The sequence below is a fragment of the Pedobacter borealis DSM 19626 genome (genome assembly GCF_000708285.2).
In the GTDB taxonomy this organism is placed as follows: Bacteria; Bacteroidota; Bacteroidia; order Sphingobacteriales; family Sphingobacteriaceae; genus Pedobacter; species Pedobacter borealis.
On sequence record NZ_JAUG01000014.1, the window covers coordinates 1 to 57671 of the forward strand.

54 protein-coding genes and 1 other RNA gene (1 of these 55 running past the window's edge) are annotated in these 57671 nt (G+C 37.1%); 34 read left to right on the forward strand and 21 right to left on the reverse strand.

The window, feature by feature from the left end; all coding sequences use genetic code 11:
- Window positions 1–89: 89 nt before the first annotated feature.
- Window positions 90–551 carry a hypothetical protein gene (locus AW17_RS05880; protein WP_209444206.1) on the reverse strand — a complete coding sequence of 154 codons (462 nt, stop codon included), beginning with the start codon at window positions 549–551 and terminating at the stop codon, window positions 90–92.
- 328 nt (window positions 552–879) lie between these two features.
- On the opposite strand from AW17_RS05880, the gene AW17_RS05885 reads away from it, so the two are divergent.
- Complete coding sequence (locus AW17_RS05885) at window positions 880–2082, forward strand: DUF763 domain-containing protein (RefSeq protein ID WP_029275199.1); 1203 nt, start codon at window positions 880–882, stop codon at window positions 2080–2082.
- A gap of 183 nt (window positions 2083–2265) precedes the next feature.
- Here the strand turns inward: AW17_RS05885 and AW17_RS05890 are convergent, their stop codons facing one another.
- Window positions 2266–3561 (reverse strand): DEAD/DEAH box helicase, encoded by a 1296-nt coding sequence (locus AW17_RS05890; RefSeq protein ID WP_029275200.1) that lies wholly within the window; start codon window positions 3559–3561, stop codon window positions 2266–2268.
- 348 nt (window positions 3562–3909) lie between these two features.
- Here AW17_RS05890 and AW17_RS24085 point away from each other — a divergent pair, with 348 nt between their 5' ends.
- The 4 genes from AW17_RS24085 to AW17_RS05905 all read left to right on the forward strand — a co-directional run bounded on the left by AW17_RS24085 (window position 3910) and on the right by AW17_RS05905 (window position 6326).
- On the forward strand, window positions 3910–4071 hold the full coding sequence (locus AW17_RS24085; RefSeq protein ID WP_157280218.1) for a hypothetical protein: 162 nt from the start codon (window positions 3910–3912) through the stop codon (window positions 4069–4071).
- 620 nt (window positions 4072–4691) lie between these two features.
- On the forward strand, window positions 4692–5714 hold the full coding sequence (locus AW17_RS05895; RefSeq protein ID WP_029275201.1) for a S66 peptidase family protein: 1023 nt from the start codon (window positions 4692–4694) through the stop codon (window positions 5712–5714).
- A gap of 73 nt (window positions 5715–5787) precedes the next feature.
- Entirely contained in the window at window positions 5788–6063 is a 276-nt protein-coding gene (locus AW17_RS05900; RefSeq protein ID WP_157280219.1) for a DUF2683 family protein, read from the forward strand.
- A complete protein-coding gene (locus tag AW17_RS05905; protein WP_029275203.1) occupies window positions 6045–6326 on the forward strand; it encodes a Txe/YoeB family addiction module toxin in 282 nt (93 codons plus the stop codon). The genes AW17_RS05900 and AW17_RS05905 overlap by 19 nt, the downstream gene beginning before the upstream one ends.
- 1 nt (window position 6327) lies before the next feature.
- Here the strand turns inward: AW17_RS05905 and AW17_RS05910 are convergent, their stop codons facing one another.
- Both AW17_RS05910 and AW17_RS05915 read right to left on the reverse strand, forming a co-directional pair.
- Window positions 6328–7644: a hypothetical protein gene (locus AW17_RS05910; protein ID WP_029275204.1), complete on the reverse strand. Its 1317-nt coding sequence runs from the start codon at window positions 7642–7644 to the stop codon at window positions 6328–6330.
- Between the two features lie 389 nt (window positions 7645–8033).
- Window positions 8034–8468 carry an Hsp20/alpha crystallin family protein gene (locus tag AW17_RS05915; RefSeq protein WP_029275205.1) on the reverse strand — a complete coding sequence of 145 codons (435 nt, stop codon included), beginning with the start codon at window positions 8466–8468 and terminating at the stop codon, window positions 8034–8036.
- 78 nt (window positions 8469–8546) lie between these two features.
- Between AW17_RS05915 and AW17_RS05920 the strand changes: the two genes are divergently transcribed.
- Window positions 8547–9041, forward strand: a complete 495-nt coding sequence (locus tag AW17_RS05920) for an acyl-CoA thioesterase (RefSeq protein ID WP_029275206.1) — start codon at window positions 8547–8549, stop codon at window positions 9039–9041.
- Window positions 9042–9183: 142 nt separating this feature from the next.
- Here the strand turns inward: AW17_RS05920 and AW17_RS05925 are convergent, their stop codons facing one another.
- Both AW17_RS05925 and folB read right to left on the reverse strand, forming a co-directional pair.
- On the reverse strand, window positions 9184–10599 hold the full coding sequence (locus AW17_RS05925; protein WP_029275207.1) for an FAD-binding oxidoreductase: 1416 nt from the start codon (window positions 10597–10599) through the stop codon (window positions 9184–9186).
- Between the two features lies 1 nt (window position 10600).
- Window positions 10601–10969 (reverse strand): dihydroneopterin aldolase, encoded by a 369-nt coding sequence (gene folB / locus AW17_RS05930; RefSeq protein ID WP_029275208.1) that lies wholly within the window; start codon window positions 10967–10969, stop codon window positions 10601–10603.
- A gap of 113 nt (window positions 10970–11082) precedes the next feature.
- Here folB and AW17_RS05935 point away from each other — a divergent pair, with 113 nt between their 5' ends.
- From AW17_RS05935 to AW17_RS05950, 4 genes are all read left to right on the forward strand, one after another.
- The gene (locus AW17_RS05935) at window positions 11083–12273 is read left to right on the forward strand and encodes an acyl-CoA dehydrogenase family protein (protein WP_029275209.1); all 1191 of its coding nucleotides are present in this window, start codon (window positions 11083–11085) and stop codon (window positions 12271–12273) included.
- 74 nt (window positions 12274–12347) lie between these two features.
- Window positions 12348–12725, forward strand: a complete 378-nt coding sequence (locus tag AW17_RS05940; protein ID WP_029275210.1) for an SRPBCC domain-containing protein — start codon at window positions 12348–12350, stop codon at window positions 12723–12725.
- A gap of 37 nt (window positions 12726–12762) precedes the next feature.
- A complete protein-coding gene (locus tag AW17_RS05945) occupies window positions 12763–13578 on the forward strand; it encodes a hypothetical protein (protein WP_029275211.1) in 816 nt (271 codons plus the stop codon).
- A gap of 45 nt (window positions 13579–13623) precedes the next feature.
- Window positions 13624–13836 (forward strand): hypothetical protein, encoded by a 213-nt coding sequence (locus AW17_RS05950; RefSeq protein WP_029275212.1) that lies wholly within the window; start codon window positions 13624–13626, stop codon window positions 13834–13836.
- Window positions 13837–13900: 64 nt separating this feature from the next.
- Here the strand turns inward: AW17_RS05950 and lysA are convergent, their stop codons facing one another.
- Together lysA and AW17_RS05960 are read right to left on the reverse strand one after the other, a co-directional pair.
- Entirely contained in the window at window positions 13901–15067 is a 1167-nt protein-coding gene (gene lysA, locus AW17_RS05955) for a diaminopimelate decarboxylase (RefSeq protein WP_029275213.1), read from the reverse strand.
- Window positions 15068–15385: 318 nt separating this feature from the next.
- Window positions 15386–16699, reverse strand: a complete 1314-nt coding sequence (locus AW17_RS05960) for an aspartate kinase (protein WP_029275214.1) — start codon at window positions 16697–16699, stop codon at window positions 15386–15388.
- Window positions 16700–16968: 269 nt separating this feature from the next.
- Between AW17_RS05960 and AW17_RS05965 the strand changes: the two genes are divergently transcribed.
- The 12 genes from AW17_RS05965 (at window position 16969) to rnpB (ending at window position 25685) form a co-directional block, all read left to right on the forward strand.
- Window positions 16969–18705, forward strand: coding sequence for a phospho-sugar mutase (locus tag AW17_RS05965; RefSeq protein ID WP_029275215.1), 1737 nt, complete (start codon window positions 16969–16971; stop codon window positions 18703–18705).
- Between the two features lie 265 nt (window positions 18706–18970).
- Window positions 18971–19180: a hypothetical protein gene (locus AW17_RS05970; protein WP_029275216.1), complete on the forward strand. Its 210-nt coding sequence runs from the start codon at window positions 18971–18973 to the stop codon at window positions 19178–19180.
- Entirely contained in the window at window positions 19168–19554 is a 387-nt protein-coding gene (locus AW17_RS05975; protein ID WP_209444208.1) for a type II toxin-antitoxin system VapC family toxin, read from the forward strand. Before AW17_RS05970 ends, AW17_RS05975 begins: the two co-directional genes overlap by 13 nt.
- Before the next feature lie 88 nt (window positions 19555–19642).
- Window positions 19643–20014 carry a hypothetical protein gene (locus AW17_RS05980; RefSeq protein WP_051691654.1) on the forward strand — a complete coding sequence of 124 codons (372 nt, stop codon included), beginning with the start codon at window positions 19643–19645 and terminating at the stop codon, window positions 20012–20014.
- 205 nt (window positions 20015–20219) lie between these two features.
- Window positions 20220–20990: an MbnP family protein gene (locus tag AW17_RS05985; protein ID WP_051691655.1), complete on the forward strand. Its 771-nt coding sequence runs from the start codon at window positions 20220–20222 to the stop codon at window positions 20988–20990.
- 27 nt (window positions 20991–21017) lie between these two features.
- Complete coding sequence (locus AW17_RS05990) at window positions 21018–22028, forward strand: cytochrome-c peroxidase (RefSeq protein ID WP_245235012.1); 1011 nt, start codon at window positions 21018–21020, stop codon at window positions 22026–22028.
- The gene (locus AW17_RS05995) at window positions 21991–22968 is read left to right on the forward strand and encodes a transporter (protein ID WP_157280220.1); all 978 of its coding nucleotides are present in this window, start codon (window positions 21991–21993) and stop codon (window positions 22966–22968) included. Before AW17_RS05990 ends, AW17_RS05995 begins: the two co-directional genes overlap by 38 nt.
- Before the next feature lie 10 nt (window positions 22969–22978).
- Window positions 22979–23410: a hypothetical protein gene (locus tag AW17_RS06000; RefSeq protein ID WP_157280221.1), complete on the forward strand. Its 432-nt coding sequence runs from the start codon at window positions 22979–22981 to the stop codon at window positions 23408–23410.
- A gap of 112 nt (window positions 23411–23522) precedes the next feature.
- The gene (locus tag AW17_RS06005; protein ID WP_036669163.1) at window positions 23523–23783 is read left to right on the forward strand and encodes a YHS domain-containing protein; all 261 of its coding nucleotides are present in this window, start codon (window positions 23523–23525) and stop codon (window positions 23781–23783) included.
- A gap of 132 nt (window positions 23784–23915) precedes the next feature.
- A complete protein-coding gene (locus AW17_RS06010) occupies window positions 23916–24566 on the forward strand; it encodes an SCO family protein (RefSeq protein ID WP_029275223.1) in 651 nt (216 codons plus the stop codon).
- Window positions 24567–24699: 133 nt separating this feature from the next.
- A complete protein-coding gene (locus tag AW17_RS06015; protein ID WP_029275224.1) occupies window positions 24700–25122 on the forward strand; it encodes a c-type cytochrome in 423 nt (140 codons plus the stop codon).
- A gap of 181 nt (window positions 25123–25303) precedes the next feature.
- Window positions 25304–25685, forward strand: an RNA gene (gene rnpB, locus AW17_RS23475) — RNase P RNA component class A.
- Here the strand turns inward: rnpB and AW17_RS06020 are convergent.
- Window positions 25686–26564 (reverse strand): polyphosphate kinase 2 family protein, encoded by an 879-nt coding sequence (locus AW17_RS06020; protein WP_029275225.1) that lies wholly within the window; start codon window positions 26562–26564, stop codon window positions 25686–25688.
- 144 nt (window positions 26565–26708) lie between these two features.
- Here AW17_RS06020 and AW17_RS06025 point away from each other — a divergent pair, with 144 nt between their 5' ends.
- Complete coding sequence (locus AW17_RS06025; protein WP_029275226.1) at window positions 26709–29159, forward strand: transglycosylase domain-containing protein; 2451 nt, start codon at window positions 26709–26711, stop codon at window positions 29157–29159.
- A 172-nt stretch (window positions 29160–29331) separates the two neighbouring features.
- Window positions 29332–32505, forward strand: coding sequence for a peptidase MA family metallohydrolase (locus tag AW17_RS06030; protein ID WP_029275227.1), 3174 nt, complete (start codon window positions 29332–29334; stop codon window positions 32503–32505).
- A gap of 434 nt (window positions 32506–32939) precedes the next feature.
- On the opposite strand, the gene AW17_RS06035 is transcribed toward AW17_RS06030, so the two are convergent.
- A complete protein-coding gene (locus tag AW17_RS06035) occupies window positions 32940–33290 on the reverse strand; it encodes a GIY-YIG nuclease family protein (RefSeq protein WP_029275228.1) in 351 nt (116 codons plus the stop codon).
- Between the two features lie 133 nt (window positions 33291–33423).
- Between AW17_RS06035 and AW17_RS06040 the strand changes: the two genes are divergently transcribed.
- From AW17_RS06040 to bioD, 4 genes are all read left to right on the forward strand, one after another.
- Entirely contained in the window at window positions 33424–34200 is a 777-nt protein-coding gene (locus AW17_RS06040) for an XRE family transcriptional regulator (RefSeq protein WP_029275229.1), read from the forward strand.
- Window positions 34201–34278: 78 nt separating this feature from the next.
- Window positions 34279–34731 (forward strand): hypothetical protein, encoded by a 453-nt coding sequence (locus tag AW17_RS06045; RefSeq protein ID WP_029275230.1) that lies wholly within the window; start codon window positions 34279–34281, stop codon window positions 34729–34731.
- 74 nt (window positions 34732–34805) lie between these two features.
- Window positions 34806–35927 (forward strand): aminotransferase class I/II-fold pyridoxal phosphate-dependent enzyme, encoded by a 1122-nt coding sequence (locus AW17_RS06050; RefSeq protein WP_029275231.1) that lies wholly within the window; start codon window positions 34806–34808, stop codon window positions 35925–35927.
- Window positions 35928–36536 (forward strand): dethiobiotin synthase, encoded by a 609-nt coding sequence (gene bioD / locus AW17_RS06055; RefSeq protein ID WP_029275232.1) that lies wholly within the window; start codon window positions 35928–35930, stop codon window positions 36534–36536.
- A gap of 222 nt (window positions 36537–36758) precedes the next feature.
- Here the strand turns inward: bioD and AW17_RS06060 are convergent, their stop codons facing one another.
- The 8 genes from AW17_RS06060 to AW17_RS06090 all read right to left on the reverse strand — a co-directional run bounded on the left by AW17_RS06060 (window position 36759) and on the right by AW17_RS06090 (window position 48203).
- Window positions 36759–37454, reverse strand: coding sequence for a GDSL-type esterase/lipase family protein (locus AW17_RS06060; RefSeq protein ID WP_029275233.1), 696 nt, complete (start codon window positions 37452–37454; stop codon window positions 36759–36761).
- Window positions 37455–37481: 27 nt separating this feature from the next.
- Window positions 37482–38018: a glycerophosphodiester phosphodiesterase family protein gene (locus tag AW17_RS25250; protein WP_342421323.1), complete on the reverse strand. Its 537-nt coding sequence runs from the start codon at window positions 38016–38018 to the stop codon at window positions 37482–37484.
- Entirely contained in the window at window positions 37903–38382 is a 480-nt protein-coding gene (locus AW17_RS25095) for a glycerophosphodiester phosphodiesterase family protein (protein WP_280739937.1), read from the reverse strand. The genes AW17_RS25250 and AW17_RS25095 overlap by 116 nt, the downstream gene beginning before the upstream one ends.
- Before the next feature lie 149 nt (window positions 38383–38531).
- Window positions 38532–39941: a calcineurin-like phosphoesterase C-terminal domain-containing protein gene (locus tag AW17_RS06070; protein ID WP_029275234.1), complete on the reverse strand. Its 1410-nt coding sequence runs from the start codon at window positions 39939–39941 to the stop codon at window positions 38532–38534.
- Between the two features lie 79 nt (window positions 39942–40020).
- On the reverse strand, window positions 40021–41556 hold the full coding sequence (locus AW17_RS06075; protein ID WP_051691656.1) for a DUF5689 domain-containing protein: 1536 nt from the start codon (window positions 41554–41556) through the stop codon (window positions 40021–40023).
- A 12-nt stretch (window positions 41557–41568) separates the two neighbouring features.
- Window positions 41569–43149: a SusD/RagB family nutrient-binding outer membrane lipoprotein gene (locus tag AW17_RS06080; RefSeq protein WP_029275236.1), complete on the reverse strand. Its 1581-nt coding sequence runs from the start codon at window positions 43147–43149 to the stop codon at window positions 41569–41571.
- Window positions 43150–43156: 7 nt separating this feature from the next.
- Complete coding sequence (locus AW17_RS06085; RefSeq protein WP_051691657.1) at window positions 43157–46336, reverse strand: SusC/RagA family TonB-linked outer membrane protein; 3180 nt, start codon at window positions 46334–46336, stop codon at window positions 43157–43159.
- A gap of 646 nt (window positions 46337–46982) precedes the next feature.
- Window positions 46983–48203 (reverse strand): sterol desaturase family protein, encoded by a 1221-nt coding sequence (locus AW17_RS06090; protein ID WP_029275238.1) that lies wholly within the window; start codon window positions 48201–48203, stop codon window positions 46983–46985.
- Between the two features lie 163 nt (window positions 48204–48366).
- Between AW17_RS06090 and AW17_RS06095 the strand changes: the two genes are divergently transcribed.
- The 5 genes from AW17_RS06095 to AW17_RS06115 all read left to right on the forward strand — a co-directional run bounded on the left by AW17_RS06095 (window position 48367) and on the right by AW17_RS06115 (window position 53389).
- Complete coding sequence (locus tag AW17_RS06095; RefSeq protein WP_029275239.1) at window positions 48367–49125, forward strand: ROK family protein; 759 nt, start codon at window positions 48367–48369, stop codon at window positions 49123–49125.
- 85 nt (window positions 49126–49210) lie between these two features.
- On the forward strand, window positions 49211–50626 hold the full coding sequence (gene gndA, locus AW17_RS06100) for an NADP-dependent phosphogluconate dehydrogenase (protein ID WP_029275240.1): 1416 nt from the start codon (window positions 49211–49213) through the stop codon (window positions 50624–50626).
- Window positions 50627–50655: 29 nt separating this feature from the next.
- The gene (gene zwf / locus AW17_RS06105; RefSeq protein ID WP_029275241.1) at window positions 50656–52170 is read left to right on the forward strand and encodes a glucose-6-phosphate dehydrogenase; all 1515 of its coding nucleotides are present in this window, start codon (window positions 50656–50658) and stop codon (window positions 52168–52170) included.
- Window positions 52171–52304: 134 nt separating this feature from the next.
- On the forward strand, window positions 52305–53030 hold the full coding sequence (gene pgl / locus AW17_RS06110) for a 6-phosphogluconolactonase (RefSeq protein ID WP_029275242.1): 726 nt from the start codon (window positions 52305–52307) through the stop codon (window positions 53028–53030).
- A 5-nt stretch (window positions 53031–53035) separates the two neighbouring features.
- Window positions 53036–53389, forward strand: coding sequence for a DUF5655 domain-containing protein (locus AW17_RS06115; RefSeq protein ID WP_029275243.1), 354 nt, complete (start codon window positions 53036–53038; stop codon window positions 53387–53389).
- Between the two features lie 460 nt (window positions 53390–53849).
- Here the strand turns inward: AW17_RS06115 and AW17_RS06120 are convergent, their stop codons facing one another.
- The 3 genes from AW17_RS06120 to AW17_RS06130 all read right to left on the reverse strand — a co-directional run bounded on the left by AW17_RS06120 (window position 53850) and on the right by AW17_RS06130 (window position 57521).
- Window positions 53850–54731: a Ppx/GppA phosphatase family protein gene (locus tag AW17_RS06120; RefSeq protein WP_029275244.1), complete on the reverse strand. Its 882-nt coding sequence runs from the start codon at window positions 54729–54731 to the stop codon at window positions 53850–53852.
- Complete coding sequence (gene ppk1, locus AW17_RS06125; RefSeq protein ID WP_029275245.1) at window positions 54731–56791, reverse strand: polyphosphate kinase 1; 2061 nt, start codon at window positions 56789–56791, stop codon at window positions 54731–54733. Before ppk1 ends, AW17_RS06120 begins: the two co-directional genes overlap by 1 nt.
- 100 nt (window positions 56792–56891) lie before the next feature.
- On the reverse strand, window positions 56892–57521 hold the full coding sequence (locus AW17_RS06130) for a hypothetical protein (RefSeq protein WP_051691659.1): 630 nt from the start codon (window positions 57519–57521) through the stop codon (window positions 56892–56894).
- A 76-nt stretch (window positions 57522–57597) separates the two neighbouring features.
- Between AW17_RS06130 and AW17_RS06135 the strand changes: the two genes are divergently transcribed.
- Window positions 57598–57671: the 5' portion of a YajQ family cyclic di-GMP-binding protein gene (locus tag AW17_RS06135; protein ID WP_029275247.1), read on the forward strand. It continues 418 nt past the right edge of the window; the window shows 74 of its 492 coding nt (coding positions 1–74); the start codon lies at window positions 57598–57600; the stop codon falls past the right edge of the window.

Below are 57671 nucleotides of genomic sequence, written 5' to 3' on the forward strand. Positions count from 1 at the left end.
CATACCAAATGATAAAGCAACAAACTCTTATTATGGCTCTTGTGGATATGATCGCTCATGAAACGAAAATAACGCTTTTTGTGTTAAATCTACCTTTTTTGAAAACTCTTCGTTTTCAAACTTTCCGCTGAGACCACCGAAGCAGAGCTTCGGGGTATTAGTTGAATAAAAGCTTTTTCTGCTTCGAAAGTAGCCTTATTGTGTTTAATTACAGATTCTAGCAAATTCTCCCAAAGTTCCTCGCTATCGCCCAAATTTATGTAATGAAAATCTTGTTGGTTATAGTATTCGAGCGCCTTTAAATAATTCTTTTCAGCTAAAGTAAAATCATCAGCATAATCGCGTGCGCCCTTATGCTGGTCAGATAAAACGATAAATTTATCAGTATTGGCAACATCAAAAATAAGTCCACGTTTACCGGGTGTTGTGTTGATGGTTTTGTACAATTTATTTAAAGCCGCATGGATACGTTTACGGTTGGGCCTTGAACCAAATTTATTCGACATGCGAATAATCCAGGCACTAAGTAAACGTTGTAAGAGTTTTCGCATGTATAAAATGAGCCTTCGCTAGTATTATTGTTTCTCAAAATAACAAAAAATATCGTGAATCGTTTTGTTTCATCATGCCTGTCATTCTGAATGAAATGAAGAATCTGCCTCTTATGAGCATAGAATCCAAAACTTTTACTATTTTATCTCACATCATTTATAAGCACTGATTCCTATCGAAAAGTAGTTACGACATTCCTGCTCAACTTATCACCTGCTTAAAACCCCTCAGTCATTTCTGCTATTTACTTAAAGATTCTTCATTGCATTCAGAATGACAAGTTGAGGTTTTTGCTTTTTCGTAAGTAATTTACTAATTTTGTTAGTATTGAAAAGATCAGGAAGCGCAGATTTACCCCTACATTATGGCCATGTACCACCATGGCTGGCGCAGCGTATGGCAACACTTGGACTGGCTATAACCGAAGCGATACTATTAGAATATGGTAAAGCAGAAGTAATACGCCGTTTAAGCAATCCTTTTTGGTTTCAGAGTTTAGGTGCTGTAATGGGTATGGACTGGCATTCGTCTGGAATTACGACATCAGTAATGGGCGCTTTAAAGAAATCGATTAATCCCTTATCGAAAGAGTTGGGCATTTACATTTGCGGAGGCAAAGGAAAACACAGCAGAGAAACGCCAAATGAACTTTTAAAAATTGCCGACAAAACGGGTTTAAATGGAACAGCGTTGGTTAGGGCCAGTAAACTCAGTGCAAAAGTAGACAATACAGCCATTCAAGACGGTTTTCAATTGTATCTTCATAGTTTTATTTTAAGCAGCGAAGGCGATTGGGCAGTGGTGCAACAAGGCATGAGCGATAGTAGCTCGACAGCAAGAAGGTACCACTGGCATTCTGAAAACTTAAAATCTTTTGTCGAAGAACCACATACCGGCATCTGTGGTATTAATCAAGGGAAGATCTTAAATCTAACGGCCAATGATGCTGATCAAACGAGGCAGAGTATGATGGGCATTACAGCTGAATCACCAGTGAGAATGCTTAATGAAATACAAAAACTGGTATTGCCCCATCATCATGACGTAAAATCAAAAGATGTAGATTTAAAACGTTTAGGAAGTATTTTATGGCTTGCACAGGAAAAGCAGCCGAGAGATTTTGAGGAATTATTATTACTCGAAGGCATGGGGCCAAGAACCTTACAATCAATGGCTTTAGTGAGTGAGGTGATTTATGGTACACCTTCGCGATTTAGCGACCCTGCCCGTTATTCTTTTGCACATGGGGGCAAAGATGGGCATCCCTTCCCTGTTCCGGTAAATGTTTATGATGAGACCATAAGTGTTTTGCAGAAAGCAATTGAAAAAGCGAAGATTGGAAATACTGATAAACAACAAGCCATTAAATCATTGCATCAAATTGCACAAAATGCAGAAAAAGACTTTGTTCCAAATATGGATTTTGAAAAGGTAATTCAAAAAGAACGTGCCGAAAGCTGGAAATACGGCGGCAGGACAGTCTTTGGAAAAGAAAAGCAACCAAAGAACGAACAGTTGAAGTTGTTTTAAATCGGATTTGTTTTGCCACGGAAATATGGCACGCACGGATCTATTTCCAGATTACAGAATGATGTAACTTATAGGTGCAACCTGAAAATAAATCTCAGGTTGGAAAATGCACATTTTCTTTTAAGTTGTACCTATACGGCTTTTATTAGCAGATCTGATATAAAAGGCATACCATATGTTTTATTAAGATAATCCTTTCTTATTCTTATAGGTCATTTTGGCTTTTGTGCCTGCACTATAATTGTAATTTTTTAAGTTACTGGCCTTCTTTTCGTGAAAAGCTGCACCACGGTCGGCATCCTCATCTTCTTCAGTTTTCTTTTTCTTTGGTTTAGCGGCTGCATCAACTACTTTCAAATCTTCTGGTAATTCCATTACCTCTAGTTTCTGCCCAATGGCCTGTTCAATTTTTTTCACCTCAATCAATTCGATATCGGTAGAAAAAGTAATTGCGACAACATCTTCATCACCATGTTTAACAATGCGCTGAATTAACGTTTCTTTCTGCTCTGGCAATTCAAAATGCAGGATAAAAGGAATTCCCTCAATATTAAGTTCGCCTAAATTCTCATTGGCAACAATTAAAACTCTTGCATCAGGGTTATCTTTAAAGTCTTCAATATCGTCATAACCTTTATCATCAAAAAACAGCGAGCGATAGATACTGATCTCGCCTTCTTTATGCTGATTAAAGTTTTTATAAACTGTTTGTGCGGTTAAACGTGTATTTACAAAAACCACAACTTTATCAAAAACCTCGGTATCGTTTAATAATAAGGTTAACAGGTTAAGCTTTGTTCTGAAATTAGGCACCTGATAAAGCATCTGCTGATAAACTTCTGCCTGCTTTTCGCCTATTTCATCTACCTCAATGGTTGTGGTAGAATCTTTCATGAAAGGAGAAATCATCAGATTTAACTTCTCATGTATTACTTCGGTAAACACCACATGTTGAGATTTATAAGCACTGTTGGCCAATTCTACAACGGGTAACTGCAGGCCTTTTTTAACAATAAGCTCTGCATTATCTACAATAAACAACTGTATTTTATTAGTATTTAGTGCTAATTTTAAATATAAAGCACGAGCCCGATCGGGTACAGCAACAATAATATCGCAACCATCCGTTATTTCGTTCATCTGTGTATCAACAGCGCCACGGCTATCAATTCCCAAAATCCTGAAGGTATTGTTGCGGTTCAATAATTTAAATTGCTCCAGAACATGGTCAACATGTTCTGCATCAGGCACTAAAATTAAAGCCCTTGGTGCTTCCTCAAAAGCGTATTTCAACTTCATTAAAGTAGCTAAAACATAAGTTGTTGTTTTTCCCGAACCCTCTGGTCCCACCGCTATAACATCTTGTCCACCTAAAATGCGCGACATTGTTCTGGCTTGGATTTCTTTTGGAGTTAAAAATCCTGCATCAGTCATGGCCGCTACAAGTGGTTTGCTAAGTTTTAATTTATCTAAAGACACAGTTACTATTTTAATGTTTGAACTGCAAATATCCTTAAAATAATTAGCTTTTCTGAAATTGAATTTAATGGCTTGGAAATGAATGTTGCAAGTTCATGCCTACTATAGTGCTACTACTTACTATTAACTGAAGAAAATTGGGTCTGTTTTTATCCAGTTTATTTAATTCAGGGCAGTACCGCCAATAAAACAGCGGCTCTTATAAAAATTATTTAACTGAAAATTAAACAGTTATAATATTTTCCAAAATAATAACTACTAAATCTATAGATATTATATACTTATTTCTATATTTGCTCAACATTAATCATTAACAAAAATATGTTGAACAATTAAAACACTAAAATCATGTCGATTTATTTTCAATACCCAGCTATAGATGAATATCCGAAACTGATTTATCCGTTACAAAAAGAAACAGATGAACCAGTGCTTGCAAAGGATGAAGATAGTTTAAATAAAGAACAGATTTTAGAACTAAGAGATTATTTGGCATTAAAGCAATTATAAAACAGGGCCAGTTGACCGATTGGAAGGTTGGAGTTTCATAAACTCTCTACAATGGTTCGAATCCATTACTAGGCCGCAAAGTGTATCTCATAGCACTTTACCCTGATTCTGCTCAATCAGGCAAGATTTGGTTATCTTATATTTGTTTTGTTGTTAGCAAAGGCTATCCGCGATGGGTAGCCTTTACCTTTTTACGTAGATGTGTCATCCTTAGCACAGCGATGAATCTCGATTAAATATCCGACCTTGATTATTAGAAGCGCAGTTTCAGTGCTCATCGTACAGCGCTGCTCCTGCTGTGCACTCCAATCTTTTCGGAAAGCATCCATTAATACAATATAACGGATCCAAAAAGTATTTCCGTTTCCATCAGGGCTATTTAACGGATACGGTAATTTAAAATTTAATTCGTAGTCGAATATGATATGATTTATTTTTTTTAAAAAATCTCAAAACTTTTTATTTCATTCTGGGTTATTTATATAATTCACATTATACTAATCTTTTACAGATTAATTTGTTTGGTTTAAAAAAGGGATTTATGGATATAAATCCCTTTTCTTTTATGCGAATATTTTAAATCCTATATTAGCCCAATCAACATCACATCCATATTTTAGATGAACAGAAAACATTTCCTTTCTTCATTTATTGCGACTGCAACTGTACTTCCAGCATTTAAAACACTCGCCAATACCGTTGAAAACGAAAGTTCATCATTTAAGATCCCTCCTTATTTAAAACCAGGCGATACCATCGGGATTACGAGCCCTGCGGGATATATTACACAAGAACAGATCCAGCCTTCAGTTTTACAGATGCAAAGCTGGGGATTTACCATAAAAGTTGGTAATACTATTGGCAAACGCGATTTTACCTACGGTGGAACAGATGAGGAGAGACTAGCTGATTTTCAGCAAATGCTAGATGATCCAGCAATTAAAGCGATTATGTGTGCCCGTGGTGGTTATGGTTTTGTACGGATAATCGATAAACTCGATTTCTCTTTGTTCAAAAGAAATCCAAAATGGATTATTGGCTTTAGTGATATTACCGTTTTGCATTGCCATTTGGCCAAAAATTATGGCATTGCCTCTATCCACTCCAAAATGTGCAATAGTTTTCCTGATGACTGGAGTAAAGCCGAAGCCATACAGATTGAAACGATTTTTTCTATTAAAAACGCTTTAATTGGTGAGCAAATGGGTTATACTGCCCCTATCAATGTTAATAACAAACAAGGAAAAGTTGATGGCATTTTAGTGGGCGGAAACCTGAGTATTATCGAAACTTTGGCAGGTAGCGATTCGGATTTAGATACAAAAGGTAAAATCCTTTTTATTGAAGATACTGGCGAATACCTTTATCGTATTGATAGAATGTTGTGGAACCTAAAACGCAGCGGCAAACTTAAAAAACTTAAGGGATTAATAGTTGGTGGCTTTAAAGTTAAACCTGATGATGTTGGCGAAGAATTCGGCAAAACCATCTATGATATTGTTTTGGAAAAAGTAAAGGAATACAATTACCCTGTAGCTTTCGATTTCCCTGTAGGGCACCAACGAAATAATTTTGCGTTGATATGTGGTGTAAACCATACCTTAATTGTTAACGAAACCGGCTCGGTATTACGAACGGTTTAACATCCACCATTATTCTATATGCGATCGTCACCCTGAATTTATTTTAGGTCTTTATTGCAGGAAAGATGCTGAAATGAAATCAGAACTTATGATACAACCTCATCAAATATTTTGTATTTTTGATTATACAATAATTGTCATGACCATAATCGCACATCCTAAAAATAAAAAACAAGAGGCAGCAATTGAAGCTGTTTTAAAAGCTTTAGATGTTTCTTTTCAAAAAGAAGAGGAAAGTCCTTACAATCCAGAATTTGTCGCAAAAGTAAAAGCAAGAGCTGCTAGTGCTGAAAAAGGTAATGTAACGAGAATTAAAGACCCTAATAATATATGGGAAAGTATTTTATAGAAGTTGAAAAGCTTGCAAAAAAAGACCTAGAAGCACATTATAAATCTGGAGATAAATCTTCAATTAAGCGGATAAACCAGATTTTCTTAGAACTGTCAGAGCATCCAGAGACAGGAATTGGTAAACCTGAAAAATTAAAGTTCGACTTATCAGGTTATTGGTCAAGACAGATAAACCGGAAAGATAGACTAATATATAAAATAGAAGAAAGCATCGTCACCGTTACTATAGTTTCAGCACTTGGGCATTACGGCGATAAATAAATTATACCGTCTTCACCTCATCCTCACTGTAATCCTTGATATCAGTAATATATCCATTTATTAAAAGGAAATCGAATAAAGGTTTTGCCTCTGGCGTAACTGGCATATTTTCCGTGGTAATTACCTGATTGGTCTTTTTGTCTAGGAAAGGATAAGCAAATAACCGCACGTTGGTGTTAAACATGTCGTTCACATAGCTTAATAACTGACCTGAATAATTTTCTCCGCTAAAATTTTTAGAATTGAATACAAATTTTAAGTTGTTGATGTTTGTTGCCAAGCCAACACTTTTAGGTTTGCACCTGGCCAAATATTTCGCCAGACGGTTGTGGCGGGTAAAGTTAGATACGATCACGATGTTACCCGTATCGCACATTTCCTGTGCTCTTTTAGCCACTGTTTCCAGGTCGATGTCATCAGGAGTTTCTTGTCCATCCGTTAAAACGTTGGTTAACAAAACCTCAATCATTACCGCTAAGTTTCCTTCTTCTACCTTGTTTGTACGTTTAAACTGATCGGTAGCTTTATTAAACAGGTTAAAGTTAGGCAGTGATTTCTGACCATATTTGGTCCTTAAAATCATAATATCCTTTTTATACAAAAGATCTTTGGCCTGACGGGGATGTGTATCTGCATCGAAAATTGCTGCTGCCGAGAAATCCTTCATAATCATATAAAGATTAAGCAGGATATTATCTACACCTGGAAAAGCCGGCCCTTTTACCGAAATCAAGTCGATTTCTACAGACCCGATGGTTAAGTTATCAGCTAAAGACTCTACCATCAATTTTGGATCCTGATAATGGTAAAATGCTGCATAAAGTAGGTTAACACCAATTATCCCTAAAACACGCTGTTGCATGTTTACATCTGTATCCAGCAAACGTACGTGGAAAAATATTTCGTTTGGTAAACCACCTGGCTCGCTCTGGAAACGAATACCAACCCAGCCATGAGGCTCGTTGGTACGTTTATAATTCAGGGTAGTAACGGTATCAGAGAAGGCGAAAAACGTGCGGCTTTCGTATTTTTCGCCAGATAAACGCTCATTAAGTAAACCGAATTCGTGATCGAGCATCTGCAAGAGGCGGTTCTGACTTACATAACGGCCATTGGTTTCTGCGCCATAAATAGCGTCGCTAAAAGTCATGTCGTAAGCCGACATCGTTTTGGCAACTGTTCCAGATGCTGCGCCAGCGTTAAAAAAGTTTCTCGAAACTTCCTGTCCCGCTCCTATCTCGGCGAAGGTGCCGTAAATTCGCGGGTCAAGGTTTATTTTAAGTGCTTTACGCTTTGTATCCAGAATTTCTCTCTCCATGCCGCAAAAGTACGAAAAATGAGATTAAGGTGATTTTAAGAATGTAACTTAAAATCAATCTAAATACCACAATTAAAGTGCGTCACCCTGAATTCAGTTCAGGGTCTATTTTGCAGAAAAGATGCTGACCACGTAGTAGCTACAAGGCCATTGAAAACACTATATCTACTTGTAAAATAAATCCGATAGCTATCGGATCAGCATGACGACTGAGCAAAAAAAATAAGGTTAATGCCATCCAGCATTAACCTTATAAAACCTAAACTTAAACTATTATGAAACCTGCATCAGTAATCAATCACAATACCTCAAACTCAGCTGATGCAAGATTCACAACCTTTGAAAAAAACTAAACTATTATGAAAAATCCGCTCTCGAGAATATCTTTATTACGATACTACAATTTCTTTATGCTGTAATTTAGCATCGTCTTTTTTACTAATATTGATCGATAAAATACCGTCTTTGTATTCGGCAGTAATATTATCACCATCGGCACTATCAGGTAAATTAAATGATCTAGCAAATGAGCTATAATCAAATTCTTTACGTGTAAAATCTTTAGCTATCTGGGTTTCGTCTTTTTTAACTTCTGCCCAAACAGAAAGGGTATCTTTTTTTAAATTGATCTGAAAATCTTCTTTCTTTAAACCTGGAGCAGCCAACTCAATTACATAGGCAGTTTCATTTTCGTAAATATTCACATTTGGTGATTTATCAACCATTTTGTTTTTAGTTACTGCATCACTAAACAATGAATCAAAAACATTGTTAAAGTAAGGAGCTGTGTTACGGGTTCTGTTGTTAAAATTTACTAGTGTCATATCGCTTATTCTTTATTTTTTTTAATTTTTAAAATTGATAATACACCATATTCAACTTACATACCAAAGCAAAAATTTATGATATTCAAGACATTTTGGCAAAATAAATTCAAATCAAAAGACAAATTGGCAGAAATAAGGGATTTTTCAGACAAATTCAACTACAAAACCAATATCCATTTGCGCTTTATTGATTTCGATATGATGGGTCATGTAAACAATTCCATTTACTTTACCTATTTAGAAATTGCCAGAACAAAGTATTGGGAAGAAATTATAAAATGGGATTGGAAGAAAACCGGAATCGTAATTGCCCACGCAGAACTGGATTATATTTTACCTATCGTAATGAATGATAAAATCGCTATTCATGTAAAAACATCGAGGATTGGCACTACAAGTTTCGACCTGGACTACCAGATCGTTAAGATAAAAGGAACAGAAGAGATCATCTGCGGTAAAGGAAAAACGGTTTGCATTGCGGTTGATTATGCCACGAGTAAACCAATTGCTATCCCAGAAGAGGAAAAGCAAAAAATGCTGGGTTTTGAACAGTTAGCCCCAAACCCCTAAAGGGGCTTTTGATTTCCCATAAGTAAGTAACGTCTGAAGGATAAAATAGAACCTGAACTCAAATGTTTATGAGCTTGCATCTTAGAAACTACTTCACTTTATATTTATCAACTTGCCTTTTCGCCTCCCCTATAATTCCCCTTTAGGGGTTAGGGGTATCAGGCATAATCTTGCCAGGATTTAATATTCCCTTTGGATCGAAAACTTTTTTAATACCCCGCATTAAATTAAGATTAATTTCAGAATACTTGATCGGCATAAACTCTTTCTGCACCAAACCAATTCCATGTTCACCAGATAATGTGCCACCTAAAGCAGCTGTTAATTCGAATATTTCGGCAATACCAAATTTGAGTTTGTTTTTCCAGTCTTCATCGCTCATTCCAGCTTTAATGATGTTTACGTGCAGATTTCCATCACCGGCATGACCATAACAAACACTTTCGAAGCCGTATTTAGTACCAATTTCTTTGATACCATTGATTAATTTAGGTAAAGCCGCACGCGGAACAACGGTATCTTCTTCTTTGTATACGGAATTGGATTTTACTGATTCGGCCATCGTTCTTCTCATCCGCCACAGTTCTTCTTTTTGAGAAGCAGTATCTGCAAACAAAACTTCCGTACAGTGATGCTCTTCTAAAACAACATTGGTTTTCTCGCAGTTTTTAAAAATATCATCCAAATCATCTCCATCAAACTCAATCATCAATAACGCAGCAACATCATCTTTTAAATCAAACTTAATATCATCAAATTTAATTACCCATTCCACCCCTTTTCGCTCCATAAACTCTAAAGCCGATGGCGTTACCCCTGCCCTAAAAATTGCAGAAACCGCTGCGCATGCATCTTCATTCGTGCTAAAAGAGCCCATCATTAAAACCGATTGACTAGGTTTAGGCAATAATTTGGTAACGATTTTGGTTACCACGGCCAAGGTACCTTCCGAACCGATCATCAGCTGGGTTAAATTATAACCTGATGCATATTTCAAAGTATTTGCACCTGTCCAAATGATATCACCATTAGGCAAAACCACTTCGAGATTGAGAATGTATTCACGTATCGTTCCATACTTCACTACTCTTGGTCCACCAGAACCATGAGCTACGTTGCCACCAATAAAGCAAGATCCCTTACTACTTGGATCAACGGGGTAAAGAAGTCCTTTTTCGGCCACAGCATTGATGAATTCTTCGGTAATTACCCCGGGTTCAACAGTTGCCTGTAGGTTTTCAGTATCAATATCTAAGATAGCTTTAAACTTTTCCATTGATAAAGAAACACCACCATAAATCGGCAGAGCGGCACCGCTTAAACCCGTACCACCACCCCGCGGCGTTACCGGAACATGATGAGCATTACAGATCTTAAGTAAAGCGGAGACTTCTTCTGGAGAAGTTGGTTTCACCACAATTTCGGGCTGATAGCGCAAGTCTTCCGTTTCATCGTGACTGTAATTATCTAAACTTTCTACATCAGTAAAAATTTTATCTGCTCCTATTGCAGCCTTAATTTCTGCTAAAATTTCGGGATTTATCTTTGTAAAATTCATTTTATTTTGCTGATGTATAAGATAATTTAACAAAAGAATGCCCAATTTGACCGGGCATAGGTGGATTTAGTTTTTTCATACTCACGTTAACCATTTCAACAAAAGGATACAATTCTACAACTTTCGAAATGATATTCTTCAAAACCGTTTCTAAAAGCTTTTGTGTGTGTTTCATTTCTTCCATGATGATGTGATTCAAGTCCTCATAATTAACCGTCTGTGCCAGTTCATCATCAAAACCCTGCGGCGTAAATTCTGTTACTAAATCTACAACAAAATGATTTCCAATAAGTTGCTCTTCTGGGTAATAACCATGTAGGGCAAAGCATTTAACATCTTTTAAGGCTACGGTTTGTTTAAAATGGCTCATGTATGTTCTGTAAGCTGCAAAATTAAATTTTTATTCATGAATATAATGCCCATTGCCGTAAATTGTTACCTTTGAAATGAACGCGATTTCTTAACCAGATAACACGAAATTACATGAGCAAGTCAGCAAAAAAGGACCTGTACGAGGCACCGGACTATTATTTATTGGACGAATTGTTAACCGATGAACATAAATTAATTCGTGCAACGGCCAGAGATTGGGTAAAAAAAGAAGTAAGTCCGATTATTGAAGATTATGCGCAAAAAGCAGAATTTCCAAAACACCTAATTAAAGGTTTGGCTGATATTGGTGCTTTCGGGCCAACTATCCCGGTTGAATATGGTGGTGCAGGTTTAGATTATACCGCTTATGGAATTTTGATGCAGGAAATTGAACGCGGTGATTCTGGTATCCGTTCTACAGCCTCTGTGCAGGGTTCGTTGGTGATGTATCCTATTTATGCTTATGGTACTGAAGAACAACGTAAAAAATACCTACCAAAACTGGCGAGTGGCGAAATGATGGGCTGTTTTGGATTAACAGAACCTGATCACGGCTCTAACCCGGGCGGAATGGTAACCAATATCAAAGACGCAGGAAGCCACTACATTTTAAATGGTGCCAAAATGTGGATCAGTAATGCACCTTTTGCCGATATTGCAGTGGTTTGGGCGAAAGACGAATCTGGAAAAATAAGAGGATTAGTCGTGGAACGCGGAATGGAAGGATTTTCTACCCCTGAAACACATAACAAATGGAGTTTACGTGCTTCAGCAACCGGTGAATTGGTTTTCGATAACGTTAAAGTGCCAAAAGAAAATATTTTTCCTGAAATCAGCGGATTAAAAGGTCCATTGGGTTGTTTAAACCAAGCACGTTATGGCATTGCCTGGGGCGCTTTGGGTGCAGCGATGGACTGTTATGATACCGCTTTACGCTATTCGAAAGAGCGTGTACAGTTTGGAAAACCCATTGGTGGTTTCCAGTTACAACAAAAGAAACTTGCCGAAATGGTGACTGAAATTACCAAAGGGCAGCTGTTGGTTTGGCGTTTGGGCGTATTAAAAAGTGAAAACAGGGCTTCTGCAGAACAAATATCGATGGCCAAAAGAAACAGTGTAGAAATTGCATTGGACATAGCCCGTAATGCCCGCCAAATGCTTGGCGGAATGGGAATTACCGGTGAATATTCGATTATGCGCCACATGATGAACTTAGAATCGGTAGTAACCTACGAGGGTACACATGATATACATTTACTGATCACCGGAATGGATGTAACCGGATTAAACGCATTTAAATAATTGAAATCGTTTTTTTTGTTAATCTTTACCCAATCTTAATTTTACATTACCACATTAACTTCGCACTTAACACAATGGATTTAAAAAAATACACCTATATACCTGCCCCACCTGAAGAAGTTTATTTAGCCCTTACCAAAGAAACCAGCATAAAATTATGGACTGGTGCAGATGTTGAATTTGAAGAAGTACCGGGGACAGAATTTTCTTTTTGGGATGGAGATATTACGGGCAAAAACATTGAGTTTGTTTACGGTAAACAGATTGTTCAACAATGGTATTTTGGAGAAGAAAATGAACCTTCTATTGTAACCATCAAACTTCACGAAGATAAAAAAGGAACTTCATTGGAATTTAAACAAACCAATATCCCTGATGAAGATTATAAAGATTTTACCGAAGGTATTCAAGAATATTTCCTGGGAGGTTTGGTAGATTTCTTTGACGAATAAATTAACTTAAAAAAAATGAAAACTAAATTAAAAAAAAATGAAAACTAAAATTAATACTCTCTTTTCTTTTTTGCTTGTGGTTATTTTAACCAGCTCCTGCAGAACGTATCTTACACCTGCCTTGCCGGGAAATAACATGGGCTATCTGCCTCGTCCGATGGAAGTTGATAGTGTTAAATCTTTAACACATGTATCAGCCAGTTATGCCGGGGCGTCTTCTCCAGAAAATGGTAGCGTTTCATTTGAATTGGGTATGTTGAATATCAACCGTGCCCATACGTTTAAAGGATTTAACATTGCATACGGTGTTTTTGGTTATTTAGGGAGCGCAGAAAATACCTACCAAGATAATACTAACAATACCAAAGCAGATTATCCGCCTTCTTTTAACAAAAACATGTATGGCTTTGGCTTGAGAACTTCTATAGGCTTGCATAGCATGTCTGCTAATGGAAATACAGATTTTAGATTTATAAATTGGGAAAACGCTTTAAGCACCGAAAGCGGCGCTTACGCTGATTTTAGGGAAGAAGTTTATAATGGTAAAGTTTACAATTATACAGGTGTTTCAAATAGGAAAAGATTTTGGACCACAGGTTTATCGACAGAAGTGATCTTTAGAGGAAAACGTAATCATGATATTAAACATGCTTTTAGGCTTTTCATCGGTGGAACACCAGGACTAGCTAACAGTTTTAAATACGGGGATTTCGCAGATATTGATAAAATAATTAAAAGTTCTGGAGCATGGAATCTTAGCTACTTTTTAAACATAAAAAAAATCACACTTTCATTTGAAATAGCCGAAAATATAAATTTAGCAAGTAAGATTTCTTTGGGTTATAAATTCTAATAAAACTTATCGAAGCTATTACTGTTCTGATATAAATAAAATATTATGAACAGAACATTAGGAATTATATTAATCGTTGTGGGCATTGCTATGCTCATCTGGACTGGCTTCTCTTACACTAAAAAAGAAAAAATTGTTGATGCAGGCCCCATTCAAATATCTGCCGATAAAGAAAAATCTATCAATTGGCCTCCTTATGCAGGTGGTATTATTCTGGTAGCTGGTGTAATTGTATTTGTAGCGTCGAAGAAGAAATAATTGATTTGTCATTCTGAGCCTGTCGAAGAACTTTGAAGCATTTCGACAGGCTCAATGTGACAATTTATATCTCTGAACTATAAACCGATCTTATCGCATCTCTTAAGTTATACTTCGAAGCCATCACCTCTCCATAAGCACCAGCACTACGGATGGCAAAAATATCGCCCCTGAACGATTCAGGTTGCTCTACTTCTTTACCAAAGCAATCGGTACTTTCACAGATGGGTCCTACAATATCGTATTTAATCGAGATTTGAGAATCGAGATTTGAGATTTGAGACAAATTTTCTATCTTATGATAAGCCTGGTACAATGCTGGACGCATCAATTCAGTCATACCGGCATCTAAAACCACGAAATTTTTCTTCTTTCCGTTTTTAATGTAAAGTACACGGGTAATCAATGAAGCCGATTGACCAACCAATGCCCTGCCCAATTCAAAATGTACTTCCTGGCCAGGTTTAACAGTCAAAAATTCATTGAAAATCTTAAAATAAGATTCAAAGTCAGGAATCTGGTGATCGGGATTGTAATAATCGATGCCTAAGCCGCCACCAACATTTAATACTTTCAGGTTAAAACCTTTATCTTCAAACCAGGCTGCAAATTCGTTTACACGCACACAAAGGTTTTTGTACACATCCAAATTGGTAATCTGCGAACCAATGTGAAAATGGATTCCGATAAATTTCAGGTTTGGAGATGCTTTTAAAGTTTCTGCGCACTCTGGCAAATCCCAGGAGTTGATCCCAAATTTATTTTCGTCTAAACCAGTGGTAATGTTGTGGTGTGTATGTGCATCTACATTAGGATTGATGCGGATAGCCACCTGAGCTGTTTTACCTTTTTTACCGGCAAGTTCATTTAGTACCTCTAATTCCTGGATAGATTCTACATTAAAGCAGAAAATATCAAGATCAAGGGCTTCGTTGATTTCTTTATCCGATTTACCTACTCCGGCAAAAACGATTTTTTTGTGATCAAAACCTACTTCAACTGCCCTTCTCACCTCTCCTGCACTCACACAATCTGCACCGAAACCAATTTCTTTGATCTGGTTTAACAGCACGGAATTAAAATTTGCCTTTAGTGCATAGTGAATGTGAAATTGATACGGAGCCGCTGCATCTGCGCAGGTGCGCAAGGTTTTTTGCAACAGATCGGTATCATAGTAGTAAAAAGGCGTTTCTATATTGTTAAACTTTGATATATCTTTATCGGCGAACATGTTCAAATTCCTTATTATAATTTTAATTTTATTCTTTGGGCTAATTTATTTGGGTAACTACCTGGATTTAAAGCATGGAAGAATTACCCAGAAACAATATAATGGAAAAGTCCGGTTTTTTATCGTGTTGCTCTTCATTGTACTGTTCCTCTTATTTATCAAAAAATGAAGATAGCAGCTGCCATATTTATTATTCTTATTCTTTCTGCAGGATTGTATAACTCTTACAAAAAACATAAAAACGGTTTACTACCGGCAAGCTTTCTGGCTTTTCACTTTCTTATCGGATTACTGGTAATAATCGGCGCTTTTTTCCTCTTATTCGAATAATCTATTGTGCAGGCTTCTTAAAGCTTCGGTTTTATACTTACTTAATATTAAAAGCGAAACGTTGTAGTTGCTTCCACCGTAAGAAATCATACGGATCGGAATGTGTTTTAAACCTTCTAAAACCCTGCTGGCGAAACCATGCTTCTCCGAACCGAAATCGCCCACTACACATACAATGCTGTGGTCGGTATCTACTTCTACTGTTCCGAAACTTTCCAACTCTTCGATAATCTGCGGCAAATGAGCTGTTTCATCAATAGTTAACGATACGGCAACCTCAGAAGTAGTAATCATATCGATAGGTGTTTTATACCGCTCAAAAACTTCAAAAACCCTGCGCAAAAAACCATAAGCCAACAACATACGACTCGATTGGATACGGATTGCCGTGATGCCATCTTTCGCTGCTATTGATTTAATTTTTCCTTTTTCGCTATCGTGGGTAATCAAAGTACCTGCAGCTGAAGGCTCCATCGTGTTTAACAAACGAACCGGAATTTTATATTTCTGTGCTGGGAAAACCGATTGAGGATGCAAAATCTTTGCGCCAAAATAAGCCAACTCAGCTGCTTCATCAAAAGATAACTGTGCAATTGGTTTAGTGCCTTTAACAATACGTGGATCGTTGTTGTGCATGCCGTCAATATCCGTCCAGATTTGAACTTCTTCCGCCATAATTGCTGCACCTAATAATGATGCAGTATAATCACTACCACCGCGACGTAGATTATCTACCTCGCCAAAACTGTTGCGGCAGATGTATCCTTGTGTAATGAATAATTTATTGTCTTTATGCTGCTCCAAAAGAGGCATTAAATGTTTCGTTGTAAAAGGAATATCAGGCTCATTATCTTCATCCGTTTTCATGAAATCTAAAGCCGGCAGTAATACCGAGGGTACGCCGATAGATTTTAAATAAATATGGTATAAAGTTGTAGATAACAATTCTCCTTGGGCCAACACTACCTTCTCTTCAATTGGAGTAAAAATATCGTTCGCTAAGCCAGCTAAGAAACCAAAGTGATAATCGATCACTTCATTTCCCTGCTCTTGAAACTCGTCAGCAGGCAACAATTCAACAACAAAAGCTTTATATTTCTGGTATAGATTTTCCACGCACTCACTTCCCTTCTTCTTATCTCCAGCTAAAAAATAATTTGCAATTTCTACTAAACTATTTGTAGTACCAGACACGGCTGATAATACTACAATCTGCTCTTCATTTGGATTAACGATATCCAACAACTTCGTCATGCGCTCAGGACTACCTACTGAAGTACCCCCAAATTTTAATATTTTCATTTAATGCTTATTGTTTTTAACGGTAATGAAGCTATCATAATTTATTTATTTACTTTTGGCTATAGAAAATTATGATGGTTTCAATTTTAAATACTAGAATATGTAATTTTCTTTATTATTGTATCGGGGCGTGAAATTAAACAAAAGCAACTTAAAAGCAACACCCTCAACAAAATAAAATTTGGACGGGCTGAAATAAATGCGTTTCAACCAAACATCATTCAATAAAATTTGTTCAACACCAGATATTAAATTTAAAAAACAGCTCAATGCAGGCAATTGACCAATCAACACAAGCCACAATTAATCAGTGGTTAAGTGGAAATTATGATGAAAATACCAAGGCAGAAATTCAGACCCTTGTGGATAAAGATGCAACTACCGAATTAACAGATGCATTTTATAGAAGTTTAGAATTTGGAACTGGTGGCCTACGTGGCATTATGGGTGCGGGTTCTAACCGGATCAACAAATACACTATTGGAACGGCTACACAAGGATTGGCCAATTATTTAAATAACAAGTACCCTCACGAAAAAATCAAGGTTGCCATTGCACACGATAGTCGCAATAACTCTGATTATTTCGCTAAAATTACAGCAGATGTTTTCTCTGCAAACGGCATCCATGTTTATTTCTTCTATGCATTAAGACCAACTCCAGAACTTTCTTTCGCTGTGCGCCATTTTAGTTGCAAAAGCGGCGTAATGCTAACGGCATCGCATAATCCTAAAGAATATAATGGGTATAAGGCCTATGGTGCAGATGGTGGTCAATTTACTTCTCCTGATGATAAATTGGTGATCGATGAAGTAAATAAGATTAAAAGTATCGACGAAGTTAAATTCGACCGTGTTGAGGCGAATATCGAACTCATTGGAGAAGATGTAGACAAACTGTATTTAGATGGAATCACTGCACTTTCTATTTCTCCGGAAGCGATAAAAAGACAGCACGATTTAAAAATTGTATACTCTCCTATCCACGGAACTGGGATTACCCTGGTACCAAAAGCTTTGGCGCAGTTTGGTTTTACAAATGTAACCCTGGTTGAAGAACAAAGCACACCAGATGGAAATTTCCCAACAGTAGTGTATCCTAACCCAGAAGAAAAAGACGCATTGACTTTAGCAATGAACAAAGCAAAGGAAATTGATGCCGATTTAGTTTTGGCTACCGATCCTGATGCTGACCGTGTAGGTATTGCAGTAAAAGATAATAATGGTGAATGGGTACTGCTCAACGGTAACCAAACTGGCAGTTTATTAATCAATTACCTGTTATCAGCTTGGCAAGACAGCGGCAAATTAGATGGCAATCAGTTTATTGTGAAAACAATTGTAACCTCTAACCTGATCGAAGAAATTGCCAAAAAGAAAAATGTAACCTACTACAATACCTTAACTGGGTTTAAATATATTGGTCAGTTAATGACAGAACTAGAAGGTAAAAAATACTTTATCGGTGGTGGTGAAGAAAGTTACGGTTATTTAATCGGCGATTTGGTACGTGATAAAGATGCAGTAGTTTCTGCGGCTTTTATCTCTGAAATGACTGCTTATTATAAAGATAAGGGCGCAAGTTTATATAATGCATTGTTAGATATGTATGTAGAATATGGCCTTTACAAAGAAGACCTGGTTTCACTAACCAAAAAAGGCAAATCAGGCGCTGAAGAAATTAAAGCCATGATGGTTAAATTTAGGGAAAACCCTCCCGCAACATTAGGAGGATCAAAGGTCTCAGTGTTAAAAGATTACGAATTAAGCCAGGAAACTGATTTGGCAACCGGAAAAGTAACCAAACTGGATTATCCTACTTCAGATGTTTTGCAGTTTATTACTGAAGATGGAAGTATTGTCTCAGCCCGCCCGAGTGGAACGGAACCGAAAATTAAATTCTACTGCAGTGTAAATGCACCTTTAGCAGATAGAAAAGATTTTGACAAGGTTAACGCACAACTTGGCGATAAAATCAAAGCAGTAATGGCTGATTTGCAGGCATAATTTTCTAAGTGTCGTCATCTCGACTGAAGCGTAGTCCCGAACTTTTGGGAGAGAGATCCATTAGATAGATTTCTCGACTGCGTTGCACTCCGCTCGAAATGACGACACTATTTTCTTCCCTAGTCTTAGCGTCTCGCTAAGACCTTTCAATTTATTGTGTTCTCACGTTTCCTAGGCAAAAAATAAAGTCTTAGCGAGACGATAAGATCAGACAAGATCAATAAAAATAGATTGCGTATATTTACACATATTAAAGAATAGACTTATGACTGAGATAATTTTAAAAGATAATGTAGAACAAAGCAAAATTGATGCGTTATTAGCTTTTCTAAAATCATCAGACATTGATGTTGAATTGAGAACCACATCATCAAAAAAATCAACTAAAGCAACCAAATTTTCTTTATCTAAAGGCATTTGGAGTGACTACAACATTAGCTCAACGGAACTTAGAGATAAAGCTTGGAAAAGGTAATGGTTTTATGTGATACAAACATTTTTATCGAAATTTATAAGGGCAATGATTTAATCATTGAAGTCTTTGAAAAAATTGGTCAAGATAATGTTGCTATTTCTGATGTTACTTGTGCAGAATTACTTTATGGAGCAAGAAATAAAAGAGAATTAAATTTGATCAAAAAAGATATAGATAAATTAATTGTTCTACCAATTTCTTCACCAATATCTAATCAAGCAGTAAAGCTGGTTGAGCAGTTTTCTTTGTCACATAACCTTAATCTGCCCGATGCTTTAATTGCATCTACATCAATATTTCATGATCTGGAACTTTACACATTAAATCTTAAGGATTTTAAATTTCTGGAAAATTTCAAACTATACAAAGTTTAAACCTGCCCCCTAGAATTAAGAAATCTGCCTCTTTCTTATTTTTTCTTTGCTGCAACCAATTTCTTTAATACTTTTGCAGCGTAATACCATGTTCAAAAAAATCTTAATATATCTTATCGTTACATGTACCGTTTCTAACGGTGCCATGCAATTGGTAATCTATTCTGGGTATAAAATGAACAAAGAATACATTACAAGTGTATTTTGTATCAATAAAGAACATCCGGAACTGCATTGTGATGGGCAATGTTTCCTGGCTAAAAAACTAAAAGAGCTTGAGGGTAAAAACAAACAGGCTCAGGAAAACCTGAAAAGAGTTGCAGAGGCTGAACCAAGATTTCAGACTATTGCATTAAACCACCATCTTCCTTATTTCATCATCACTTCCGAAAATCTTTACATCGAAAAACCGGTTAAAGATCTTTCCATTTCTATTTTTCACCCACCGAAAACGGTTTAAGTCTTTTTTTAATGGTTTTTTATGCGAAAGCTTATATTATTGCAAAGTATGGCTATCTGTCATTCTGAGCGAAGCTAAGAATCTCATTTATAACAACCACTAGACCTGCCATTTTCTGTAATGTCAATTTCTGCTAAAATGCTAGAGATTCTTCATTGCATTCAGAATGACAGTAAATTAATTTTTACTATCCAATTTTCTTAAAATGAAATTATCACAATACTTTTTGGCATTGTTATGCCCTATTATATTATTATCTTCTTGTAAAAAAAATACCGACGAAGTTGCCGCAGATACCCAATCTACTTTCTCTATTGAATTCGAAAATCAGGTAAACGGAAGTCCTTTGGTTTTAAACACCAAAACTTACAAAAATGCCAAAGGCGAAGATTTTAAGATCAATGTATTTAAATACTATGTTAGCAATATTAAATTAAGCAAAGCTGACGGCACAACTTATCTCATTCCTGAAAGTTATTTCTTAATCGATGCTTCGAAAGCAGAATCGACAAACATTACGCTAAAAGATGTACCAACGGGCGATTATACCAAAATAGAATACACCATTGGTGTAGATTATGCCCGTAATTTTGCAGGTGCGCAAACAGGTGCTTTAGATCCGATCAACGGCATGTTCTGGACCTGGAACAGCGGTTACATATTCGTTAAACTAGAAGGAACTTCACCACAATCAACAGCAACTGGAAATACGCTTACCTTTCACATTGGTGGCGTTATTGATCCAAACAATACCATTAGAACTTTTACTACCGAGATTAATGCGGCAAACCCACTTCGTGTGAGAACAGATGGTAAACCGAATATGCACTTTAAGGTAAATGCAGCTGCATTATTTACAGGTAAAACCGATGTGAGTTTTGCTACTTTGAATATGACCATGGGTGGGGCAAATTCCGTAATTGTAGCCAACAACTATGCAAATGGACTATTTCGTTTAGATCACATTCACAACTAAATGTTAAGGAAAATAACTGTCTTCGCAATGCTTTTTTTAAGCATTGCGTTGATGTACGCCTGCAGTAAGAACGAAGATGAAGTAACACCAGAGGAAAAGAAAATTACCTTTTCGGTTCCTGCCAACTTCCCTGCTCCTGTATACAGTTTCGAAGACAATAAACTAAGTAATGCAGGTTTTGCACTGGGCAAGAAGTTATTTTACGAAGCCCGCTTATCGGCCGATAAAAGTGTTTCATGCGGAAGCTGTCACCAGCAATTTGCTGCTTTTACACAACTTGATCATAAAGTAAGTCATGGCGTAAATAATTGCCAGGGAAAACGGAATACACCTCCACTTTTTAATCTGGCCTGGCAAAAAGCGTTCTTTTGGGATGGTGGTGTAAAAAACATCGAAACTTCTCCGCTTAATGCCATTACCGATGCCTGCGAAATGGGTACTGATATACAAACAATCGTTGCGTTCCTGAAAAACACACCTCCTTACCCTGATTTATTTAAGCAGGCTTTTGGTTCAACAGAAATCAATTCGCAACTGATTTTAAAGTCGATTGCACAATTTACAGCAGTATTGGTTTCTGACAATTCGAAATACGATAAGGTAATGCGCAAAGAGAGCGGTATTTCTTTCACCTCTGCAGAATTGGCGGGTTACAATCTGTTCAAAGAAAAATGCACCTCCTGCCATACAGAACCATTTTTCACGGATTTTTCTTACCGCAGTAACGGATTAGATCTGGTAAGTGCTGATGAAGGGCGATCGCATATTACGGGTGTAGCTTCAGATTTAGGAAAGTTCCGTGTGCCTACCTTACGCAATATCGAATATACGAGTCCATATATGCACGATGGGCGCTTTTACAGCTTGGATGAGGTTTTAGAACATTATAATTTGGGCGTTAAAGCATCAGTAAATCTCGACGTTCAACTAAAAAATGGCATCCCTTTAAATACCACAGAAAAAGAGCAGATTAAAGCCTTTTTAAAAACATTAACAGACAATGAATTTATCAAAAACACACTATACAGCGAGTCGTAAATTATTGATTTTAGTTTTCTTACTCATGAGCAGTCAGGTTTTCGCCTGCGATATCTGCGGTTGTTTTATGGGCATCACCCCCTATTACAACCGCAATAGCATCAGCGTTTTATACCGTTATCGTTCGTTTAACGGCTATGAAGGACAATCGCATTCATTATTCCCTAATGGAGGAAATTTCTTAATTCCAGCGCGAAGCCAAGATTCACCAATAACCAATCATGCTGGCAATCCTGACGATTATGAACTTTACCGTTCTTTAGAAGTTAGAGGTAAATATTTCATCAATAGTAAACTGGAAATCAATGCCATTTTACCTTATGTTTCCAATAGCGAGCGTTATAATGGATATACCTCCTCTATTTCTAGCCTGGGTGATATTAATTTGTATACAGGTTACCATCTCGTGCAAAAACTAGAAGATAATTTTAAACAACAATTGATTGCCGGAGCCGGTATAAAGTTGCCAACTGGCAAAAACGATTTTAAAAATGCGGCAGGTATCCGTTATTCATCGTTGATGCAGGCCGGAACAGGGAGTACCGATGGTTTTGTATACCTAAACTACATGGTAGGCTTAGGAAAATTTGGGGCAAGTTTAAATACTTCCTACAAGGTTAACGGAACCAATAGCCGCGATGAGGGTATTGCTAATAGCACGACAAGTTTCCTAAATATTTTTTATACCCAAAGAGTTGGCAAAGATATTCAGGTTATGCCATCAGCGCAGTTTTTTTATGAATATTCTGGTGGAGAAAAATACCAGGGCCAAAAAACAGGAGAACACGTCATGAATAATCTAATGGGCGGCGCAGGTATAGATGTTTTTTATAAGAATGTGGCACTAAATGCAGGTATTCAAAAGAATATCTGGGAAGCTGAAACCGATCACCCAATGAGTGCAGGAAAGGTTTATGTTGGAATTACTTATAATTTTTAAATCACAGCATATGAACAGATTAAACATTTTGTTATTAAGCATAACAGCAGCGCTTCTTTTTTCCTGTAAAACGGAACCTGATTCGAAAGCGATACGCCAGGAAGTACTTAACATCCACGATAAATTAATGATTGATGGGGAAAAAGTAGTAAAGAACAAAATGAAATTAGATAAACTCTTGGTTTCAGATCAGATTAAACTTGCTCAGGATTCGGTATTACAAAAACAAAAAATAAATGTTTTAATTATACGGTTAAATGCAGCTGATGAAAAAATGATGGATTGGATGCACTTCTTCAAAGACGATTTTAAAGGAAAAACCGAACAGGAAGATCTTGATTATTATAAATCCGAAATGGTGAAAATAAGAGCCGTTGAAGATAGTTATATCAAGATTACGAGAGAATCAGATTCGTTGATAAACGCATATCAAGTTAAATAAGAAAGTCAGAGGTCTGGAGTCGGAAGTTTATGAGCATAATCCTTAAACTCTGGTCTTCGGACACCAGACTCCGGACTTTCAAAGAAATTTGTCAATTAAAAAGAATTTTAAAATGAAAAAATTAAATCTTATCGTAATCCTAATTGGATTAGCAACCTTGTCATTAAAATCAAATGCGACACCAGTAATCAACGGATCAAAAACAAGCCCTATCGATTCTGCAAAGAATGCAACGGTAGATCCGGTTTGCAAAATGAAAGTAAAAGCCCAAACAGCTAAAACTACGGTTTATAATAAGGTTACCTATAGTTTCTGTTCGGAAAGCTGTAAACAGAAATTTGTAGCGGAGCCAGCGAAGTACGTGAAAAAATAAATTGGGAGATCTAGTATTTGTCACTCTGAATTTATTTCAGGGTCTTTGTTGCTGGATAGATGCTGAAATAAATTCAGCATGACGATAAGTCAAACAAATTACCTCGTATATTTACATTTTTAAAATAAAATCATGAATAAAATTACTGCTTACATCGCAACTTGCCTGCTAGTTGTTTCCATATTTACCGCTTGTAAACAAGAGAGAAAACTTCCCTTTTATGGCGAACGTCATGCCGAAACCGTTAAAGATGCAGCTGGAATAGAGAAAATTGATACCGTTTACCAAACTATTCCAAATTGGTCTTTCTTAAACCAGGATAGCATAGTAACAACGAACAAGGCAACAGATGGTAAAATCTACATTGCTGATTTTTTCTTTACTTCTTGTACCACCATCTGCCCTACCATGCACCGCAACTTAATGTCGGTTTACAATGAATTTAAAACTAATCCGGATGTGATGTTTGTATCACACACCATCGATTTTAAATACGACAGACCACACGTTCTGAAAAAATACGCTCAAAAATTAGGTGTAGACGGACCAAAATGGCAGTTTCTTTATGGAAGTAAAGACAGCGTATATACCCTGGCAGAAAAGAACTATTTAGTGGCTGTTGGCGAAGATAGTACTGCTAAAGATGGGTATATCCATCAAGGATATCTGGTTTTAATCGATAAAGACAGACGGATCCGCGGTGCTTATGATGGCACTAAAGAAGAGCAGGTAGAGCAATTAAAAAAGGATATCCCTGTTTTATTGGCTGAATATAAAAAGTAATAATCTAAATCGTCATTTCGATCCGATAGCTATCGGATGGATTGCAGCCCCGAACTTTCGGGAGAGAAATCCATTAGATTTCTCGACCCCATTTCAATACGCTCGAAATGACGATTTTTACAACAAAACATCAATGCGCAAGTACATCATCAACTCCATCTTTTTCCTTTTCATTATAGGCATCATTGTATCTTGCCAAAACCAGGAAACAATCGATCTACAGAATTACATGTCTAACGGAAAAGATATTTATAAAGCCAATTGCCAGAATTGTCACGGCGAAAATGGTGAAGGATTGGGTGAGCTTGCACCTCCATTAACTGATTCGGTATTTTTAAAAACAAACAAAAACCGCTTAGCTTGTTTTATCAAAAACGGTGCAAATGAATCTTTGATCGTCCACGGAAAAGAATACAAAGAAAAAATGCCCGCTTTCCCTGAACTGGCTGATATTGATGTAGCACAGGTAATGGTTTATATCGCCAATTCGTTTGGCAATAAGCAGGGTTTTGTGCCCTACTCGCAGGTTTCAAAGGATTTGCAGAATTGTAAATAAACAGGTGCTATAATTATTTCTATTTCAGGTATTTCTCTTCTACTGCGTACGTCACCCTGAATTCATTTCAGGGTCTTAAATATTAATACAGATACTGAAATAAATTCAGCATGACGATAACCAGAGATAAATCTTCGTGTTCTTTGTGCCTTTGTACTTAAAAAACCCCATCTTTGCGCAAAATGCAGGTTGTTCTATCGCTGTCTCGGGTAAAACCGGGAGAGAGGAAAGTCCGGGCAACGCAGGGCATCTCGCTTTCTAACGGAAAGGGGTTCAGGAATGAAAACCTGAATTACGGATTAGTGCAACAGAAAATATACCGCTCTGGCTTATGTCTGAGTAAGGGTGAAAACGTGCGGTAAGAGCGCACGAGCATTACAGGCGACTGTAGTGGTTTGTAAACCCCGAGAGTTGAAAGACCAAATAGGCTAACGTACGTAGGGCTGCCCGTCCGATGTTAGTGGGTAGGTCGTTAGAGATAAACGGCAACGTTTATAGTGGATAAATGATAGAAATCCTGAGCGATCAGGAAACAGAACCCGGCTTATAGACCTGCATTTTTTTTATTCACTTAATAAAACACTTTTTGTTTCGTCGAGTTTGGCCACTTCAGCTTCACCCAAAACAGGAAACTTCAGATCCAGGCTTTTTAATTTGTCTTCAATAATTTCACTTATTGCCAATCGGGCAAACCATTTTTTATCGGCAGGTATGATGTGCCAAGGCGATTCTGCTGTACTTGTTTCGTTAATCGCGTCCTGATAGGCCTCCATATACTTATCCCATAACGCCCTTTCTTTAATATCGCCCGAAGAGAATCTCCAGTTTTTAGTAGGATCATCAATACGTTCTAAAAAGCGTTGTTTCTGTTCATCCCTGCTCACATTTAAAAAAAACTTCAAAATTACCGTTCCATTGGCCGTTAAATGTTCTTCAAAATTTCTGATACTCTTATAGCGCTGTTGCCAAAAGCTTTTATTGATCTTTTTTACATCACTAAAACCTGGGATATTTTCGCTTAAAACATATTCGGGATGCACCTTACAAACCAAAACGTTTTCATAATGCGAACGGTTATGAATACCTATCCTGCCACGTTCTGGCAAAGCTTTATAATGTCTCCACAAAAAATCATGTTCATATTCTTCTAACGTTGGCACTTTAAAAGTATAAACCTGGCATCCCTGTGGATTTAGTCCACTCATTACATGTTCAATTGCGCTGTCTTTCCCTGCAGCATCCATTGCCTGAAAAATAATCAGAACGGAATGTTTTCCAGATGCATATAATTTCTCCTGTAAATGATTGAGTTCTATTTTCGAATTCACCAATGCATCTTTAGCTTTTTCTTTATTATAACCACCGGTATAATCTGTTTTGTGATTTTTTAAAGAAAATTTCTTATCGCCTTGTACAATTAATCCTTTAAATTCGTTTTTCATAATCATGTATTGGTTTTAGATAAATCGATGCATCAATAATTTAAATATAGAACTAAAAAATAAGTAAATTAAATACGTTAATTTGCATATAGAGTTTTTTATATTTAACGCCACAGCTTTTACCTAAAGATCATCTTATCCAATATGTTTAAAGAGATAAAAAACAAGTACTTACGTTATTCTACAATAGTTTTATTTTTTATAATAATTTTCTTTTCTGCCCTTCAATTAAACTTTTTGTGGCTATTTGGCTACTCACCAAGTGTTCGAGACATTAAAGCGCCTACACTTCGTGTAGGTTCGGAACTTTACACTGCCGATGGAAAACTGATTGGCAGATACTTTAAAGAAAACAGAACACCTGTAAATTATAATGAAATTGCACCAAGCGTAGTGCAGGCTTTAGTCGCTACCGAAGATGTGCGTTTCTACAAACATTGGGGTATCGATGTACAAGCAGTTGGCCGTGCAGTTGTTGGTTTAGGAAAAGATGGCGGGGCCAGTACCATTACGCAACAATTGGCAAAAAACCTTTACCGTACGCGTTATAATAAATCGCAGGGATTATTGATCAAAATACCTTTGGTAAGAACTTTGATTGTAAAATTAAAGGAATGGATGACTGCTGTAAAGTTAGAATCCAACTATTCTAAAAATGATATTATCACCATGTACCTGAATACCGTTTCTTTCGGTAACAATACTTATGGAATAAAAACAGCCAGCCGGATTTACTTTGATAAGGAAGCAAAAGATTTAGCCACTACGGACGCTGCCATGCTTGTGGGCATGCTAAAGGGCACAACGTTATATAATCCAACCAAAAACCCGGCAAAAGCATTAGAAAGAAGAAATGTGGTGCTTGCACAAATGAACAAGTACAAGTACCTGAGCAAAGATAGTTTAACCGAATTATCCAAAGAGCCGATTAAACTAAAAGAAGGCAAAATGCAGGATGGCAGCGATGGTGACTCTTATTTAAGGGCTGCTGTGGCAAAATACTTGGAAAAATGGTGTAATGATAATGGTTACGATCTTTATGAAGATGGATTAAAAATTTACACTACTATAGATTCTAAACTTCAAAAATATGCTGAGGAAGCAGTTGCCAATCAGATGAGGATTTTGCAGCGCAGGTTTTATAATGTGTGGGGAAACGAAGATCCTTGGTATGATTCGGAAAAACAAAAGGTTAATTATCCAGACAGGGCGATGAAAAACTTGCCGATTTACGCACTTTTACAAAAGAAATTCCCTAACAATCCAGATTCTGTTACCGCCTACTTTAATAAAAAGAAAAGGATGCAGATCTTCACTTACAAAGGCAATCGTGATACTTCATTCTCTACTTTGGATTCTATCCGTTATTACGGTAAAATCATGAATACCGGAATGATGACCATGGAACCCGCAAGCGGTAAAATTAAAGTTTGGGTAGGTGGTATCGACCATAAATTTTTCAAATACGATCACGTTAATCAATCTAAACGCCAGGCAGGTTCTACTTTTAAGCCTTTTGCTTATTTAACGGCATTAGAACAAGGCATGAGTCCTTGTGATAAATTTACAGATAAACCTGTTAAAATTGCTTACCAGGATAAAGGTGAAACGAAATATTGGGAGCCAAAAAATGCCGATTACAGTGTTTCGTACCGCGAAATGAGTTTAAGGTGGGCAATGGCGAAATCAGTAAATACCATTACCGCTCAGGTAACCGAAAAGGTGGGCTGGGATAATGTTGTAAAATATGCGCACGAGTGCGGAATCGATAGCCATCTGGAATCTGTTCCATCTGTAAGTTTGGGTTCAAACGATGTTACGGTTTATGAAATGGTAAAAGCTTATGCTACCTTCATGAATAAAGGGATTAAAACTGATCCCATTTTAGTTGAGAAAATTAACGATCAGGATAACAATGTAATTGATGAGTTTAAACCTAAAACAAAAAGGGTTTTAACAGAAGAAATTGCCTGGTTAATGACTTATATGTTCCGTGGCGGTATGGAAGAGCCAGAAGGTACATCGCAGGCATTATGGGAATGGCCGGATCTATTTAGAAAAAACAATCAAATTGGCGGTAAAACAGGTACTTCTTCTGATTATGTAGACGCCTGGTATATGGGTTTAACCAAAGATCTGGTAACTGGTGTTTGGGTAGGCTGTGATGAAAGAACAGCACACTTTAAAAACGGCGAACAAGGAGAAGGCTCAAGAACGGCACTACCCATTTTCGCTAAGTTTATGGAGAAAGTATACCTCGATCCAAAATCCGGTTATACATATGGTCCATTCCCTAAAGCAACAGTCGATATTACGAGAACCTACAATTGCCCTAGCCCACGGATTATAAGAGATACCACATCAACCGATAGCTTAGCAGTAGATTCCACAGATTTTACCGTCCCTGAAACACCAGAAACGGTTATTCCTGTAACCATTGAACCTGAAGTAAAAAAAGAAGAAAAGAAAGTTGAACCTGTTCAAACTCCTCCAGCAGCTACTGTTCCTTTAACCAGAAAGGAAGAAAGAGAACTGAGAAGAAAACAACGTCAGGAAGAAAAAGAAAAGAAAAAGAACGAGAACAATCAGCCTTAGTTTTTATCGCGATAAATAACCAGATACCTCAACTATCTGCGCTTTTGAGTAGAAAAAATTCTAAAAAGTGTTAAAATTTTAATACTGTTTTAAACAATTGCTATTTTTATTTCCCAAATCTCTTACAATTTCATTTTCGTAAATTATTGAACTTCATTAAAAAACCACACATATGAAAATAGGCTCTACTTTATTAAAGCGATATTCTTCTTTATTGCTTCTGCTTATTCTTTCTTTTTCTGTTAAGGCCCAATATTTCGGACAAAACAAGGTAAGGTATAAAAAACTCGACTTTAAAGTTTTGCAAACACCCCATTTCGAGATTTACTACTACATCAAAAACGAGAAACTTTTAAAACGTTTTTCGCAAGACGCCGAAACCTGGTACAAAATGCATCAGGAAGTTTTTAGAGATACTTTTTTAAAGAAAAATCCTATTATTCTGTATAATAACCATCCTGATTTCCAGCAAACAACAGCGCTTAACGGAGAAATTGGAATTGGTACCGGTGGAGTTACAGAGGCACTAAAAAACAGGGTAATTATGCCTGTTATGGAGCTAAATAGCCAAACAAGACACGTTTTAGGTCACGAGCTTGTTCATGCTTTTCAATACCACCTTTTGCTTGAAAAAGATTCGATTAGCTTAGAAAATGTTGGGCAAACACCACTATGGATGGTTGAAGGTATGGCTGAATACTTGTCAATCGGAAAAAAGGATGCATTTACTTCCATGTGGATGCGCGATGCCATGTTGAACCGTGATATCCCTTCATTGAAAGATTTAACCAACTCTAACAAATATTTCCCTTACCGTTATGGCCAGGCATTTTGGACTTACATAGGTTCTCAGTACGGCGATACCACCATCGTTCCGTTGTTTAAGAATACTGCAAAATATGGTTATGAAAACGCCATCAGGTATACTTTTGGCTATGATGACAAAACATTGTCGGGTTTATGGAAAAATTCTATCGATGCGCATTATAAACCAATGTTAAAAGCAGATAGTTCACAGATCAAAATTACGGGTACAAAAATCATCGATAATAAAAACGCAGGCAATATGAACGTTGCCCCTGCCCTTAGTCCAGATGGAAAATATTTGGCTTTCATGTCAGAAAAAGACCTTTTTGGCATTGATTTATTTCTTGCAGATGCCAAAACCGGCAGAATTATCAGGAAGCTGAGCAGTCAGATTTCTAACGGCCATATTGATGATTTCAACTTTATAGAGTCAGCTGGAGCATGGTCGCCGGATAGTAAACAGTTTGCCTTCAGTATCTTCAGCCATGGCAAAAACCAGATGATGATTATCAATGTTTCAAACGGAACTACGGTTTCTCAAACAGCGATGGATCAGGTGCAGCAATTTGGTAATTTAACCTGGTCGCCAAATGGAAAAGATGTGGCTTTTTCGGGTATGGTTGAAGGACAGAGCGATATCTTCTCCTACAATTTAGACACCAAAACAATTACCCAAATTACTAACGATGTATATTCTGATTATGCACCCAGTTACTCTCCCGATGGTAAAAAACTGGTATTTTCATCAGATAGAGCGGCAATTCAGGCGAATGTAGTTAATGCAGTACTGCCTATAAACCTAGCTGTTTACGATATCGCTTCTAAAACAGTGAGCAATTTAAATGTTTTTCCAGGAGCAAATAACCTAAATGCTCAGTTCTCTTCAAACAGTCAAAATATCTATTTCCTTTCTAACAGAGATGGATTTAGGAATTTATATAAATACAATTTCGCAGATAATACAGTAGATCAGTTAACTGATTATTTCACAGGAATTAGCGGGATTACCGAGTTTTCGCCTGCAATTTCAGTGTCTACAACTGATGATATTGTATATAGCTATTATCGCTACCAACGTTATACTTTGTATAATGCTAAGTTAAGCAGCTTTAAAGCGAAACGAATTGGGAATCAGGATGAAAATTTTGATGCTGCTATCCTTCCTCCGATGGAAAACATTGGTGTAAACATCATCAATTCCAATTTAAATAATTTTGATCGTTTCGAAAAAACCACAGCCGATTCGATGAAAACTGTGCCATACAAACCGAAATTCAGGTTAGATTATTTAGCAAATAGTGGTGTTGGTGTTTCTACCAGCCGTTTCGGAACCGGTGTTTCTGGTGGTATTGTGGGTATGTTTAGCGATATACTAGGCACCAATCAAATCATAGCAAACCTATCCGTAAACGGAGAAATTTACGATTTTGGTGGATTAGTGGGTTACATTAATCAAAAAAGCAGAATCAACTGGGGTGCAGCTGTTTCCCACATCCCATATGTATCAGGATTTAGGTCTTACGGATACGAAAATATCCCTACAGGTGATAATAAAACTGTTAATGCCTTAGCAGACAGAACAGATATTATTAGAACTTTCGAAGATCAGATCCAGGTTTTTGGGGCTTATCCATTTAGTAAAATACATAGATTTGAATTGGGCGGCGCATTTTCGCATTATAGTTATAGAGTTGATCGATATAGCAATTATTACAATTCGGCGGGTTACTACATTGGTTCAGACAAAAGCAGGATTTCTAACGACGTTGCTTCTCAGGACTACGGCATTCCGTTTAATTCTTTTACACTTTATCAGTTAAACGCTGGCTTTATTGGTGATAATTCTATTTTCGGCCTTACTGGTCCACTTGATGGTTTTAGATACCGTGTAAGTGGGGAAAAGTATTTTGGCTCCTATAATTTTGCTGGTGTAACTGCCGATCTTCGTAAATATTGGAGAGCTAAGCCTGTAACTTTTGCCGTAAGAAGTTACAATACTTTAAGAATTGGTAAAGATGCAGATAGGCTTTATCCAATGTATCTGGGTTATCCTTATTTAATTAGAGGTTACGAATCAAATTCAATTTACAAAAGTACCTCGGCTCAATCGTCAGAATCTTTCGATATTAACCAGTTAACAGGAAGTAAAATAGCCGTTTTTAACTTCGAAGTACGCTTACCTTTTACAGGGCCTAAAAAGTTAGCTGCAATACCTTCTAAATTTTTATTCTCTGATCTGAATTTATTCTTTGATGCAGGATTGGCCTGGACAAACGATACCAAGGTAAAGTTTAAAAGTGAACCGACCTATATGACAGAATCTGTATTAGATAGTAAGGGCGAACCAGTTAAAGATGACAAAGGAAATCTTGTTACCTATCAAGCTACTACAGAACGTGTGCCAGCAATGAGTATTGGTATATCGTTACGGGTAAACGTTTTTGGCTATTTTGTATTAGAACCTTATTATGCGATTCCTTTCCAAAGGAAAGATGTTAAAACTGGAGTATTTGGTTTAACATTTGCACCGGGATGGTAAAAAGGAAATTAATTCCGAAATTAAGAGCCTGTTTAAATGTCATTGTAAATTATTAGTATGTCAGTCTGTCCAAAGGACTCCTGTGGAGAGCGTAGTCGAGGACTCGTTTTTCGGTATATTAAAAGCAATCGACTCTGCTATCATTGACAGGCTCCAATAGAATGGTCGTCCTCTCGACTGTAGTGCAGTCCCGAACTTTCGGGAGAGAGATCTTTGTACCAAGTTATTGAATCAAAGTTAAAAGATTTCTCCTCCAAAGGAGTTCCTTTGGAACACTGCGGTCGAAATGACGATACTTCAAGACCATTCACCTGTTTTATCCATCTGTCATTCATATTGATTTTTGTGAAATAAATTAAGCCTCAGTATGACAAAAATGTTAGATAAGTAAAATAATTGTATCAAATTTAAACAGGCTCTAATAAACGTAACAATTAAGACAAACTCGTAAATGATAGTTTTACCTGATTACTTATATTCCGATGTAAAAGAATATTTTCGAAATCGAGCCCTATAGTTAAATCAATCCAATCTGGATTACAAGATCTTACCAAACGTTCTTTTTGCATGCGTGTAAACCGACTAATTGATTTAAAACGCAGCAAAGCCTGTGCTTCTGTTTTAAACTCTTCAAAATAAACCAGGCGGGTTAATTGCTGCCCGTTATCAAAAAATAAGTTTGGCATCTGTTTGTAGAAATCCAGTGTCTTCATTAAATCAGAGCTCATGCCCACGTGCATACTTGTACGATTTCTGTCGGTAACGATATAAACAAACTTTTTCATGATCTTATGTTTAAAACTTAAAACTAAACTATTTAGTATACCCTCTTGCAAATCAAAATAATATTACTAACTTTATGAGCATAAAATTACTAACTATTTTAGTAATTCCAAATTTATTTTAAAATTTATTTTTATGTCAAATATTTCAAATAATTTAAAGTACCTCAGGAAGAAAAAAGGCCATACACAGCAAAATTTCGCTGATGTAATGGAAATCAAGAGATCGCTCATCGGGGCTTACGAGGAAGACCGGGCGGAACCTAAATATGATTTGCTAAAAAAAATAGCCGAATACTTTGATCTTACCATCGATGAATTCATCAATGAGAAAATATCTGACAGCTGGAAACCGAAGCCAAAAAGCCAGGGATCTAACCTAAGGGTACTAAGTATTTCTGTTGATCAGAACGATCGCGAAAACATCGAATTGGTTCCGGTTAAAGCAAGCGCTGGTTACTTGAACGGTTTTTCTGATCCTCAATATATTAGCGACCTACCGAAATTTCAACTTCCCTTAGCCGCATTAAGACAAGGTACCTTTAGGGCTTTTGAAATTATGGGCGATAGTATGCTGCCTGTTCAACCAGGCAGTGTGATTATTGGCGAATACCTGGATAACTGGAATGAAGTAAAAACCGGAGAAACGTACATCGTGATTAGTAAAAATGAAGGTGTAGTATACAAAAGAGCGGGTAACCGTTTCAGAGAGAATAAAGATTTAAAGCTGATATCAGATAATAAGGTATATGATGCCTATACAATTGCTGCCGACGACATTCTGGAAATCTGGAAAGCCAAGGCATATATATCTACCTCATTACCGGAACCTGCACCAGATCCGACAATGGAAACCTTGACGCAGATGATGGCACAAATGCAGAAATCAATCTCTCAGTTAAATAAAAATTAACAATTTTAACAACCTCCGATTAAACCGTTTGCGTTTTTATGTATCTATTGTTTTAACAAACACATAAAAAAGCATAACATGAAAAAGGCAATTTTAACAATAGCAATTGTAGTAATGGGATTAACCGCTGCATTTGCTCAAGACACTACAAAGAGAGTAAGGCGGGCAATGCCTAAAATGACTGCCGAGCAAAGAGCAGAAAAGGTAACCTCCAGATTAGAGAAACAGTTAAGCTTAACCGCTGATCAAAAAACCAAAATTTACGCCATTGAATTGGAAAACGCAAAGAAAATTGAGGCTTGGAGATCTGCTGATCAAGGCGATATGAAAGGCAAAATGAAAGAACGTAAAGCTACTATTGATGAGCAAAAAGCTAAAATAGATGGCATTTTAACTGCTGAACAAAAAACCAAAATGGATGCTTTCCGCGCCGAAGCTAAAGAAAAGGGTGAGAAAATGAGAAAAGGAATGGGTGGAAGAGGTAAAAAAGACAAAGCACCTGTAGTTTCTAATCCTCCTGCACAAGGATAAATAGCTCAAACATTAATTAATTATATTTTTGAAAGCGTTCCGATTATTCGGGGCGCTTTTTTTACTTTTGACCGATGAGCAAAATTGAACAGTTTCTTAACGGTAAACTTCAGGAACGAAAAGATAATCTTTCGATCAGGAATTTATCGACGAACATCCCTCCTTTTGATTTTTGTTCTAATGATTATTTAGGTTTTGCCAGATCGAGCGAATTAAAAAAACTGATTGACGATACCATAGCCACACACCCCAATTACTTAAACGGAGCTGGTGGTTCGCGACTGTTAAGCGGAAATACCGCATTTACTGAAGAAACCGAACAGCTTATTGCCGATTTCCACCGAGCTGAAAATGGATTGATCTTTAATTCTGGTTATGATGCCAATGTAGGGCTATTATCAAGCATCCCGCAGCGCGGCGACACCATTATCACTGACGAATTGATCCACGCCAGCATTATAGATGGCTGTAGGTTAAGCCATGCTACGCGTTACAAATTCCTTCATAACGATATAAACGATCTTGAAACCAAACTGAAACTGGCAAAAGGAAACATATTTGTAGTGGTAGAAAGCGTTTATTCCATGGATGGAGATATTGCACCATTAATAGAACTATCTAACCTTTGTGAGCGCTACCAGGCCAACCTGATTGTAGATGAAGCTCATGCTACGGGAGTTTTTGGTGCAAACGGCAGCGGATTAATCAACCAGCTTAACCTGACCAGTAAAGTATTTGCACGAATTGTAACCTTTGGAAAAGCCTTAGGCGTACACGGAGCCATTATTTTAGGAAGTAAAAACTTACGCCATTATCTTATTAATTTTGCAAGATCGTTCATTTACACCACAGCTGCTCCCATTCATAATATAGTTGCAATTAGATCGGCATACCAACACCTAAATAAAATTGATCATCAGCTGATTCATCAAAAAATTGCATTGTTTAGAAAAATGTTAACAGCGCAAAACATTAGTGCACTTGATAGCGAAAGTGCTATTCAGGGTATTTTGTTTTCATCAAATCAAGCGACTAAACTGGCCGCTACGGCACTGCAAAGCAAAGGTTTTGATGTACGGGCAATATTAAGCCCAACAGTAGCTTTGGGCAAAGAAAGGCTCAGAATCTGTCTTCACAACTTTAATGCCGACGAGGAAATTATTTCGTTGGTTAATCATCTTAAAGAATTGAATTAAATGGCTAAATATTTTATTACAGGCATTGGAACAGGCATCGGAAAAACATTAATCAGTGCCATTTTAACCGAAAAACTAAAAGCCGATTATTGGAAACCGATCCAATCGGGAGATTTAGATACCAGCGATAGCATAACCATAGGTAGTTTAATAAGCAATACGCAAACCGTTATCCATCCGGAAAGCTACAGATTAACACAACCCCTATCACCGCATTTATCTGCAAGATTAGATGGTATTGAGATTGATCTGAACAAAATCTACACACCTTTAACGGAGAACAATTTGATTATTGAAGGCGCTGGGGGTTTAATGGTACCCTTAAACGAAAAAGAGCTGATTATCGACCTGATCAAAAAGTTGAATGTTGAAGTGATACTGGTTTCACAAAATTATCTAGGCAGCATTAACCATACGCTTTTATCTGTCAATCTGCTTAAACAATATGAAATTCCAATTAAAGGCATCATTTTTAATGGCGATGAGAATGTGGAAACGGAAAGATATATCCAGCAATATACCAAAATAAAAAAGCTAGGCAACGTACCTAGCTTCAGCAATATCGATAAAGAAAAAGTACTGACTGCCGGACAGGACCTTTTTATTTAACAAAGTCCAAAAGCCAGTTATAGTCTGTTTTTTTTTGAAAGCAGTTGTCGTACTGCATTTAAAGTTTAGTCCTGTTTTCTGCTTGTAGTCCCGATTTGAAGGAAATCGGAAGCTACCGCGTCAACCAGGTTTAGGGATGTAAGGTTTCTGCAACTATTAATGGTTAAATACAGCGCAATAAATCCGAAGAAGGCCAGAAACTTGACTTCTTTCTAAATCATATTATTTCTCAGTTAAATAACCAGACTTTTTAAGAAATTCTGCCCAAACCTGGTATCCTGCCGGAATAAGGTGTAAACCATCTTTGGTAAGTTCTGCCCTTAAATGTTTGTCCTGATCAGTAAAATTTGGATACAGATCAATGACTGTTACATTTTTAGCCGTAAATTTTCTGATTTCATCATTTAACCAAAGAATATGTTCGTCTTTGCCATAATGGTTTTTAAATTTTTCGAAAGCACTGTTCACTGGCAAAAGCGTATTGAAATAGATGTGTGTTTTCTTAGAACCTTTTCTGATTCTGGCAATCATTGTTTTATAATTTCTTAAGATCACACTATCTGGAACATTCCGGGAGATATCATTTATACCAATCAGGATAAAAACTTTTGCTGGTTTACCATCAATTACATCTTGTAAACGCTCTAAAACACCAAAAGTAATATCACCTGAAATTCCTCTGTTTTTTGCCTGTGGCAGATCTAAAAGTTTAGCCCAATCCGTGCCAGCGGTAATGCTGTTACCCAAAAAGACGAAATCTGTTTTAGATTTTGAATCGGCTTTAAACTTCGCTACCTGCTCAACATATTTCCCAGGGCGATAGGTGCTGTCCCATTTTACTACCTGAGCCATAGCTGCTGTAAAACTCAGGGTAAATACAACAACGGTTACCAATAACTTGTTAAAAAGTGCTTTCATATTATACTTTTATAAAGGCCTAAAATATTATTTTGCCTGAACTAAAATATCCGGATAATCAGAAATAATACCATCCACATTTAAGGCTTTTAATTTCTGAACATCGGCTAAGGTATTAGCAGTCCAGGGTATGATTTTTACACCATCAGCATGTGCTTTTTTAACCAGTTCTTCATTCACCATCTGCCACACTGGACTTAAAATAAAGGGCTTATAACCTAAATCGGCAATATTTTCTTCATATGTTTTTTTATTGGCGACCAAAAAAGAGGTTTTCATTTTAGGATACTTTTCGTGAATAATCTGGATTGTCCTTTTATCAAAAGATTGGATCACAACAAAATCAGCGATTTTTTTCTTCAAAATTACATCCATTAAAAGTTCAACAAACTCTTCGGGTTTAGGGTTGGTAACGCCATCTTCTTTTTCGTTGCATTTAGTTTCTATGTTATAAAAAAAACTGTTTGCGCTTATTTGTCTTAATATCGAGCTGAATGGCATCAATAAGTTCTGAAAGCAAAGGAAGGTATGTTTTTTCTTTCTTCTGCTGAGGAAATTGCTCATAATACTTGGTACCTAGATCGAATTGTTTGATTTCATTGTAATTCATTCCAAAAATCGGATATTTTTTGGCATCTGTTACCGGAATATCTTTCCCTTCTGGTGTAAGCATAAATGCCGGACTTAGGTAATCATCATGCGTTACTACTACTTTACGGTCTTTAGAGATGTGGGTATCCATTTCCAAAGTGGTAATTCCTTCTATTTTCATGGCATTTAACATCGCCAAAATGGTATTTTCGGGCATAAGTCCTCTTCCGCCCCGATGTGCTTCTGCGCTAAATACCGGAAATTTAACTTCCTGGCTAAATGATTTAACCGCAAATGCAGATAATAAAATAAAAATTGCTATTGTATTAAGTTTCATATTTAGAGTGGATTAAGCGTAATAGTGCCGTCAGATATTACTATCTGACACTATTATCTATAATTAGTTTAGCTTTTGAAATTAATAATCTGTCAGATGGTAACATCTGACAGCAAAGGATCCGACAGCACGGAACAGATATAAGGATATTACGCATTAATTTCCGCCTCAAATTTCTCTCCGAAGCGGTCGGTAGCAATTACCTTTACTTTTTTAACCGATGGCTCGAAATGCGCCATAAACAAATGATCAGTTGATCTTGGTTCCACAAATGGTCGTGGATTTGGCAGTTTATCACCTTTGTACAATTTAAGGGCTAAAGGATCAAATCCATCTTGTTGAGCCAATGCGCCCATCGCTTTTCCGTCCAAAAAATATTCTACTTTCCATTCAGGATCATAATTCCAAACATTGGCGATTAATCTTTTCTGATTGGTTAAGGTATCTACATAAATATCAAGCTGTTCTTTCCTATCCCTTCCGGTAGATTTGTAATACCATTTCAAATTGGTTCCGTCTACTCCGTAAACGCCGTAGCCACGTGGTGTACCATCCTCGCAAATGGGACCTGTCCACCAGCCACCACAAACAGTACCATGGTTATGTTCGTAAATGCCGTTCTTGATTACATTTTTATTAAAATGCGTATGTCCCGACATGATATGAACGTTTTTGAAATCTTTTAATACGGCATAAAAATCATTGTTATTTTTAACAGCATTATATACAGGAATATGCAGGCAGATAATCAGTAATGCATCTTTAGACACTAGTTGCAGATCTTTGGCCAGCCATTCCAACTGTGTTGGGGTGATGTACCCGTCGTAAGTTCTTTCTACCCCCAAATAACGTACATCATCTAAAACCACGTAATGAGCCTTACCTCTGTTAAAAGAGTAATAAGTTGGGCCATAATGTGCTTGAAAAGTCCGGTCAGAGGTATCATCACCTCCTTGCCTGTAATCCTGATCATGATTTCCTAGTGCCTGGAAAAATGGAATCCCGATTTTGGCAATAGCCTCATCGTATGCAGGAAAAAGATCGAAATTATCCCAAACTAAATCACCTACACCGATTCCATGAACGGGTGTTTTCCCCATTCCTTTAACCAATTCTCTTGTATCAGGAACAGCGGTTTCCATCATTTGCGCCACATCTTTTTTATTCTTCACCTGAGGATCAGCCCAAATGATAAAATTATGTTTGTTATCATTTTGTTTTAGCGGCTTAAGATCGAAATTTAACTTACCGGCGGTATCTGGTTTATAATAATGGCGGGCAATGCTACTTTCGGTTTTAAACTCGTAACCCGAAGGCGTGCTGATCCAAACAAAACGGGCCAGTTCGTGAAGTTTAATCTCGTAGTTACCGTTTTTATCAGTTTGCACCACACTGTATCCATCAGAAATCACTACTCCCGAAACAGCCTTACCTTTGCTGGTTACCGTTCCGCTTACTAATCCATCAACAGCGAATAACGAAGATGGAAAGGATTTTAAACTAACAAATAAGGTTGTGGCTAATAAAGTTGATTTTTGTATAAAGGATCTTCTGTTCATGATTTTTGATATTAAATCATACGGTTTAAATTTTTATAATATTAAGAAGGCCAGTTCTCGCTGGCCTTCTTACTGTTTATTACTTATCGATTAAGGTTGTAACGCCTCCGGTTTCGATTGCACTGAGTATTGAGGTGTTGGTTAAAGGAACACTTGTCATTGTTCTGACTGACTCCCATCCGCCTTTAGTTGCTTTGTAAATACCACCTAACTTTGCAAAACTTAAAGCTGTTGGAAAACCAGCAAAACGTTTAGAAATATCATTAGTTCCTTTTCCATAATACTCCTGTGGAACTTTTCCTGCATAGGTTGCGAATTTATCAGTAATGGTGATTCTTAGTCCATACTCAGGTGGCCCTGGCATATAAAAACTTCCATTAGGACCACCATAAAAAATAACATCCAGCGGTATCGTATTTGCTGTAACATTTATTCCTTCAAACAATGCAATACCGGCAACGTTTCCACTATTGGCTAACAAGTTACCCGATACATCCCCTACACCATTTGCACCTGGTACTGTAGTATAGTCAACTTTTGATAACCATTTTGAAGTTGGTATAACTGTCGAAGCAGATCCATTAATCCGCTGACCTGTACCACCCACATAGAAAAACTCACCTTTTTTTGCAGTTCCTGAAGTGATATTTATTTTATAAGTTCTTACTCCCCCTGTTGCCCATCCTTGGACTGGAAATGAAGTAGCACCAGCATTGTTGTTTGTGATTACTGAAAATGGTGTTGCCGCAAAATCAATATCTTTGGTCGCTAGAAACTGAACATATTCATAGTTTCCGTCAGTCGAATTCGGGTCAACAAGAAATCCGGAGATTATAGCAGGTGAAAGTTTAGGCATCGGAACATAAAAAAAGTCTTCTGCTGTTCGCATCCGGTATTCGATCTTTTTTGAAGTTCCCGTGCCAGTTACGTATACTACACCCGTAAAATTACCTGAAGGCTGAACAGCCGTATTTGCAAAAGTAGCATTGGCACTGGTACGTAATGTTGCAAGACCAAAACCATCATTTATTATTTTATCTCCCGAGTATATTACATCACTCGTTGGTTCCGGGTCGTAAACCGCATTGTTAATAGCAACTAAAGTGCTTTCATAACGATCTGGGTTAGCTAGAATAGCGCTTGTATTTGCTGCCTGTAATTTAATGGTTCTTCCTGATGCAACTTTGGTTATCGCAGAATTTGTTATACCAGTAATCTGTAGAATCCCATCAACCCTTTTCAATATACCCCCATCCAGTTTGATATGCAATGAATCTCCTGGAATATAATTAGAAGCTGCTGTTCCGATGTTGAATGAAATTCCCCTCAACGAATCTGCTGTGCCGTTAATGCGGCTATTTTGCAAAGCAATTAATCCTGCTACCGAATTGCCAGACCTAAAGTCAGAAACTACTACACCTCTTATACTTGTAGCACCCCCTATAGCATCAGAATTGAGTGAAAGATCTGATCCTTTATAGTACCTTCTTAAATCAAAGTTAGAAATGAAACCACTTTCTAAAAACTTATAGCGATAATCGTCTTCCTTTTTGCAGCTTGCGTAAATAATAACAACAACTGCCAGCAAAAGAAAATATTTTAATTTATTTTTCATCATCAATAGTATTTAAGGTTTTTGCCACCACATCAATGTATTCACATCATCAGGTCCCTGTGCTGTTAATACATTTTTATAATTAGTTGGATTGGTTGATTGGGCAAGTATTGGATAGTATAAACGAACCGGCATTTTTCCGCCATTTAATAAATTGGCTCCTTTTGGAAGTAATGGGTGACCGGTTCTTCTGTACTCGAACCATTGCTGAAAGTCTACTAAAAACAAGGCATAATATTTTTGCAAGTGAATTTGTTCTAATTTGCTGTCAGAACCAACCGTTTTATTGTCTAATGGCAATGCATCATTCCAATTAAAATCACCTTTTAAAGCGTAGGCCCTTACAGCTGCATCGTTACCGTTTGGGTATAAAGCTGGCATCCAGTAGTTAATTCCGTCTGCAACACCTTTATAATAATAGTTTTCACCGGTGCCATTGATCCAGCCCCTGGCAGCAGCTTCCGCCAAAATAAAATCAACTTCTGCTACGTTCATTATCACGCCTGTAAAAGCATCAGTTTGCAAGCTTGTCGGATTTCCCGATTGTGCATCAGAGTAAAAATATGCTTGTTTAGCTGGTGCTCCACTACCTATCGGATAAGCACTTGGTATACCAATATATCCCGCCGGCCCTGCAGCAATGCTCCACCTGTTTACACCATTTTTTCCTAATGTCGGATTTATTCTCGGATCTTCCCAGCTAGTGAGGTTATTCATAAAAAAGTCGACAATGGCGGAAGCCCTGAAATCAGCTGGCCTAACACTAACCATAAATGGCGATGAGTATACCGCTGTACTGCTATTTGTACCATTCCAAAGAATTTTAGCGGTATGAGTATTATCAGTCATAATTGGATACTTAACCGGATTGGTATCTACTATTTCTTTAATTTTGGCTATGGCCTGCGCACTAGCTTCTGCCTTGCCAGAGATACGCAGCAACAGCCTCAAATACAGAGAATTTCCAAATCTGCGCCATTTACTAATATCTCCATTGTAAACCGGATCGCTAATGGCTTCAATCTTCTGACCTGCCGTAAGAAGTGTATTTGCTTCTTCCAATTTATTCAGTAGCGACATATAAATATCTTTTTGTTTATCAAATGCCGGCTCCAATACACCAACCTTACCTTGATTTGCTTCTGTGTAAGGTACATCTCCGTAGCTATCTGTTAACAGTTGCATCGTCCACGCCTCTGCAATTCTGGAAATGCCCTGATAGGAAGTGTTAACTGCACCTTGTTTGCTTGCGATGATATTGATATCCTTTATATTTGTCAATTCAGAATACCAAGAATTCCACATCGCATCAGATAGTTGTCTTCTGATATCATACCTGTAAATTCTACCTTCCAGCACTTCATCCAGGGTTGAAACTGTAACCTGCATTAATTCATTGTTAATGGTTCTGTTACGTATTAAGTTTGCACCTAACACGTTTGTTAAAGTAGGTGCCAGCAATTTATCTGCGGTAACTTCTGGAACACCTATCGGATCTGTATTAATTTTATCGAAATCTTTCTTGCAGGAGAAAAATGAAGTCCCCATCACCAGTAAGAAAGCATAACCTGTAATATTTTTAATCTTTTTCATTTTCTTATTAGTTTATACCCACTACTAAACGTGCACCAAAAGTTCTGGTTGATGGCAGTTGCCCTACTTCAAAACCTGTTACGATATCGCTACCCGACAATGTACCAAACTCAGGATCGAAGGCTGGCCACGGCGACCAGGTATATAGGTTACGACCATACACGCCTATCGTTATCCGGCTCAAGCCTAAACTTGAAACCAGTCTTTTTGAGAATGTATAATTAATATTTGCTTCTCTGAATTTTAAATAATCTGTTCTGAAAGTACTTCCCTCTGCATTGGTAGAACCATATATAGCTTCATAAAATGCACCTACATCAGTTGCAACTGTGGTATTGGGACTATAAGTAACGCCATCGGAATTTAACATTACTCCTTCGCCAATTAAACCGCCGTATCTGCCTGGTAAGGTTAGTTTTAATTTACCCAGGCCAGCCATTCTTGCAAATGTTAATGAGTGCGCAACAGCACCCAGTTGTGCATCAAATAACACATTGGCTACAAACCCCTTATAGGTTACGCCTGTACCAAAACTAAATCTAAATTTAGGCATCGTATTTCCAAGGTATTTTAACTGTGTTTGATCTGGAATGGCTTTACCTGTATTGTCGAAGATAACTTGTCCATCAGGTGAACGCTTCAATCCGAAACCATAAATATCGCCAAGGCTTCCACCAACATTGGCTACAATTTGGGTACCCCCAATTGGGCCTGTACGTAATATTACTGAGCTATCAGCAAGTTCTTTAATTGTATTTCTGTTTGCAGAAAACGTTCCGTTAACAGTCCATTTAAATGATCTGCTCTGTAAAGGTGTTGCATTCACCGACATTTCCAAACCTTTGTTATCTACCCTGCCAGCATTAAATACGGCAATTGAATATCCTGTAGCACGATCAATCGAACGGCTTAATATCTGATTTTTTGTATTTCCGGTGTATGCGGCAAAATCGAAATTTAATCTGCTTTTAAATAACTTCAGCTCGGCGCCAACCTCAATTGTTGTAGTAGATAGTGGCTTTAAGTTATTATTTGGAAGTATACTTGGGTTTGTCATGGCTCCACCCGGATAAATTCCGTTTGCAGCAAGAGTATAGTTATATGCGGTACGGTATGGTGTTGTTCCACCACTCCCCACTTGAGCAATTGAACCACGAAGTTTAAAATAGTTGATTTGCGAAGGCATTTGCCAAAAATCTGAAGCAATGAAAGATAAACTTGCAGATGGATAGAAGAAACCAACATTATCCGTACGAAGTGGCGATGCCAAAGTACTGTTCCAATCCTGTCTTCCGGTTAAATCTAAAAACAAATAGTTTTTTAATGATAAAGACATTGTACCATACAAACTATTGATATTATATCGTGCGGTATCCGGTACCGAAATCAATGGATTTTGATTGTTTTCTAAGCTATAATCACCTGGAACAACTAACCCGTCAGCGCGAAGCTCTGATTTGTAGTATCTATTTCTCAATTGGCTACCACCTACCGATGCAGAAAGCTTTAAATCTCTTGATAGATCCTTGCTATACCTCAATAAAAAGTCAGCGTTCGCTTCATAGGAGTTAATATCCTGAATACGATAAGAGCCTTGGGCAAATTTTGCGCCTGCAGCATCCCAAGGACGCTTGGTTTCACGAATATCATGATTGAAATCGATAGATGAGCGTACCAGCAAGCTTAAATCATTAGTAAACTTATAAGTTACCTGTACATTTCCTAAAATACCATTTCTTCTCTGTCCATTGATATACTGTTCAGAAATTGCATAAGGGCCTTCAGGAAAACTTGAAGTCAAATCTATAAATTTTCGCTGTTCTTGTCCAGCTACCCAATAGTTTTTAAACCAATCCAAATTCATATTGGGATGTGCAAACATGAACCAGTACATTAACGACTGATTGCCATAACCAGTTGCAGGTAAATTGTCGCTGTGTCTGTTATTATAACTGGCTTTGAAAACAATATTTAGTTTTTTGGTTACGTTACTATTTCCCGACAAAGAAACCGAAGTACGTTCTAAATCTGTATTCGGAGCAATCCACTCATTATTACCATGGCTTGCAGTAAAGCGTAAACCTACTTTTCCGGCATTTCCATCCAGACTTACGGCGTTTGTCGTTTCAATCCCTGTTTTAAAAAACGCATCCAGTGCATTTGGATAAGCAACCCAGGGCGTACGCGTTATCCCCCCTTTTTGTGTGGTTGGATCATATTGAAAAAACATGCTGGTACCATCAAACCTTGGGCCGTAAGTCGAACTGGTTGCATGAGTATCTGCACCATCTGCATTTGTTCCAAAACTATAATAACTAGCACCGCTTACACCTGCACCATATTCTTGTTGAATATCTGGTCCTCTATTAATTTGCTCGAAAGCAGTATTAGAAGTGAAAGTAATATTAAACTTTTTCTTACTGCTACCAGCAGATTTGGTCGTAATTACAATGGCTCCATTTGCTCCCCTCTGACCATAAAGAGCTGACGCTGCAGGTCCTTTTAATACCGTAACATTTTCAATGTCATCGGGGCTTAGATCGCTAAGCGCACTACCAAAATCTGTTGGCAAAATATCTCCTGATGTTCCATAAACGCCGCCACCAGTTCCGGCAGTACGTTTTGCGCTACTACTGGCCACAACCCCATCAATAACAATCAGTGCTTCGTTATCTCCGGTTAAATTATTTTCTCCACGAAGAATGATTTTATTAGACCCTGCCAAACCGCTGTTACGAACTAGGTTCAATCCTGCAACTTTACCAGATAATGCATCTGTCCAGTTTGTTGCTACGGCATTTGTAAATGAAGAACTGTCTAAAGTAGTAATGGCATATCCCAGGGCTCTTTCCGAGCGTTTGATCCCTAAAGCAGTAACTACTACATCGTTTAGTTGGCTATTGGATGAGGTAAGCCTAACAATCACATTGTTTTCGCTATTATTAAACGTTTTCCGCAAGGTTGTATAGCCCACCATATTATAAAGAACAGTAGTTCCTTTAGCAATAGTGATGGTATAATTTCCCTTCTCATTGGTTACCCCCAAAAACTTCTTATTGTTATCCGTTATCGTTGTTCCAATTAATATCTGACCATCCTGGTCATCCAACACCGTACCTTTAATTACAATATTTGGCGCCGGAGTTTGCGCAAAACTTTCGTTAATACAAATTAATTGTATCAGCATAACACAAACTAAAAAACTAAAGCGTTTTAGTTTACCCTTAAAAAAAGTTCGACTTTTCTTTTGGTGATTATCAGGACTGCTTTGCTTTACATGCAGAACGCATTGATGCCACGAAATCTGTTGAGTAAAATTTTTGATCATAATTATTATAGTATATCCGGTTAGTAATAGGGTTCATATCTGCGATTTATTTTGTCCGGATTTGCGGGCAAAGTAAGCCTGTTTATGTTAAAAATATATTAAACAAACATTAACGTATTGAAAAGCAACCTAAATGGATTGCGATTTATTTGGTTTTACTTACTATATATTTCGTTAATTAAAATTAACAAAACAAATCGAAACTAAAAACAATAAAACAAATCAACAAGAAATATTTTTTAATTGAATATTTAAACAGACAGAAATATCGATGATCGTAAGAAGAGTGGAGTAAGCAAGTTATACCTAAACAAAGCTAAAAATGGCTTTATTAATAATATATAAAGAAAAATAATGCATCAACGGATTAAATCATCAACACAAAGGTACCACGTAATAATTTTATTACAAGGCATGGTGACAGGAAAATAAATAGAGAAACAAAACGAAACATCGCGTTGTAACATTTATATATCAACCTAAACCGAAAGATAAAGAAACATAACTAACCTACTTTTGCGTACTCAAATACATGCTTCATGTAAAGTTTACGTAAAGAGAATGTCCGTTCAAGTGCAATTAAAATAATCACCGGAAATATTAAAAAACCAAGCAGGTTAAAAGTGTAGAAAAAATAGCCAAAAATTAATATGAACCTGAAACATTCGAGGTAATAGATCCATTTACGTTGCTCCAAAAGTGCGCCAATATTGATTAAAGTAAGCAAGATAAAGACAAGTATTGCAGCTTTATTGAATGGTGTTAAAAAACTATAAAATAAGGTAGTGCCGGTAAGCATTGCAACCACTGTTATCAACTGTATATTTAAATAGGTTTTAAACTTAGGTTTAGCAACATGTTGTATTTTATTCTGAAAGTAACGCTCTTCTAAAACGGGCCGGATGTTTTGATCCATCAACGCCGGACTCCCGAATATGGCATTCCATTTAGCCTTAAATCCATTTGCACGCTTGTACGCCTCTCCTATTTCTAAGTAGTAGTGAAAATGTTGCCAAAGGAAACTATAACTTTTAATAGGATGTGTTAAACCATATTTAGGCGCCTCTTCTTCGGCCTGAAAAGTACCGAATAATTTATCCCAGAATACAAAAACATCGCCATAGTTTTTATCCAGGTATTTTTCGTCAGAAGCATGATGAACACCATGCAAAGAAGGCGTGATGAATATATGTTCCAGCCAGCCCAGCTTACCGATTAATTGTGTATGCGTAAAAAATGAATAGACTCCATGAGCCAAAAGTATGGTAATAATCATATTGGGATGAAAACCAATTAATGGTAATATACACCAAAACACATTGCGGAAAATGGCTTGAATGGTCGTAATCCTCGCAGCCGCTGATAAATTAAACTCTTCGCTCTGGTGATGAACAATATGTGCAGCCCACAAAAAATTAATTTCATGGCCTAGTCTATGGTACCAGTACCAAACAAGATCTGTCGACAAAAGCAATAATATCCACACATACCATTTTGTAGAAATATCAAAAATTGCATAATTTAAATACACCCAATCGTACACCTGATAAAAACTCGCTACAATAAATAAGTTCAATAACCTTTCGGCAATACCTACACTAAAATTCGCAACCGTACTTTCATATTTAAATATTTTCGCTTTTTTTTGGTGCTGAGCGATCCTAAACTCAATAAATACAAAAATAAAAAATGCTGGAATGGCAAATGCAAGGTAGTTTACCGTCATAACTTTTGTGGTCGTTTTTAGTTTAACGGAACAAACTTAAATATATTCTATTAAATACATAGATTTTATAGAATATATTATTACACCTAAATTACTCCGATCTTCATTTAATATTTGTTGTTTTAATTTATTTGTAGAACTTCGAAATTATAAATACACCATTATGGCTACAGATAAAAAAGCTGAAAACAACAATATATTATCTATTGATATAGGCGGTACAAGCATTAAAACGGTTCTTTTGGATGAAAGCGGAAATATGCTTACCGAATATTTAAAAAGCAAAACCCCGCCAGAAGCTACTCCAAAGGATATTGTTTCTGGAATTATAGAGTTGATTAAGCCTTTTCCTGTTAGTTATAACCGCGTATCGATCGGTTTTCCTGGTTATGTTAAAAACGGAATTGTTAAAACCGCCCCTAACCTGGCAAAAAACAAATGGGCAGATGTTGATCTCGCTCAGCGTGTTGCTAACGAGTTAGGCAAATCGGTACGTTTGGTAAATGATGCCGATCAACAAGGCTTAGGTGTAGTCGAAGGCAAAGGCTTTGAAATTGTTTTCACAGTAGGTACGGGTTTTGGAACAGCTTTATTATTCGATGGAGAATTACTACCGCATTTAGAACTTGCCCATTTCCCGATCAGCAAGGAAGAAGACTATGACGATTATATCGGAAATAAGGCTTTCGAAAAAATCGGGACTGAACGGTGGAATAAAAGGCTCAAAAAAGTAATCGAAATCTACAAAACGGTTTTCAATTATGATACCTTATATATTGGTGGCGGCAATTCTAAACAAATAGACTTTAAACTCGAAAGCAATATTAAAATTGTAACCAACAGAGACGGGATTAAAGGTGGTGCTAAACTCTGGAAACTGGCCGACAAGTACAACATCTTTACAGTTGAGCCTAAAAAATAATAATCTTTATTACAATCTTTTAACAACAATAGCTGCAATATTAATTTGTAAACCCTAATTTTGGGTGCATTATAAAAAATAAAAAATGGCAAATAACGATTCGAAAAAATATAAATTGGGAATGATCGGTTTAGGCACAATGGGCCGGAACTTATTATTAAACATGGCTGATAAAGGCTTCTCTGTAACAGGTTACGATAAAGACAGAAAAATGACATCGAAACTTGAAGAAGAAGGCAAGAAACACAACTTAGAAGGATTTGACGATATTGAAAGCTTTATTTCTAGCTTACAAACACCACGTACATTAATCTTATTAGTACCAGCCGGACCAATTGTAGATAGCGTTATTGCAGAACTAAAACCACTTTTAAGCAAGGGCGATATTATTATCGATAGTGGCAACTCACATTTTACCGATACCAATCGCCGTGTTGACGAACTGGAGAAAGATGGTTTACATTTCTTTGGAATGGGTATTTCTGGTGGTGAAGAAGGTGCACGTTTTGGTCCAAGTATGATGCCGGGTGGCGATAAACAAGCTTATAACGTAGTTAAGGATGTTTTTGATGCCGTAGCTGCAAAAGTTGGAACCGATCCATGTGTAACTTACATTGGCCCCGGTGCTTCTGGCCACTTTGTTAAAATGGTACATAATGGAATCGAATATGCCATTATGGAGCTTATTGCTGAGGTTTATGGCATTCTTAAAAATGGCTTAGGTTATTCAAATGATGATATATATAAGGTATTCAAAAAATGGAACGAAGGTAGATTGCAATCTTTCTTATTAGAAATTACTGCCGAAATCTTTCTTTTTAAAGATACAGAAACACAAAACGATCTTTTAGATCAGATTAAAGATGAAGCACGCTCAAAAGGCACCGGAAAATGGACTTCGGAGGTTTCAATGGAACTTCAGTTACCTGTACCAACCATTAACGAAGCTGTTTCTAACCGCGATTTATCTAAATTCAAAAAACTGAGGGTTTCTTTAGAAGAGGCTTTTGGCAAAAAAGACACCAAAATTGCTGTTACTATTGATGAACTGGAAGATGCATTTTACTTCTCTATGATCAGTGCTTATGCACAGGGTATGCATTTACTGGTTCAGGCTTCAAAAGAATACCAATACGATTTACAGTTACAGGAAATTGCTAAAATCTGGCGCGGTGGCTGTATCATCAGGGCTAAATTTTTAGAAGATATTTATCAGGCTTACGATAAAAACAACGCTTTAGAACATTTATTTGGCGATTCAGGTATCCAGAACATTATCAAAGGTACTTTAGCTGGTACACGCAAAACAATTAGTGCATGTATCAATTCTGGTTTGGGTATCCCTGCATTTGCATCTACCCTAACCTATTTCGATACCATTACCACAGCTAGAATGCCTTCTAACTTAATCCAGGCACAAAGAGATTTCTTTGGAGCACACACCTTCGAGCGTATCGATAAAGATGGTGTTTTCCATGCTGATTGGAATAAATTATCATAACCTATTAGACTTACGAACAAGAACATAAAATGAAAACCAAAACCGCATTAAACCCTACCATTTTTGTAATATTTGGTGGAACAGGTGATTTAAACAAAAGAAAATTAGCACCTGCCCTATATAATTTATTTATTGAGGGTTACATGCCAGATAAATTTGCCATTATTGGTACAGGCAGAACCGAATTTACCGACGATAGCTACAAAGCTGCTTTAGAAGATGCTGTAAACCAGTTTTCGCGCAGCGGAAAAGTAAAAAAAGATAAATGGGACGATTTTGCAAAGACGATGAACTACTGTCCTACCGATTTTGCCCAGCCAAAAACTTTCGAAAACCTAAAAGGAGCTGTAGAAAAATATCAAAAAGAATTTGGAGCCGGAACACAGGTAATTTTCTATCTGGCAGTTGCACCTAATTTCTTCCCGATTATTGCTGAATGTTTGCAAAAATATAAACTTACGCAAGATGAAGACAATAGCCGTATCGTTATCGAAAAACCTTTCGGTCATGATTTAGAATCAGCAAAAGAGCTGAATACATTATTGAGCACCATTTTTACCGAAAAGCAGATCTATCGCATCGATCATTATTTGGGTAAAGAAACTGTACAAAACATGATGGCTTTCCGTTTTGCCAATGCATTGTTCGAGCCGTTATGGAACAGGTCTTATATCGATCACGTTCAAATTTCGGTAACTGAACAGTTAGGCGTGGGCGATCGTGGAGGTTATTATGAAGGTTCTGGTGCTTTAAGAGATATGATTCAGAATCACCTGTTGCAATTGCTTTGTTTAGTTGGAATGGAAGCACCAATTAATTTTGATGCCGATGAAATCAGAAACCGTAAGGTTGAGGTTTTAAGAGCAATGCGTCCTTTTTCTGCCGAAGATATCCGTTTTCATACTGTTCGGGGTCAATATAGTAAAGGTTGGGTTGAAGGTAAGGAAGTTCCTGGATACCGTCAGGAAAAAGGTGTTGATGCACATTCTAATACCGAAACTTTTGCTGCTGTTAAATTCCATATCGACAACTGGAGATGGCAAGGCATTCCTTTCTATTTAAGAACTGGAAAACGTTTGAACCAAACTTCATCTTTAATTACCATTCAGTTCAGAGATGTTCCGCATCAGATTTTCTCATCAGGTGTAACCGAAAACTGGCAACAAAACAGGTTAGTAATCAGCATACAGCCAGAAATGAGTATCCGTATGCAGGTACAGGCCAAAAGACCTGGATTGGATATGGTATTGAATCCTGTTGATATGGTTTTCGATTATAAAGGAACTTACGAGGGTGATACCCCAGAGGCTTACGAAACCCTATTATTAGATGCCATGATGGGCGACCAAACCTTGTTTATGCGTGGCGATCAGGTAGAAGCGGCATGGGAACTGGTTATGCCGATTTTAAATACTTGGGAAAGCAAAAAATCAATCAACTTCCCTAATTATCCTGCCGATAGCTGGGGACCAGAAGAAGCTGAAGCACTTATTGCAAGAGATGGTTTCCACTGGTTTAACCTGCCATTGAAGAATAAGGAATAAATTTTTACTCAGGTCGTCACCCTGAACCGAGCCTTAGCGAGCTCACCGAAGGTAATTTATTTCAGGGTCTTGTTCGAGATAGATGCTGATCCCGAATATTCGGGACAGCATGACGGCTCTTATTAATTACAAAAATGAATCTACTCATATACAAAACATTAGAAGAACTGAATCAGGATCTGGCAGATTATGTAATTAAAATTGCAGAAATGTCTATCGAAGAAAATGACCGCTTTAATTTCGTATTAACTGGCGGCAGTTCTCCTAAAGCACTTTATCATCTTCTGGCTACAGAAGGTCAGCACAGAATTGATTGGGAAAAAGTATACTTCTTCTTTGGCGATGAGCGCAACGTTCCTGCTAATGATGATAACTACAATGGACTAATGGCAAAAAAAACCATTTTAGATCCACTTGGTATTAAAGAAGACCATATTTTTTACGTTGAAACCACTTTGGCTCCAGAAAAAGCAGCTATCGAATATAAAAAAGCAATCGATAAACACTTTAACGGTGAAGACATTGTTTTCGATTTGATCCTTTTAGGTATGGGCGATGATGCACATACGGCTTCGATTTTCCCGCATACTACCTTGGTTAAAGATGAAGAAGTAAATGTGGCTTCGGTTTATGTAGAGAAATTGGATACGTACCGCATCAGTTTTACAGCACCGTTAATCAACAAAGCCGATAATGTAGCATTTTTGGTTTTTGGAGAGAATAAAGCCGAAGCTTTAAAACATGTTATTGGCGATGAGCAAAAAGATGTTGCAACTTACCCTTCACAGTTAATTGATCCGATTGATGGAAAATTAACCTGGTTTACCGATGAGGCTGCAACAAAATTACTAGAAGATTAAAGATAATGATGTCTGAAGAAAAACATTTGTCAGACTTTTTAAACGGAAAAACGGAATATACCATAGGGTTATTCCGTTTTTTTATTGAACAATTGACCAGATTAGGAGAGATAAATCTCAGACCTACAAAATCCATGATTGCAATTGAATCAAAAACCAATTTTGCATACATTACGCAATTGGGAAAAAATTTTATTCATGTGGTTATTCCTTTCAATCAACCTTATGAAAACAATCTTTGCTTCATTAAGATTGCGCAGGTGCCAGGAACGGATCAATTTAACCATCATTTGAGGATTTATTTCGAGGAAGATATTAATGATGAAGTGAAAAGCTTTTTGGAAATGGCGATGAAATAAAATACGTCACCCTGACCTGTAGCGCAGCGGAAAGCTACGCAGTAAACCGAGCCTTAAGCGAGCTCACCGCAGGTAATTCATTTCAGGGTCTTTCTTGTGATGATTTTCCTGGCTAAAAAGATCCTGAAACAAGTTCAGGATGACGATCCGTGTAGAATTATCCTTAGGGGTGCTGTTGGATGTTACCATCCGACAGTTTAATAAAAATAAATTTTAGTGCCAGATGGAAACATCTGACACCACACCAAAGTCGATTAAACTAGATCCGTCACCCTGAATTTATTTCAGGGTCTATAATACGTTGTGGTAATTTTCAAGGCTAAAAGATCCTGAAACAAGTTCAGGATGACGATCCGTGTAGAATTATCCTTAGGGGTGTTGTTGGATGTTACCATCCGACATATAAATCTGTTTGATAGATTTCTCCGCTTCGGTCGAAATGACGATCAAGTAGCGTAATTTAATCCAATTTCTCTTCAATCAACAACTTAATAATCCCATCGGCCATTCCCACTTTAGGTACATAAATCTGTTTTATACCAGTCCATTTCATTAAGGTTAGGTAAATTTCACAAGCCGGGATAATTACGTCTGCACGGTCGGGGTTTAAGCCCAGCGTATTAATTCTTTCTTTCAATGAATAACTGGTTAATTTATTATACATCGAATTTAGCTTCTGCAACGATAAAGGCGCGTTTTCCTTCTCATCCGACATGCGGAACAATTTATTGATGTTACCACCGGTACCAATACCTGCCAAATGTTTATAGGCTTTTGTATGCTCTTTTACCCAATCTTTCATTTCATCCCAGGTTTCTTCCTTATCCTGGTTATCGAGCATCCTGATTGTACCAATATTGAAGGATCTTGATGCCTCTGGAGCACCTTTTACAAAAACTGACAGTTCGGTACTACCTCCACCCACATCAATATATAGGTAATTTTTATTTTCGTCTAACTCTTCTTCAATATGGTTAGCGTAAATAATATTTGCTTCCCGCTGCCCCTCAATAATCTCTAAAGTAACGTCTGCTTCCTTTTTAATCAGCTTAACAATATCTTCTCCATTGCGGGCCTCACGCATGGCAGATGTTGCACAAGCTAAATATTCCGAAACATGATAAACATCCATCAGATTTTTAAAAGCAGTCATGGTTTTTACCAGATCTGCAGATTTTTTTTCCGAAATATATTGATCTAAGAATGCATCATCTCCCAACCGGAGCGGCACGCGTATAAGAGTGTTCTTTTTGTACTTATATTTTCCGTCTTGTTTGCTAATATCAGCAATGAGTAACCTCACCGCATTCGAACCGATATCTATAGCTGCGTATCTTAACATTATGATTGATGCTTTGTTTTTAAATAGTTGTAGATGTCTACCTGCGCCCTTATCTTTTTACTTAATCTGTTTTTATGGTATTTATTATTATTCAAAGCATTGATCTGCCTCGATTTGGTATTATCCTGCAGTTGCAGATCGATAATATCCTGTATCTCCTGTTTCACATCATGATCTAAAACCGGGAATCCTACCTCTACGCGGTGTTCGAAATTCCTGCTCATTAAATCTGCAGATGATAAATACATATCGTTTTTACCGTTATTACCAAAAATATAAACCCTGGCATGCTCCAAAAACTTATCGATAATACTAATGGCGGTAATATTTTCACTAAAACCCTTTACTCCAGGTACCAGACAGCAGATACCACGGATAATCAGCTGAACTTTAACCCCAGCATTGCTCGCATCGTAAAGTTTGGCAATAATCCCTTCATCTGCTAGGCTATTTACCTTTAACATGATGTAAGCAAGTTTACCCTGTTTAGCATTCCTGATTTCACGGTTAATAAAATTGACCAGTTTCGATCGGCTCTCCAATGGCGAAACAATCAGGTGTTTAAATCCCTTCGTTACGGTACGTTTGCTCAACGCATCAAAAAGTTTTACCAGATCGTTGGTAATCTCTTTCTTTGAGGTGAAAATACTATGGTCGCAGTATAAACCTGCGGTTTTCTCATTAAAGTTTCCTGTTGCTAAATTTGCGTAGTAAACTGGCTTATCTTTTTCAATCCGTTTAACCAAACAAATTTTAGAGTGCACTTTGTAGTCGGTTAAACCGTAATTTACCTTAACACCCTCCTCCATTAAGCGGCTGGTCCAGTAAATATTAGCCTGTTCATCAAAACGGGCTTTAAGTTCTAATAAAACAGAAACTGCTTTACCATTTTTAGCAGCGTTGATTAATGCATTGATTACTTTTGAGTTTTCGGCTAACCGGTATAAAGTAATCTGTATTTCGGTTACTTTTGGATCAATTGCAGCTTCACGCAAGAACAAAATAATATAGTCATACGATTGGTAGGGTAAATTCACCAAATAATCGCGCTGGGCAACTTTATTAAACATACTTTGGGTTCTGTGCAAATCGTGAACCTTTAGTGGCACATTCGGCGCATATTCCAATTCCTTTTTACCAACATTTGGGAAGGAAATAAAATCTCCAAACTTATGGTAACGATTACCCGGAATTAAGCTTTCGGCCTCAAGCTTAAGTTTATTCACCAGTACAGTAAGCATATTTAAAGGCATCGCCGAATCATAAAGCAAACGCATTGGTTTCCCTTTTTTGCGTTTTTCTAAACTGCTTTTTAAATCTTCGATGAATTTATCACTAATGTTTTTATCAATATCTAATTCGGCATCCCGTGTTAGCTGGATCGAATAAGCCTCTAAATTATCGTAAGTAAAAACATAAAAAATATCATCTAAACAATACCTGATAATGTCTTCGGCAAGAATAATAAATTTTAAATCGTTTGTTTCGGGCAGTACCAAAAACCGCGGCAAATTAGGCGGAATTTCAATGAGTGCATATTTCTCTTTAATTTTTGTATCCTTTTTCGAAAGTTTAACAAAAAAGTAAAGGTACCGGTCTTTCAGTTCTGGAAAAGGTTTATCCATATCCAGCATAATGGGAACCAGATTAGATAAAATCTTATCCCTGAAATGATTTTTAACAAATTCGCCTCTACTTACATTCAGTTGAGTATCGTTTAAGATAAAAATCCTGTTTTGAGCAAGTTCGTTTATCAGGGTAGCCTGAAAAAGCTGGTCGAATTTTCTTTCTTGTTTTACAACAATGTTTTTAATCTCATTCAGAATTTTCTTTGGATTAAATCCCAAAAGTGCTTTAGCCTTATCGTTCAGATTGGTTAGCCGGGTCATGGTGGCCACTCGCACACGGTAAAATTCCTCTAAATTTGAAGAAAATATAGATAGAAATTTAATCCGTTCAATCAGCGGAACCGTTTCATCTGCAGCTTCTTGCAGAACACGTTCGTTAAAGTAAAGCCAACTGATTTCGCGGTTTAAAAAAGGAATCTTCTTATTGCTCATTTAAAAAAATAAAAAATCCCTGCCAAAACAGGGATGCTCAAAACTGCACATTAATTTGTTAAATCGATGTTAATTCATTTACACGTTAACGTTAACAAATTTATTTTTTAGTAGGTGTTTTCGTCTCTTTATTAACCGGCGTTGCAGCTTTAGCAACCGTTTTTTTAACAACTGTTGCTGCTTTTGCAGGAGTAGCGGCTGGCACTGTTACTTTTTTAACTGCCGTAGCAGCTTTTGCAGGTGCTTTACTTGCGGTACTTGTCGCTTTTTTGGCAACTGTTCTGGCATCTTTTACTGCTTCTTTTGCTTTTATAACTGGTTTTGCCAATACTTTTTCTGCTTTTTCTTCTGTTTCTATTGCCACAACCTTAATGCTTTGTACTACTGGTTTAGCCTTTGCAACTGCTTTTTTAACAACTTTCTGAGCCGTTTTTTCAGATTTACTTACAGCTTTGGCAACTGGTTTCTTCGCTGCTTTTGCTTTCTCTTTTGATGCATGTAACAAATCATCAATTTTCTGTCCCACATCTGCCTTTACGATGGTGAACTTCTTAGTTAATTTTTTAGCCACACGCTTACTCGCTTTCCCTACCTCCGTACTAATTTCCGATACATCATGACCTAAACTTTTGATCACATCTAAGAACTTATCCGTAATCGACTGCTCCAATTGTTTCTTCACTTCTTTTTTGGTGATCTTTTTTTGAGACTTCGGTTTAGTGGTTTTCATATTATTTTTCGTTTTTTTGTGAGGATGGATTAATTTCTATTAAATCTACTTATTTTTTTACTTTAAAGCTAAAACCATGCCTTCTTTTGATATTGTAAGTAAAGTTGATGCGCAAACATTGGACAACGCAATTAACAATGCTAAAAAAGA

Excerpts from the sequence above, each read along its gene's own strand:
- AW17_RS05895 (WP_029275201.1), top strand. The coding sequence starts at position 4,692 with ATGAACAGAAAACATTTCCTTTCTTCATTTATTGCGACTGCAACTGTA.
- AW17_RS06015 (WP_029275224.1), top strand. The coding sequence starts at position 24,700 with ATGCGCAAGTACATCATCAACTCCATCTTTTTCCTTTTCATTATAGGC.
- AW17_RS05940 (WP_029275210.1), top strand. The coding sequence starts at position 12,348 with ATGGATTTAAAAAAATACACCTATATACCTGCCCCACCTGAAGAAGTT.
- AW17_RS06020 (WP_029275225.1), bottom strand. The coding sequence starts at position 26,564 with ATGAAAAACGAATTTAAAGGATTAATTGTACAAGGCGATAAGAAATTT.
- AW17_RS06040 (WP_029275229.1), top strand. The coding sequence starts at position 33,424 with ATGTCAAATATTTCAAATAATTTAAAGTACCTCAGGAAGAAAAAAGGC.
- AW17_RS06045 (WP_029275230.1), top strand. The coding sequence starts at position 34,279 with ATGAAAAAGGCAATTTTAACAATAGCAATTGTAGTAATGGGATTAACC.
- AW17_RS06120 (WP_029275244.1), bottom strand. The coding sequence starts at position 54,731 with ATGTTAAGATACGCAGCTATAGATATCGGTTCGAATGCGGTGAGGTTA.
- AW17_RS05970 (WP_029275216.1), top strand. The coding sequence starts at position 18,971 with ATGACTGAGATAATTTTAAAAGATAATGTAGAACAAAGCAAAATTGAT.
- AW17_RS05900 (WP_157280219.1), top strand. The coding sequence starts at position 5,788 with ATGAAATCAGAACTTATGATACAACCTCATCAAATATTTTGTATTTTT.
- AW17_RS05980 (WP_051691654.1), top strand. The coding sequence starts at position 19,643 with ATGTTCAAAAAAATCTTAATATATCTTATCGTTACATGTACCGTTTCT.
- AW17_RS05880 (WP_209444206.1), bottom strand. The coding sequence starts at position 551 with ATGCGAAAACTCTTACAACGTTTACTTAGTGCCTGGATTATTCGCATG.
- AW17_RS05935 (WP_029275209.1), top strand. The coding sequence starts at position 11,083 with ATGAGCAAGTCAGCAAAAAAGGACCTGTACGAGGCACCGGACTATTAT.
- AW17_RS24085 (WP_157280218.1), top strand. The coding sequence starts at position 3,910 with ATGTCGATTTATTTTCAATACCCAGCTATAGATGAATATCCGAAACTG.
- AW17_RS05995 (WP_157280220.1), top strand. The coding sequence starts at position 21,991 with ATGAATTTATCAAAAACACACTATACAGCGAGTCGTAAATTATTGATT.
- AW17_RS05960 (WP_029275214.1), bottom strand. The coding sequence starts at position 16,699 with ATGAAAATATTAAAATTTGGGGGTACTTCAGTAGGTAGTCCTGAGCGC.
- AW17_RS06080 (WP_029275236.1), bottom strand. The coding sequence starts at position 43,149 with ATGAAAAAGATTAAAAATATTACAGGTTATGCTTTCTTACTGGTGATG.
- AW17_RS06005 (WP_036669163.1), top strand. The coding sequence starts at position 23,523 with ATGAAAAAATTAAATCTTATCGTAATCCTAATTGGATTAGCAACCTTG.
- bioD (WP_029275232.1), top strand. The coding sequence starts at position 35,928 with ATGGCTAAATATTTTATTACAGGCATTGGAACAGGCATCGGAAAAACA.
- zwf (WP_029275241.1), top strand. The coding sequence starts at position 50,656 with ATGAAAACCAAAACCGCATTAAACCCTACCATTTTTGTAATATTTGGT.
- AW17_RS06000 (WP_157280221.1), top strand. The coding sequence starts at position 22,979 with ATGAACAGATTAAACATTTTGTTATTAAGCATAACAGCAGCGCTTCTT.
- AW17_RS06030 (WP_029275227.1), top strand. The coding sequence starts at position 29,332 with ATGAAAATAGGCTCTACTTTATTAAAGCGATATTCTTCTTTATTGCTT.
- AW17_RS06130 (WP_051691659.1), bottom strand. The coding sequence starts at position 57,521 with ATGAAAACCACTAAACCGAAGTCTCAAAAAAAGATCACCAAAAAAGAA.
- AW17_RS06095 (WP_029275239.1), top strand. The coding sequence starts at position 48,367 with ATGGCTACAGATAAAAAAGCTGAAAACAACAATATATTATCTATTGAT.
- AW17_RS05990 (WP_245235012.1), top strand. The coding sequence starts at position 21,018 with ATGCTTTTTTTAAGCATTGCGTTGATGTACGCCTGCAGTAAGAACGAA.
- AW17_RS05950 (WP_029275212.1), top strand. The coding sequence starts at position 13,624 with ATGAACAGAACATTAGGAATTATATTAATCGTTGTGGGCATTGCTATG.
- AW17_RS06090 (WP_029275238.1), bottom strand. The coding sequence starts at position 48,203 with ATGACGGTAAACTACCTTGCATTTGCCATTCCAGCATTTTTTATTTTT.
- folB (WP_029275208.1), bottom strand. The coding sequence starts at position 10,969 with ATGAGCCATTTTAAACAAACCGTAGCCTTAAAAGATGTTAAATGCTTT.
- AW17_RS05920 (WP_029275206.1), top strand. The coding sequence starts at position 8,547 with ATGATATTCAAGACATTTTGGCAAAATAAATTCAAATCAAAAGACAAA.
- AW17_RS05905 (WP_029275203.1), top strand. The coding sequence starts at position 6,045 with ATGGGAAAGTATTTTATAGAAGTTGAAAAGCTTGCAAAAAAAGACCTA.
- AW17_RS06085 (WP_051691657.1), bottom strand. The coding sequence starts at position 46,336 with ATGCTGATACAATTAATTTGTATTAACGAAAGTTTTGCGCAAACTCCG.
- AW17_RS06025 (WP_029275226.1), top strand. The coding sequence starts at position 26,709 with ATGTTTAAAGAGATAAAAAACAAGTACTTACGTTATTCTACAATAGTT.
- AW17_RS06060 (WP_029275233.1), bottom strand. The coding sequence starts at position 37,454 with ATGAAAGCACTTTTTAACAAGTTATTGGTAACCGTTGTTGTATTTACC.
- AW17_RS06050 (WP_029275231.1), top strand. The coding sequence starts at position 34,806 with ATGAGCAAAATTGAACAGTTTCTTAACGGTAAACTTCAGGAACGAAAA.
- pgl (WP_029275242.1), top strand. The coding sequence starts at position 52,305 with ATGAATCTACTCATATACAAAACATTAGAAGAACTGAATCAGGATCTG.
- AW17_RS06070 (WP_029275234.1), bottom strand. The coding sequence starts at position 39,941 with ATGAACAGAAGATCCTTTATACAAAAATCAACTTTATTAGCCACAACC.
- lysA (WP_029275213.1), bottom strand. The coding sequence starts at position 15,067 with ATGTTCGCCGATAAAGATATATCAAAGTTTAACAATATAGAAACGCCT.
- AW17_RS06010 (WP_029275223.1), top strand. The coding sequence starts at position 23,916 with ATGAATAAAATTACTGCTTACATCGCAACTTGCCTGCTAGTTGTTTCC.
- AW17_RS05915 (WP_029275205.1), bottom strand. The coding sequence starts at position 8,468 with ATGACACTAGTAAATTTTAACAACAGAACCCGTAACACAGCTCCTTAC.
- AW17_RS05985 (WP_051691655.1), top strand. The coding sequence starts at position 20,220 with ATGAAATTATCACAATACTTTTTGGCATTGTTATGCCCTATTATATTA.
- AW17_RS25250 (WP_342421323.1), bottom strand. The coding sequence starts at position 38,018 with ATGAGCAATTTCCTCAGCAGAAGAAAGAAAAAACATACCTTCCTTTGC.
- AW17_RS05945 (WP_029275211.1), top strand. The coding sequence starts at position 12,763 with ATGAAAACTAAAATTAATACTCTCTTTTCTTTTTTGCTTGTGGTTATT.
- AW17_RS06075 (WP_051691656.1), bottom strand. The coding sequence starts at position 41,556 with ATGAAAAATAAATTAAAATATTTTCTTTTGCTGGCAGTTGTTGTTATT.
- gndA (WP_029275240.1), top strand. The coding sequence starts at position 49,211 with ATGGCAAATAACGATTCGAAAAAATATAAATTGGGAATGATCGGTTTA.
- AW17_RS05965 (WP_029275215.1), top strand. The coding sequence starts at position 16,969 with ATGCAGGCAATTGACCAATCAACACAAGCCACAATTAATCAGTGGTTA.
- AW17_RS05925 (WP_029275207.1), bottom strand. The coding sequence starts at position 10,599 with ATGAATTTTACAAAGATAAATCCCGAAATTTTAGCAGAAATTAAGGCT.
- AW17_RS06115 (WP_029275243.1), top strand. The coding sequence starts at position 53,036 with ATGATGTCTGAAGAAAAACATTTGTCAGACTTTTTAAACGGAAAAACG.
- AW17_RS06035 (WP_029275228.1), bottom strand. The coding sequence starts at position 33,290 with ATGAAAAAGTTTGTTTATATCGTTACCGACAGAAATCGTACAAGTATG.
- AW17_RS05910 (WP_029275204.1), bottom strand. The coding sequence starts at position 7,644 with ATGGAGAGAGAAATTCTGGATACAAAGCGTAAAGCACTTAAAATAAAC.
- AW17_RS25095 (WP_280739937.1), bottom strand. The coding sequence starts at position 38,382 with ATGAAACTTAATACAATAGCAATTTTTATTTTATTATCTGCATTTGCG.
- ppk1 (WP_029275245.1), bottom strand. The coding sequence starts at position 56,791 with ATGAGCAATAAGAAGATTCCTTTTTTAAACCGCGAAATCAGTTGGCTT.